Origin of the sequence: Sulfitobacter sp. NFXS29, from assembly GCF_040148765.1 — a bacterium.
In the GTDB taxonomy this organism is placed as follows: domain Bacteria; phylum Pseudomonadota; class Alphaproteobacteria; order Rhodobacterales; family Rhodobacteraceae; genus Sulfitobacter.
In genome coordinates this window covers 110,412-166,155 of sequence record NZ_JAGDED010000010.1, presented here as the reverse complement: position 1 = coordinate 166,155, position 55,744 = coordinate 110,412, and the positions used below count along the sequence as shown (strand labels likewise).

Annotated in this window: 55 protein-coding genes, 1 tRNA gene and 1 pseudogene (1 of these 57 running past the window's edge); 27 read left to right on the top strand and 30 right to left on the bottom strand. The window is 62.0% G+C overall.

The genetic code is table 11. From position 1 onward, the window contains the following. From J3456_RS19435 to J3456_RS15795, 5 genes and pseudogenes are all read right to left on the bottom strand, one after another. Positions 1–75: pseudogene (locus tag J3456_RS19435) on the bottom strand (alpha-hydroxy-acid oxidizing protein) (its annotated part extends 90 nt beyond the left edge of the window); the annotation flags it as partial. After that, a complete protein-coding gene (locus tag J3456_RS19430) occupies positions 66–332 on the bottom strand; it encodes an alpha-hydroxy-acid oxidizing protein (protein WP_502989516.1) in 267 nt (88 codons plus the stop codon). The pseudogene J3456_RS19435 and the gene J3456_RS19430, both read right to left, overlap by 10 nt. Positions 333–604: 272 nt before the next feature. Further along, positions 605–1,672, bottom strand: coding sequence for a tricarballylate utilization 4Fe-4S protein TcuB (gene tcuB / locus J3456_RS15805; RefSeq protein WP_349581095.1), 1,068 nt, complete (start codon positions 1,670–1,672; stop codon positions 605–607). Further along, positions 1,662–3,047 (bottom strand): FAD-dependent tricarballylate dehydrogenase TcuA, encoded by a 1,386-nt coding sequence (gene tcuA, locus J3456_RS15800; protein ID WP_349581093.1) that lies wholly within the window; start codon positions 3,045–3,047, stop codon positions 1,662–1,664. The genes tcuB and tcuA overlap by 11 nt, the downstream gene beginning before the upstream one ends. Continuing rightward, positions 3,044–3,724, bottom strand: coding sequence for a GntR family transcriptional regulator (locus J3456_RS15795; protein WP_259944023.1), 681 nt, complete (start codon positions 3,722–3,724; stop codon positions 3,044–3,046). Before J3456_RS15795 ends, tcuA begins: the two co-directional genes overlap by 4 nt. An 88-nt stretch (positions 3,725–3,812) precedes the next feature. Here J3456_RS15795 and J3456_RS15790 point away from each other — a divergent pair, with 88 nt between their 5' ends. Continuing rightward, on the top strand, positions 3,813–4,859 hold the full coding sequence (locus J3456_RS15790) for an AbrB family transcriptional regulator (RefSeq protein ID WP_349581090.1): 1,047 nt from the start codon (positions 3,813–3,815) through the stop codon (positions 4,857–4,859). Here J3456_RS15790 and J3456_RS15785 read toward each other — a convergent pair. The 6 genes from J3456_RS15785 to J3456_RS15760 form a co-directional block, all read right to left on the bottom strand. Further along, positions 4,834–5,808, bottom strand: coding sequence for a D-2-hydroxyacid dehydrogenase family protein (locus J3456_RS15785; protein WP_349581089.1), 975 nt, complete (start codon positions 5,806–5,808; stop codon positions 4,834–4,836). The two genes, J3456_RS15790 and J3456_RS15785, sit on opposite strands and share 26 nt — an antisense overlap. A 10-nt stretch (positions 5,809–5,818) precedes the next feature. Beyond that, positions 5,819–5,974 (bottom strand): hypothetical protein, encoded by a 156-nt coding sequence (locus tag J3456_RS15780; RefSeq protein WP_349581088.1) that lies wholly within the window; start codon positions 5,972–5,974, stop codon positions 5,819–5,821. A gap of 10 nt (positions 5,975–5,984) precedes the next feature. Then, complete coding sequence (locus tag J3456_RS15775) at positions 5,985–6,800, bottom strand: universal stress protein (RefSeq protein WP_349581086.1); 816 nt, start codon at positions 6,798–6,800, stop codon at positions 5,985–5,987. 1 nt (position 6,801) lies between these two features. Beyond that, a complete protein-coding gene (locus J3456_RS15770; RefSeq protein ID WP_349581084.1) occupies positions 6,802–7,890 on the bottom strand; it encodes a 4-oxalomesaconate tautomerase in 1,089 nt (362 codons plus the stop codon). An 11-nt stretch (positions 7,891–7,901) separates the two neighbouring features. Then, on the bottom strand, positions 7,902–9,932 hold the full coding sequence (locus J3456_RS15765; protein ID WP_349581082.1) for a tripartite tricarboxylate transporter permease: 2,031 nt from the start codon (positions 9,930–9,932) through the stop codon (positions 7,902–7,904). Positions 9,933–10,006: 74 nt separating this feature from the next. Then, complete coding sequence (locus tag J3456_RS15760; protein ID WP_349581080.1) at positions 10,007–11,083, bottom strand: tricarboxylate transporter; 1,077 nt, start codon at positions 11,081–11,083, stop codon at positions 10,007–10,009. A gap of 149 nt (positions 11,084–11,232) precedes the next feature. On the opposite strand from J3456_RS15760, the gene J3456_RS15755 reads away from it, so the two are divergent. Both J3456_RS15755 and J3456_RS15750 read left to right on the top strand, forming a co-directional pair. After that, a complete protein-coding gene (locus tag J3456_RS15755; protein ID WP_120350978.1) occupies positions 11,233–11,904 on the top strand; it encodes a response regulator transcription factor in 672 nt (223 codons plus the stop codon). Beyond that, positions 11,901–13,265 (top strand): sensor histidine kinase, encoded by a 1,365-nt coding sequence (locus J3456_RS15750; RefSeq protein WP_349581078.1) that lies wholly within the window; start codon positions 11,901–11,903, stop codon positions 13,263–13,265. Before J3456_RS15755 ends, J3456_RS15750 begins: the two co-directional genes overlap by 4 nt. 13 nt (positions 13,266–13,278) lie before the next feature. Here the strand turns inward: J3456_RS15750 and J3456_RS15745 are convergent, their stop codons facing one another. Together J3456_RS15745 and J3456_RS15740 are read right to left on the bottom strand one after the other, a co-directional pair. Further along, positions 13,279–14,664: a hypothetical protein gene (locus tag J3456_RS15745; protein ID WP_349581076.1), complete on the bottom strand. Its 1,386-nt coding sequence runs from the start codon at positions 14,662–14,664 to the stop codon at positions 13,279–13,281. Further along, positions 14,567–19,057 (bottom strand): GEVED domain-containing protein, encoded by a 4,491-nt coding sequence (locus J3456_RS15740; RefSeq protein ID WP_349581075.1) that lies wholly within the window; start codon positions 19,055–19,057, stop codon positions 14,567–14,569. The genes J3456_RS15745 and J3456_RS15740 overlap by 98 nt, the downstream gene beginning before the upstream one ends. A gap of 422 nt (positions 19,058–19,479) precedes the next feature. Here J3456_RS15740 and J3456_RS15735 point away from each other — a divergent pair, with 422 nt between their 5' ends. Next, positions 19,480–19,818: a hypothetical protein gene (locus J3456_RS15735; RefSeq protein WP_349581073.1), complete on the top strand. Its 339-nt coding sequence runs from the start codon at positions 19,480–19,482 to the stop codon at positions 19,816–19,818. A gap of 6 nt (positions 19,819–19,824) precedes the next feature. On the opposite strand, the gene J3456_RS15730 is transcribed toward J3456_RS15735, so the two are convergent. Next, the gene (locus J3456_RS15730; RefSeq protein ID WP_349581072.1) at positions 19,825–20,535 is read right to left on the bottom strand and encodes an endonuclease/exonuclease/phosphatase family protein; all 711 of its coding nucleotides are present in this window, start codon (positions 20,533–20,535) and stop codon (positions 19,825–19,827) included. Continuing rightward, complete coding sequence (locus J3456_RS15725) at positions 20,532–21,902, bottom strand: phospholipase D-like domain-containing protein (protein WP_349581071.1); 1,371 nt, start codon at positions 21,900–21,902, stop codon at positions 20,532–20,534. The genes J3456_RS15730 and J3456_RS15725 overlap by 4 nt, the downstream gene beginning before the upstream one ends. A gap of 456 nt (positions 21,903–22,358) precedes the next feature. Here J3456_RS15725 and J3456_RS15720 point away from each other — a divergent pair, with 456 nt between their 5' ends. From J3456_RS15720 to J3456_RS15700, 5 genes are all read left to right on the top strand, one after another. Continuing rightward, positions 22,359–22,958, top strand: a complete 600-nt coding sequence (locus J3456_RS15720) for an outer membrane protein (RefSeq protein ID WP_349581069.1) — start codon at positions 22,359–22,361, stop codon at positions 22,956–22,958. Positions 22,959–23,310: 352 nt separating this feature from the next. Next, positions 23,311–24,681, top strand: a complete 1,371-nt coding sequence (cysS, locus tag J3456_RS15715; protein WP_349581067.1) for a cysteine--tRNA ligase — start codon at positions 23,311–23,313, stop codon at positions 24,679–24,681. Continuing rightward, positions 24,678–26,294: a citramalate synthase gene (gene cimA / locus J3456_RS15710; RefSeq protein WP_349581066.1), complete on the top strand. Its 1,617-nt coding sequence runs from the start codon at positions 24,678–24,680 to the stop codon at positions 26,292–26,294. Before cysS ends, cimA begins: the two co-directional genes overlap by 4 nt. Beyond that, a complete protein-coding gene (locus tag J3456_RS15705) occupies positions 26,291–27,010 on the top strand; it encodes a class I SAM-dependent methyltransferase (RefSeq protein ID WP_349581065.1) in 720 nt (239 codons plus the stop codon). The genes cimA and J3456_RS15705 overlap by 4 nt, the downstream gene beginning before the upstream one ends. Further along, positions 27,007–27,771 (top strand): squalene/phytoene synthase family protein, encoded by a 765-nt coding sequence (locus tag J3456_RS15700; RefSeq protein WP_349581063.1) that lies wholly within the window; start codon positions 27,007–27,009, stop codon positions 27,769–27,771. Before J3456_RS15705 ends, J3456_RS15700 begins: the two co-directional genes overlap by 4 nt. Positions 27,772–27,775: 4 nt before the next feature. Here the strand turns inward: J3456_RS15700 and J3456_RS15695 are convergent, their stop codons facing one another. After that, positions 27,776–28,987 (bottom strand): MFS transporter, encoded by a 1,212-nt coding sequence (locus J3456_RS15695; RefSeq protein ID WP_349581062.1) that lies wholly within the window; start codon positions 28,985–28,987, stop codon positions 27,776–27,778. Positions 28,988–29,110: 123 nt separating this feature from the next. Between J3456_RS15695 and J3456_RS15690 the strand changes: the two genes are divergently transcribed. Genes J3456_RS15690 through J3456_RS15680 form a run of 3 tightly spaced genes read left to right on the top strand, consistent with a single transcriptional unit; the run spans position 29,111 to position 31,148 of the window. Continuing rightward, positions 29,111–29,857, top strand: coding sequence for a precorrin-6A/cobalt-precorrin-6A reductase (locus J3456_RS15690; protein WP_349581061.1), 747 nt, complete (start codon positions 29,111–29,113; stop codon positions 29,855–29,857). Then, positions 29,854–30,486 carry a DNA-3-methyladenine glycosylase family protein gene (locus J3456_RS15685; RefSeq protein WP_349581059.1) on the top strand — a complete coding sequence of 211 codons (633 nt, stop codon included), beginning with the start codon at positions 29,854–29,856 and terminating at the stop codon, positions 30,484–30,486. Before J3456_RS15690 ends, J3456_RS15685 begins: the two co-directional genes overlap by 4 nt. Beyond that, positions 30,483–31,148: an alpha/beta hydrolase gene (locus J3456_RS15680; protein ID WP_120350989.1), complete on the top strand. Its 666-nt coding sequence runs from the start codon at positions 30,483–30,485 to the stop codon at positions 31,146–31,148. The genes J3456_RS15685 and J3456_RS15680 overlap by 4 nt, the downstream gene beginning before the upstream one ends. Here the strand turns inward: J3456_RS15680 and J3456_RS15675 are convergent. After that, the gene (locus tag J3456_RS15675) at positions 31,145–31,588 is read right to left on the bottom strand and encodes a VOC family protein (RefSeq protein WP_349581057.1); all 444 of its coding nucleotides are present in this window, start codon (positions 31,586–31,588) and stop codon (positions 31,145–31,147) included. The two genes, J3456_RS15680 and J3456_RS15675, sit on opposite strands and share 4 nt — an antisense overlap. Positions 31,589–31,733: 145 nt before the next feature. Between J3456_RS15675 and J3456_RS15670 the strand changes: the two genes are divergently transcribed. After that, positions 31,734–32,318 (top strand): HNH endonuclease, encoded by a 585-nt coding sequence (locus J3456_RS15670; protein ID WP_067621954.1) that lies wholly within the window; start codon positions 31,734–31,736, stop codon positions 32,316–32,318. A 3-nt stretch (positions 32,319–32,321) separates the two neighbouring features. On the opposite strand, the gene xth is transcribed toward J3456_RS15670, so the two are convergent. Further along, positions 32,322–33,104, bottom strand: coding sequence for an exodeoxyribonuclease III (gene xth / locus J3456_RS15665; RefSeq protein ID WP_349581056.1), 783 nt, complete (start codon positions 33,102–33,104; stop codon positions 32,322–32,324). Between the two features lie 348 nt (positions 33,105–33,452). Between xth and J3456_RS15660 the strand changes: the two genes are divergently transcribed. Both J3456_RS15660 and J3456_RS15655 read left to right on the top strand, forming a co-directional pair. Beyond that, positions 33,453–33,719: a hypothetical protein gene (locus tag J3456_RS15660; protein ID WP_349581055.1), complete on the top strand. Its 267-nt coding sequence runs from the start codon at positions 33,453–33,455 to the stop codon at positions 33,717–33,719. Between the two features lie 56 nt (positions 33,720–33,775). Next, complete coding sequence (locus J3456_RS15655; RefSeq protein WP_349581054.1) at positions 33,776–34,834, top strand: DUF6902 family protein; 1,059 nt, start codon at positions 33,776–33,778, stop codon at positions 34,832–34,834. A gap of 26 nt (positions 34,835–34,860) precedes the next feature. On the opposite strand, the gene J3456_RS15650 is transcribed toward J3456_RS15655, so the two are convergent. Beyond that, a complete protein-coding gene (locus tag J3456_RS15650; RefSeq protein ID WP_259981059.1) occupies positions 34,861–35,184 on the bottom strand; it encodes a HesB/IscA family protein in 324 nt (107 codons plus the stop codon). A 96-nt stretch (positions 35,185–35,280) separates the two neighbouring features. On the opposite strand from J3456_RS15650, the gene J3456_RS15645 reads away from it, so the two are divergent. The 8 genes from J3456_RS15645 to J3456_RS15610 all read left to right on the top strand — a co-directional run bounded on the left by J3456_RS15645 (position 35,281) and on the right by J3456_RS15610 (position 42,744). Further along, positions 35,281–36,438, top strand: coding sequence for a deoxyguanosinetriphosphate triphosphohydrolase (locus J3456_RS15645; protein WP_349581053.1), 1,158 nt, complete (start codon positions 35,281–35,283; stop codon positions 36,436–36,438). A gap of 48 nt (positions 36,439–36,486) precedes the next feature. Next, the gene (locus tag J3456_RS15640) at positions 36,487–37,107 is read left to right on the top strand and encodes a Rossmann-fold NAD(P)-binding domain-containing protein (RefSeq protein ID WP_349581051.1); all 621 of its coding nucleotides are present in this window, start codon (positions 36,487–36,489) and stop codon (positions 37,105–37,107) included. A 105-nt stretch (positions 37,108–37,212) separates the two neighbouring features. Continuing rightward, positions 37,213–38,958: an arginine--tRNA ligase gene (argS, locus tag J3456_RS15635; RefSeq protein WP_349581048.1), complete on the top strand. Its 1,746-nt coding sequence runs from the start codon at positions 37,213–37,215 to the stop codon at positions 38,956–38,958. 79 nt (positions 38,959–39,037) lie between these two features. Further along, positions 39,038–40,045, top strand: a complete 1,008-nt coding sequence (locus J3456_RS15630; RefSeq protein ID WP_349581046.1) for an SPOR domain-containing protein — start codon at positions 39,038–39,040, stop codon at positions 40,043–40,045. After that, positions 40,045–41,052, top strand: a complete 1,008-nt coding sequence (nagZ, locus tag J3456_RS15625) for a beta-N-acetylhexosaminidase (RefSeq protein WP_349581045.1) — start codon at positions 40,045–40,047, stop codon at positions 41,050–41,052. Before J3456_RS15630 ends, nagZ begins: the two co-directional genes overlap by 1 nt. Then, positions 41,045–41,839, top strand: a complete 795-nt coding sequence (locus tag J3456_RS15620) for a segregation and condensation protein A (RefSeq protein ID WP_349581044.1) — start codon at positions 41,045–41,047, stop codon at positions 41,837–41,839. Before nagZ ends, J3456_RS15620 begins: the two co-directional genes overlap by 8 nt. A 21-nt stretch (positions 41,840–41,860) precedes the next feature. Continuing rightward, positions 41,861–42,499 carry an SMC-Scp complex subunit ScpB gene (gene scpB, locus J3456_RS15615; RefSeq protein ID WP_502989515.1) on the top strand — a complete coding sequence of 213 codons (639 nt, stop codon included), beginning with the start codon at positions 41,861–41,863 and terminating at the stop codon, positions 42,497–42,499. Between the two features lie 68 nt (positions 42,500–42,567). Next, a complete protein-coding gene (locus tag J3456_RS15610) occupies positions 42,568–42,744 on the top strand; it encodes a hypothetical protein (protein ID WP_349581041.1) in 177 nt (58 codons plus the stop codon). An 11-nt stretch (positions 42,745–42,755) separates the two neighbouring features. Here the strand turns inward: J3456_RS15610 and J3456_RS15605 are convergent, their stop codons facing one another. From J3456_RS15605 to J3456_RS15570, 8 genes are all read right to left on the bottom strand, one after another. Continuing rightward, a complete protein-coding gene (locus J3456_RS15605; RefSeq protein WP_120352198.1) occupies positions 42,756–43,832 on the bottom strand; it encodes a 2'-deoxycytidine 5'-triphosphate deaminase in 1,077 nt (358 codons plus the stop codon). A gap of 78 nt (positions 43,833–43,910) precedes the next feature. After that, a tRNA-Pro gene (locus J3456_RS15600) sits at positions 43,911–43,987 on the bottom strand. A gap of 67 nt (positions 43,988–44,054) precedes the next feature. After that, entirely contained in the window at positions 44,055–45,068 is a 1,014-nt protein-coding gene (locus tag J3456_RS15595; RefSeq protein WP_349581039.1) for a MerR family transcriptional regulator, read from the bottom strand. A gap of 3 nt (positions 45,069–45,071) precedes the next feature. Next, positions 45,072–45,374: an integration host factor subunit alpha gene (gene ihfA / locus J3456_RS15590; RefSeq protein WP_067265868.1), complete on the bottom strand. Its 303-nt coding sequence runs from the start codon at positions 45,372–45,374 to the stop codon at positions 45,072–45,074. Positions 45,375–45,483: 109 nt separating this feature from the next. Beyond that, positions 45,484–46,455 (bottom strand): beta-ketoacyl-ACP synthase III, encoded by a 972-nt coding sequence (locus J3456_RS15585; RefSeq protein WP_067628999.1) that lies wholly within the window; start codon positions 46,453–46,455, stop codon positions 45,484–45,486. Then, positions 46,452–47,528 (bottom strand): phosphate acyltransferase PlsX, encoded by a 1,077-nt coding sequence (plsX, locus tag J3456_RS15580; RefSeq protein ID WP_259944096.1) that lies wholly within the window; start codon positions 47,526–47,528, stop codon positions 46,452–46,454. Before plsX ends, J3456_RS15585 begins: the two co-directional genes overlap by 4 nt. 50 nt (positions 47,529–47,578) lie before the next feature. Then, positions 47,579–47,785 (bottom strand): 50S ribosomal protein L32, encoded by a 207-nt coding sequence (gene rpmF / locus J3456_RS15575; protein WP_349581038.1) that lies wholly within the window; start codon positions 47,783–47,785, stop codon positions 47,579–47,581. Positions 47,786–47,986: 201 nt separating this feature from the next. After that, positions 47,987–48,538, bottom strand: coding sequence for a YceD family protein (locus J3456_RS15570; RefSeq protein ID WP_120350999.1), 552 nt, complete (start codon positions 48,536–48,538; stop codon positions 47,987–47,989). 90 nt (positions 48,539–48,628) lie between these two features. On the opposite strand from J3456_RS15570, the gene J3456_RS15565 reads away from it, so the two are divergent. The 3 genes from J3456_RS15565 (at position 48,629) to J3456_RS15555 (ending at position 51,752) form a co-directional block, all read left to right on the top strand. Further along, positions 48,629–49,093 carry an outer membrane protein assembly factor BamE gene (locus J3456_RS15565; RefSeq protein ID WP_349581036.1) on the top strand — a complete coding sequence of 155 codons (465 nt, stop codon included), beginning with the start codon at positions 48,629–48,631 and terminating at the stop codon, positions 49,091–49,093. Between the two features lie 69 nt (positions 49,094–49,162). Next, the gene (locus J3456_RS15560; RefSeq protein WP_349581035.1) at positions 49,163–49,885 is read left to right on the top strand and encodes a GNAT family N-acetyltransferase; all 723 of its coding nucleotides are present in this window, start codon (positions 49,163–49,165) and stop codon (positions 49,883–49,885) included. A 55-nt stretch (positions 49,886–49,940) separates the two neighbouring features. Further along, a complete protein-coding gene (locus J3456_RS15555) occupies positions 49,941–51,752 on the top strand; it encodes an ABC-F family ATP-binding cassette domain-containing protein (protein ID WP_349581033.1) in 1,812 nt (603 codons plus the stop codon). Here J3456_RS15555 and J3456_RS15550 read toward each other — a convergent pair. From J3456_RS15550 to tyrS, 3 genes are all read right to left on the bottom strand, one after another. After that, positions 51,749–52,360 (bottom strand): hypothetical protein, encoded by a 612-nt coding sequence (locus J3456_RS15550; RefSeq protein WP_349581032.1) that lies wholly within the window; start codon positions 52,358–52,360, stop codon positions 51,749–51,751. The two genes, J3456_RS15555 and J3456_RS15550, sit on opposite strands and share 4 nt — an antisense overlap. Beyond that, a complete protein-coding gene (locus J3456_RS15545) occupies positions 52,360–53,115 on the bottom strand; it encodes a 3-hydroxyacyl-CoA dehydrogenase (RefSeq protein ID WP_349581031.1) in 756 nt (251 codons plus the stop codon). Before J3456_RS15545 ends, J3456_RS15550 begins: the two co-directional genes overlap by 1 nt. 113 nt (positions 53,116–53,228) lie before the next feature. Continuing rightward, a complete protein-coding gene (tyrS, locus tag J3456_RS15540) occupies positions 53,229–54,479 on the bottom strand; it encodes a tyrosine--tRNA ligase (RefSeq protein ID WP_349581030.1) in 1,251 nt (416 codons plus the stop codon). A gap of 66 nt (positions 54,480–54,545) precedes the next feature. Between tyrS and J3456_RS15535 the strand changes: the two genes are divergently transcribed. Continuing rightward, the gene (locus J3456_RS15535; RefSeq protein WP_349581029.1) at positions 54,546–55,673 is read left to right on the top strand and encodes an anhydro-N-acetylmuramic acid kinase; all 1,128 of its coding nucleotides are present in this window, start codon (positions 54,546–54,548) and stop codon (positions 55,671–55,673) included. Positions 55,674–55,744 lie beyond the last annotated feature (71 nt).

The following is a 55,744-nucleotide window of genomic DNA, read 5'->3' as shown; positions in this document are numbered from 1 at the left end:
TTGAAACCAGTCACTGCCGGGACCGCTGCTGCGCACCTTGTCGAGCGGTTCGCCGCTCTGCGCGCTCAGCACCATCTTGATCGACTAGGCCTCGGCCGCGCGGGCAGTTGCGCTCTCGCCTGCGTCATGCAGCAGTCGGTGATAGGCAGGGGCGCGATCAGAAAGGGCGCAGCGAGCTTTTGTCTCAGCAGCGACACTTCTGTCGACCCGCTCCGCAGATCGCGCAGCATTCGTGGCGTGACCTGTGCCTGCTGAAAAGCGGTTTCATTGGCAGAAAGGGTCTGCCCACCCCCGGCAACGGCCAAGAAATACGCACGGTTGCGCGGGCTCATCCCCGCGCGTGCACGGTTGTAATAGTCGTTCAAAGTGCGGGGCAATTGCTCTGAAGCGGGCGCTGTAAAACTCAATGTTCCGGCTCCATGCAACGCCCGACCCTGTAAGCCGCCAAAGCCTGTGCTTCAACGAACAGGCGCTATTTACAGGTAATTGGATGCTGGGTAAAACCCAATGCTGGCCTTCTCGGCTCAGAGGATGAACATTCCCAGCATTGGTTTTGTCATGAACCCGCGCTGTTGCGGGCCCCGCCCGCGCTGTACCATTTCGCTCAAACCCCCTCGCGCCGCTGCGCATCCCGCACCAAAGCCGCCATTCGGTAAAACCCATGGGCCATTTTGGTGAAGGGTGTCAGCAAAAAGAACGCGAGCACGGCGCCGAGGTGAATAACCAACAGGCCCGGCATCCAGCCAGAACCGCTTGCCGCATAGAGCAACAGCCCGCTCAGCCCGACAAATCCCAGCAACCCGGTAAAGGCGATCTCTCCGCCAAAGGCATTGGTCGCACCGAGCGATTTGTCCGACCGCAGCTTGAGCCAGACCATTTTGCCACAGCCCAACATCAACAGAACACCGCCCGACAGACCAAGGATTTTGGGGGCGGAGAACAGCCCGTAAGGAGCGGGCATACCAAGCAGGCAATGCATCAGCGTCGCCACGCTGGTCGAAGCAAAGCACAACAGAAAGCCGTACATGATCGCCTGATGCGCATAGCGGCGGGCATGGGTGAAACGGTCTTCGTCCTCAAAGTTGCAACCGTCGCCATGCCCGCCCTTGAGATTGCGCATGTTCGCGATTGAGACGATGGCCCCGCGCAGATGCGAGAGGCGAACCGGGGCACCGCCGACGGTTTGCCAGTAACGGCGCAGCCCGATGGCAATGCTCGCCAGCGGAAACAGAAAGGCGGGCAGAAAGATTGCCACCATCGCATTGTGAGACAGCACTGCATAGAAACCTTCGCCCCCCGCAGCGGCCAGCGCGCGGGCGGCCCAGAAGAGCAGGGCAAAGCCGAATACGGTGGCGAGCACAATGGCGAGGCCGTTTTTCTGAAAGGCTTTCCCGGCAGCACGTGGAAAGGCGAGCTCCTCCCAACTGTCCTGGCGCACATCGGCCAAGGCTTGGGGCAGGTTCAGTTCAAACTCATGCGGAGCGGTGTATTGGCAGGCGTAGTAGCAGCCCCGGCAATTGTGGCACAGGTTCGCCAGTTGCGTCAGATCCCCATCCGAAAAGGCGCGCTCGGCCTGAAGGGCAGGGAAGACCGAACAGTAGCCCTCGCAATAGCGGCAAGCGTTACAGATTTCGGCCTGACGGCGGGCCTCTTGGAGTAGATCAATTTGCATGGGCTGCGGCCTCCTTGCCTGCGATACGTCCGAAGACGGTGCCGATGGTCATGCCAAATCCGGCAAGATACCCTTGGCCCAAGATCGAGCCCGCCATGGTTTCGCCCGCCGCCCAGAGGTTGCTGACCGGGCGGTCGCCGATGGAGCATTGCGCGTTTTCGTCCACCTTCAGCCCGAGGTAGGTGAAGGTGACGCCTGTCCTGAGCGAATAGCCGTAGAACGGCGGCTCGGTGATCGGTCGCGCCCAGTTTGTCTTGGGCGGGGTCAGACCCGTGGTCGCTACGCCATCAAGTTCGGTGGGGTGGAAGGCACTTTGATCGCCGCAGGCTTCGTTGAACTCGGCCACGGTGTGCTCCAGCGCATCAGCGGGCAGGCCCATCTTTCCCGCCAGTTCCGCCAGCGTATCGGCTTTGATCGGGGGGAAGACCGAAGGCATGAACAGGTTCAACGATTTCGCGTCAATGATGACATAGCCGACCTGATCGGGCTGGGCGGCCACCAGTCGGCCCCAGATGGCGTAGCGTTTGGGCCAGACATCCTCGCCCTCGTCATAGAACCGCTGTGCGTCCTTGTTCACGACGATGGAGAAGGGCACGCAGTCAAGTCGCGTGACGATCCCGCCATCGAATTTCGGTGCCCGCCCGTCAATGGCGACGGCGTGGCACTGGGTCGGGTCGCCCACCTGTGCGATGCCTTGGTCCAGTAGGTCCGCCAATACCACGCCGCGGTTATAGGGCGTGCCCCGGATCAGGAAGTTCTTCGCCGCTGGCCCCCATGCGCGGGCGAGCCAGTCGGTATCTGCCTGAAAGCCGCCAGAGGCCACGACGACAGATTTGGGCGAGAGGCTCTTGGCGGCCCCCTCATGGGTATAATCCACCCGCGTCACCCGGTCGCCGTCCAGCTCCAGATGGGTGACGGCAGCTTCATAGAGCACATCCACGCCCAATCCTTCGGCGGTGCGGTAATAGGCGTTCACAAGGCTTTTCCCACCGCCGCGGAAGAAGGCATTGGTGCGGGCAAGTGACAGGGTGCCCGAGAGCGAAGGCTGAAACCGCACGCCATGTTCCTCCATCCATGGCAGGCATTCCTCAGAGGTGCGGATCGCGAGACGGGCGAGGTGCTCATCCGTCTTACCGCCCGTCACCTTCATCAGGTCGGCGAGGTATTCCTCTTCGGTGTAGCTTTCGACCAGCGGCCCCAGTGGCCCGTGGTGCATGCAGCGGAAGTTGCGGGTATGGCGGGAATTGCCGCCCCGGTAGGGTTTTGGCGCGGTCTCAAGGATCAGCACGCGGGCGCCCGCTTCTGCGGCGGTGATCGCGGCACAAAGGGCTGCATTGCCGCCGCCGATCACGACGATATCGCAAGCCTCGGTCACAGCAGGTCTCCGTCATAGGTCTCATCACGCGAGGGCTGCGCGCGCAGGGCGCGCACCCGGACCCGTTGGGCCGCTTCGATATGCGCGCGCATCGCCGCTTCGGCGAGGGCGGCATCACGGGCCTTGATCGCGTCGAGAACCCCAAAGTGCTCTTCCACCGCATTCTCGGCGCGGGCAGGGTCGGTCAGCGTCGTCGGCCCGAGGATCATCAGCGTCTTTTGCAGCGTATGGATCGACCGGGTCAGGAAGCGGTTCTTCGCAGCGTCCAGAAGGGCTGCGTGGAACTGACGGTTGAGCGTGAAGGCCTCAGGCACATTGCCCAAGGTGGCGAGCTGCTGGTTCATGTCCTGAAGTTCTTCGATCTCGATGTCCGATGCGGCGCGGGCGGCCAGCCGTGCAGCGGTGCCCTCTAACACGGCGCGCATCTCGTAAAGCTCCATCACCTCGGCATAGTCCAGCGTGCGGATGCTTGCGCCTTGGCGGGGGATATGGGCCACGACGCCATCGGCCTCCAACTGGCGGATCGCTTCGCGCACGGGGGTGCGGGAGACGCCCAAGCGCTCGGCCAGCTCCGTCTCACGCAGGCGGTCGCCGGGGTTGAGCCGTCCGGCGCGCAGTTCATCCATCAACTGATTGTAGGCAGAGTTGCCCTGCGGCGTGCGGTCTTCTTCGCTCATGAAACCCCCTCCGATAGGTATTGCATACAGGTGGATACAATCGTATCCAGAAAGGGTCAAGCCCGGAAGAAGAAGTGAGTCGAACCCTATGCTCCTCTCCAAACCGACCCGCCGTCGTGCGCTGACCCTTATCCTCGCCGCGGCTGGTACTGCGCTCTTTTGGTGGCTCGATCTGCCGCTGCCATTCCTTTTCGGGCCGATGGCCGCCTGCCTTATCGCGGCATTGTCGAACGTGCCGATCAAAGGCTTCGGACAGGTCTCGGTCGCGGCGCGCACGATCCTTGGGGTGGCGGTGGGGGCCTCAATCACGCCTGACCTTTTCCACCAACTGCCACAGATGGCGATGTCGGTGGCGCTGGTCCCGGTCTTTATCGCGCTAATCGGGATTATCGGCGTCCCTTTCTTTCGGCATGTTTGGGGGTTCGACGCGCCGACGGCCTATTACGCCGCCATGCCGGGCGGCTTGCAGGACATGGTGATCTTTGGCACCGAAGCGGGGGGCGATCCGCGTGCGCTGTCACTGATCCATGCCACGCGGGTGTTGATTATCGTCACCCTCGCGCCTGTCTTTTTGACCTTGGCTTACGGGGCAGGGCTGACCAATCCCATCGGCGCACCGGTGGCGGAACTGCCGGTGGGTGAGATGGCCCTGATGGCCGCCGCAGCTCTGATCGGCTGGAAGGGAGGCGAACGGATCGGCCTATTTGGCGCGTCCATCCTTGGCCCCATGATCGTGACCGCCGTTCTGTCACTCTCCGGCCTGATCCACAGCCGCCCGCCAGCCGAGGCCATCCTTGCCGCGCAGTTCTTTATCGGCTGCGGGATCGGCGTGCACTTTCTGGGCGTGACATGGGGCGAACTGACGCGGGTGGTGCTGGCGGGCATCGCCTATGTGCTGGTGCTGGCCGTCTTGGCCGCAGGTTTCACCGGGCTCGTCACTTGGGCCGGGTTGGGCGATCCGGTCGAGGCGTTCCTTGCCTTCGCGCCGGGCGGGCAGGCCGAGATGACGGTGCTGGCCATCGTCACCGGGGCCGATCTGGGCTTTGTCATCACGCACCACCTGACCCGCATCGTGCTGGTGATCGTCGGCGCACCGCTGGTGGCGGGGCTTATGGTGCGTAGACGGAAGGGTTGATCATATGGATCGGTGCACCTGCCGCAAAGGCGTTTACCTGTTCGAAGATATCGGTGAATTGCTTGTCGAATTCGTCTTCGGTGACAAAGCCGATATGCGGGGTGGCGATCAGTCTGGGGTGCGAGAGCAGAGGGTCATTGGGATCCGCTAGCGGCTCGGTATCAAAGACATCTACCGCCGCCGCGCCCAGATGCCCGGCGTTAAGCGCTTGCAGCAGCGCGCCTTCGGCAATCAGCCCGGCGCGCGAGGTGTTCACCAGTACCGCGCGGGGCGACATGGTGCTGAGGTCTTCCGCGGTGACGCTACCGCCGGTCTCAGGAGTAAGCCGGAGATGCAGGGAGACCACGTCGCAGGACCCGAAGAACGCCACGCGGCTCTTGGCAACGGTCTCACCTTCGGCTTTCGCCCGCGCGCGTCCGGCTTCAGAGCCCCACCACACAATCTCCATGCCAAAGGCGCGGGCGTAGTCCGCCACCACACGTCCGATGCGCCCATAGCCATAAAGCCCCAGCCGCCGTCCGTGCAAGCTGCGTCCGACGCCCATCTGCCAGTTGCCCGCCTTGGCGCTCGCCATCTGCTGCGGCAGTTGCCGCATGGCCGAGAGGATCAGCGCAAAGGTTAGTTCAGCTGCCGCATGGTTGGCCCCATCCGCGCCTTTGTTGGAACACAGCAGCACGCCCTGATCGGTGCAAGCCGCGACATCCACATGCGGATAGGCGCCGCGCTGCGAGATCAGGCGCAAGTTCGGCAGACGCTCCAGCAGCCCGCGCGTCACCTTCGTCCGCTCGCGAAAGAGCACCACGCAATCGGCATCCTGTAAACGGTCGGCCAAGATCGCCTCATCGGGCTGATGGTCCGTCCAGACGGTCACGTCGTGCCCTGCCAGCAGATCAAAGCAGGGCAACCCGCGCAGGGTGTCGAACCAGTCGTCGAGGATATGGACCTTCATCCCGGGCCCCCTATGCGGAAAGCGCGTTGATCGCTTTGCTGATCCGCTCATGCAGGATGAGCAGATCAGGGTCGCGGTCTTTTTGCGTGTTTAGGCTAGTAATCAACTCAGCGCGCAGTTTTTCCAGATCACGGCGGGCGATGCGGATTTTCTCGTAATTGGTCATCATTCGCTTCTCAGTGGGACAACAGAACGGGGATTTTGATCTTTTCCAGCACCTCGGCGGTCACCCCACCAAGGAAATCTTCGCGGAACTTGGAGTGCTCATAGGCACCGAGCACCAGCAGCGAGGGATCGTGCCGCTCGCAATAGGACAGCAGGGTCTGCGCCACCGGATGGGTGGTCGGGAAGTTCTCATGCACCGCTTCGACGCCGTGGCGGTCAAGATGGGTCATCAGATCGGCGATCGGCCAAGAGGTGCGTTTGCCGACCGTCAGAACACTGACCCGGCCATCGGCCTCAAGCAGGCGCAGGCTGTCCGACAAGGCCCGCGCGGCGGCGCGCCCCCCGTCCCAGGCCAGCGCCGCGTGGCTGTGCTGCGCGCCCGCGTCATAGCCTGCCGGAACCACGATCACCGGACGCCCAGATTGTAGCGCGATCCGGTCTGGGTGGTGGGTCACATGGGCATCATCGCTTTCGGCCCGCGCGCCGACGATCAGCATATCATAGTACCGCGCGCCTTCGGAAAGCAGCGTGTCGACGCGGCCCGTCTCCTCGCGGAAATCCAGCGCTTCGCCCAGACCAAGTGCCGGGCGTAGCTCTTCGAACCGGCGGGTGACTTCGGCCAGGATCTCGCTGTTGGCAGCCTCCAACAGGGCGCGGGCCTCTTCGGGGATCCAGCGCGAGCGGAGGTCGATCACCTCATGGGCGGTATGGGCAAGGATCGCCGTGACATGCGCGCCGCGCTGTTTGGCTAGGGAAGCGGCATAGCGCAGCGCGGCGACGGAGGCGTCGGAGCCGTTGAAGGCGACAAGAAGGTTCATCACGGGCATGTCAGTGGCCCTCCCAAATGCGCGAGGGGACAAAGACACAGCCATCCGCCAGCTTGCGCGCCGTCCGTAGCAGCCCGGCAGAGTTCAGCGCGAAGCCGTCGGACGTGTCGTAATCCACCAGCACGGCAATCGTGCCAGAGGCATGTTCGAGCACCACATCGGCGGGGCTTTGGGTGGGGCGTTCCAACAGGCCATCGGCCACACTGCCAGGCGTGAGCGCGCAGGACGCAAGGCATTGCGCCCCGGTCACCGCCATGGAGGGGTGCGTGTTCCACGGCATGAAATAGCGCGTCGCGATGGTGCCGCCGTCTCGGGCAGGGGCCAGCAGGCCGAACTTTGGCGTGACGGATTTTGCCACATCCCCCATGCCCATTGCGGCTCCGGCCTGAAGGCGGATCGCTTCCATACGCGCAAAGAAATCTTTGTTTGCATCGAGTTCAGCGACGCTCTCGTAACCGGTCAGACCGAAGTCTGTCGCACGGGCAATGACCATCGGCATGGCCACATCCATGCAGGTGACTTCGATCCCGTCAAAGGTATCGCGGATGTTGCCCGTGGGCAAAAACGCCCCGGTCGAAGAGCCGACGACGCCCATGAAGTTCAGTGCGACAGCGGCGCCGGCCCCGGGCACGCCCGCGATCTCGGTGTCGCCATCATAGGTGAGCACGCCGCCGGGGGTTAGGACTTTGGACAGCACCTTGGCCCCGGTGTTGACCGCGTGGATTTTGACATCTGTCACATCGCCGGTGGGGTGGACGAGGCCCAATTCCACCGCCGCTGGCCCGACGCCCGACAGGATGTTTCCGCAGGTCGGTTTGAAATCGACCAGCCGATCCTCGACCGAGACTTGGGCAAAGAAATAGTCCACATCGGCCCAACCGTCGTCAGAAGGCGAAAGCATCGCAACCTTGGTGGTCACCGCCGCCCCGCCGCCGATGCCGTCGATGTTCAGCGGATGTCCGGAGCCGACCACGGCGAGCAGCACTTCGGCCAGCGTTTCGCGGTCTTCGGGCAGGTCCGCGCGGTTGAAGTATGGCCCCCGCGAGGTGCCGCCGCGCATGAAGAGATAGGGGATAGCTGTCTGTGTCATCTTTAAACTCCTCAGTTCAGCGGCCAGGGCAGATCGACTGCGCCTTGCAGCAGACCCGGCGGGAAATCACGGTTGAGTGCCCCGGCCATGACGCACATCAGCGCGATGCCGCAGGCCGTCAGGATCAGGGTTTTCGGCCAATGCGCCTGTGCGCGAACCCGCAGGAAGCTGATCAAAAAGCCCAAGAGCGCGAGGATAAAGCCGACGAAGTATGTGGCGACGATCAGCCCCACGAACCACGCGAGCGTGCTCCAGAGGCCATAGGGCGCATCAGCATCCTCGCCCGAGACTTCCTTGTCGGCGAAGATCGCATCGCTTTCGGGACGCAGGATCATCTGCACCAGCAAGATCAGCAGCGCGGCCAAGGCGATGCCCCCCACGACCAGCGGCACGATCTTGTCGGTCATGTTGTAGTCGGGGATCAGCGAGGCATTGATCAGCGCGGCCACGACATAGCCCATGATGATCAGCAAAAAGACCAAGGGCGCGCGTTTGGAGCCGGACTGAACATCGCCCTCGGCCATGATCGACTTGGCCTGACGCAGACCCAGCACGACAGAGACCACGGTGATGATCAGCAGCACGATGACGATGGGGGAGAAGACATACTCCATGCCTTCCTCAAACGACTTGCGGAACCGGAATGATGCGATTTGGAACGCTTGGTTCGAGAATTTCTCGACCGGGTTGGACAGGACGAAGCCGATCAGAAAAGCCGGGCGCGACCAGTCAAAGCGGCGCAGGAAGATGCCGATCAGGCCGATCACGAAAAGCGCGAGGATGTCTTCGAAGTTCTGCCCCGACTGGAACGCCGCGAAAGAGATCAACATGAAGAGAAACGGCGCAAGGTAGGTGAAACGGATCGTGGTCAGCTTGGCGATGCCGCCCGAGGCCGCGATGCACAGCAGCGTGCCGACGACGTTGGCCAACGCCAGCAACCAGACGATCGAATAGGTGATGTCGAGGTTGTCGCGCAGCATCGAGGGGCCGACTTCGATCTCGCCGGAGCCCAGCAGGGCGATGGCACCGATGAAAATCGCCATCGAGCCGGAACCGGGAATACCGAAGAGCAGGGTAGGGACCAAGCCGCCGCCCTCTTTCGCGTTGTTCGAGCTTTCCGGCCCGATCACGCCACGCACTTCGCCTTTGCCGAAATTCGATTTGTCTTTCGTCGTTTGAACTGCGTGGCCATAGGCGATCCAGTCAACGACCGAGCCGCCAAGGCCGGGGATGATGCCAACGACCACGCCGATCAACGAGCAGCGCACCGACAGCCATTTGTTGGCAACCCAGTCGCGCACGCCGTCACCCCAGCCCGCGCCGAGTTTGGCTTCTTTGGAAATCGCCCGGTCTTGGCGTAGAAGCGAAACGATTTCTGGTACGGCAAAGATGCCAAGGCCGACGATCACCAGTTTCAAGCCGTCCGTCAGGTAGGGGATGTCATAGGTCGCCATGCGCAGGGAGCCGCCCGCGTCGGCTTCACCGATGGTGCCGATCAGCAGGCCGAGGCCCGCGGCGGCGAGACCTTTCAGCGCCACGCGTCCCGCCAGCACCGCCACCATCGACAGACCTAGGATTGAGATCATCAGCATTTCGGGCAGGCCGAAGGACAAGACGATGGGCCGCGCGATGACAATGAACATCGTCAAGAAAGCCGCGCCAACCAGACCGCCGAAAAGCGATGACGTGAAAGCCGCCGAAAGCGCCCGCGCGGCTTGGCCTTTCTTGGCCATCGGAAAGCCGTCGAGCACCGTGGCTTGGCTGGCCGAAGACCCTGGAATGCCCATCAGAACCGATGCGAAAGTGTCAGAGGTAGGCACCACCGCGACCATGCCGATCATCAGCGCCAGACCCAGCACAGGGTCCATGCCGAACATGAAAGGCAAAAGCAGCGACAGCCCCGCGATCCCGCCGAGGCCGGGAAAGACCCCGACAGCGAGGCCCATGACCACGCCCAGCACCAGATATCCCAGAACCATAGGTTGCAGAATGAGAGCCCATGCCTGGCCAAGCGCAGGCAGAGCGGTTGCGAACAGATCCATCGCACCGACCTCGAAATGTTAGAAAAAAGGGGGGGGGTGGCCCCGGAATTGACCCGGGGCCGAGAGGGTTCCGCTTACTTCAGCGAAACGCCATAGGCTTCTTGCAGCCAGTTGGTGACGAAGGCTTTCGCCTCTGCAGAGACGGTCGTGCCGCGCTCAGTCGCCTTTGCCGCGCCTTCGCCTACGAAGACGGGGTACTTACCGACACGCTTTTCAGCGATCTGGGCAAAGTCTTCGCGGTTGCGCACCGCGTCAAAGGCCGCCGTGTAGGTCGCGATCACATCGTCGGGTGTGCCTGCGGGGAGGAAGGCGATCTTTTGCACCGGGAAACCTGCGATAAAGAAGGCTTTCCATGCGTCCCATGCTTCACCTTCGGTGGCGCAGCCTTCGGTCGCTTCGCAAACTTCCTTGAAAGTCGCGATGTCGGGAAAGGTGGGGTCGCGAACGATGTTGCCGTCCTCGTCCAGCGCGCCCCATGTCATCATCGGCACGGCCTGACCTTTTTCGACGAGGTCGGCAGAGGCGCCGAGGTAGCTCGAGGAGGTCTGATAGTCGATCGTGGCCTCGCCGCGCTCAAACATCAAACGGCCATCGCCACGGCCCTTGATGCCGAAAACAGGCTCGACATTCATGCCCAGCATTTCCCATGCCAGCAGCGGCACGAGGTCAAGGCGCGTGGCACCCTGCGAGCCGTAAATGAAGTTGACGTCTTTGAGGTTATTGGCGGTGCCGTCGAATTTCTCACCGTCTGTGGGGTTCAGATAAGCGACCCCGCCGGTGCCCGACGCCATGACCGGGTTCCAGTCGCTGTACTCATACCGCACGCGCGGGTCGTCCAGCAGATAGGGGAATTGGGTCGAGCCGGAGGTGCCGAAAAGGACCGTGCCCTCGTCATGCTCTTGCTCTTGGAACCAGTTGGCGCCTTTGGTTGAACCTGCACCCGGCATGAACTTCACGACCACCGTGGGGTTGCCGGGCAGTTCTTCGGACAGAAGCGGCGCAAAGAAGTTGGCCCATTTGGCCGAGCCGCCGGTTTCCGAGAAGGGGATGACCCACTCGATGGTTTTGCCTGCAAAATCGACCTCGGCCAGCGCCGGGGCGGCGAGGCAGGCGGCGGATGCAGCGGTGGCGGCGAAATACTTGATAGTCATAGGTGTCCTCCCGTAGACATTCTGTACCGGTCAGACTTTCACGTCTGCCGTCGTTCGGATTTGTTTAGGGAACGAATCCCTCCTCCAACACGGGCACTCTGCCTTTCCAACCTTGCGCGAAACTTGCGCATTAGGATTAAGTTTTAATCATGCGCATTACAGTCATCGAAGACAATGAGGCCCTTGCCCAAGGAATTGCCCATCGCTTGCGGGATCGCGGCCATGCGGTGGATCTGCTGCACGACGGGGAAGAGGCCGATGCCTTTCTGCGCCACGAGGGGGCAGATCTAATCGTTCTGGATTGCAACTTGCCCGGCTGTGATGGGCTGGAGGTTCTGAGCCGCCTGCGCCGCCGCGGCGATGGAACGCCGGTGATCCTGCTGACCGCGCGGGCAGAGACGTCAGAGCGGGTTGCCGGGCTGGATGCCGGGGCCGATGATTATCTGACCAAACCCTTCGAGATGGACGAGTTGGAGGCGCGGCTGCGGGCCATGGCGCGGCGCAAGAACCTAGAGTTCGCCGCCCGGGACGCGATTGGCCCCTTGGTCTTTGACCGTACCAACCGCCAGTTGTTAAAGGACGAACAGCCACTGGCCTTCCCCCGCAAAGAACTGGCGACCTTGGAGTGTTTGCTGGAACGGCGCGGGCGGATCGTCTCGAAATCCCAACTGATCACCCATGTCTATGGCACCGGGGCCGCGCAGGAAGACAGCGCAATCGAGCCGCATGTGTCGCGTCTTCGCAAACGGTTGGAGCCCTTCGGCATCCGCATCAAAGCGGCGCGCGGGCTGGGCTATATGCTGGAGGTCGATAGCGCATGACCGCGATGTCGCTGCGCTCTAGGCTGTTCATGCTGATCCTGCCGCCGCTGCTGTTGCTTTCGATCGTTCTGGGATTTTGGCGCTTTGAAGTGGCGCAGCGCACCTCTGAAACCCTGTTCGACCGGAGCCTTCTGGCCGCAGCTTTGGCGATCTCCCGCGATGTGGCGATTTCGGGCGGGGACGCACTTTCGCCCAGCACGCGGGATTTCGTCTCGGACGCCGGGGGCGGTGAGCTTTTTTACCATGTCATGGGTCCGGGTGGCATCTACATCACCGGCTATGCCTATCCACCCGTCTCTGGCGGTCGGGCGGGCGAGGATCGGCTGAACTACACGATGGCTGAATATCGGGGCGAGCCTGTGCGCGTTTTGCGGATGCGCGAGAGTACGACCATCGGCAACCTGACCGGCGATACGATTGTCACGGTCTGGCAAAGGGACAGTGATCGCAATGCCTTCGCCGCCGCCTTGGCGCGCCGCGCGGCGGCCTTGATCGCCAGTCTGATGGCGGCCCTTGCTTTGGTGGTCTGGTTCGGGGTGAAGATCGGCCTGCGCCCCTTGAACGATTTGCAAGATGCGATCCAACACAGATCCCCCGATGACCTGCGCGATATTCGCCGCCCGGTGCCGGCTGAGGCCTTTGGTATTGTCGCCACGTTGAACCGGCTGTTCGGGCAGGTGCGCCAGAGCATTGAGGACCATCAGGTTTTTATCTCCAACGCCGCGCATCAACTGCGCAACCCCGCCTCCGCACTGTTGTCATTGGCCGAGGTTTTGCCTGATGTCAGCGACCCGCAAGAGCGTCGATTGAGAGAACGCGAATTGATTGCTGCGGCCCGCAAATCAGCGCGGCTGGCCAATCAGTTGCTGTCTCTTGAACGGTTGCGCTACGACGAGGCCCCTGCATTCGATACGCTCGAGCTCAACGCTGTCGCTGCCGAAGTGTGCAGTGACTTTGCCCCCACCGTCCTGTCGCGGGACATTGGCTTTGGCTTTGAACCATGCACCACGCCGCTCCACGTTGCGGGTGACACTGTGCTGCTCGCCGAAGCGATCACCAATTTGCTTGAAAACGCGCTGACCCATGGCGGCGCCAGCCTCACCGCGATCCGCGTCAGCACCATGGTGGAGGGGCAATTTGCGGTTTTGGCTGTAGAGGATGACGGCCTCGGCATTCCCGAAGGCAGTGCCGAGGCCGCGTTCGAGAGGTTTGGCCAACTAAGCGAAGGGCAAGGCAGTGGTCTTGGTCTTGCGATTGTTAAAGATGTCCTGCGGCGTCACGGCGGCCAAGCCGAACTGGTGCCGCAAGACAAGGGTTTGATCGTAAAGATCAAGATCCCACTGTCTGCGCCGCCCGCCTGACCAGCGGTTCCGATCAAGGGGTCACGCGGACCTTAAAAATCACGCTCCCTTCGGCGCCTGCGGCATGGGTTCCGCTGCAATCCCACCGCAGGGGGCCTTCATATCCCGGAAGGTTGTCGCTTGGGTTTGCGAGATCGCAGACCAGCGAGGGGCTCACGGTTTGCGGTGTGGCTACGGCCTCCGCCAATTGCGTATAGGGCGGCGTTCGGTCGTAAATGACGATGGCGGATGCAATGCGCTGGCTCGGGTTCACCACTGTGATTCGGTAGACCAGTACATCCCCGGGCGAGGCTTGATTTGAATAGCCTTCGCCTGTGCCTTGCGTTTCGTTTCGGACAGTTTTCACCAAAACGAGCTGACTGCCCCCGACTTCGACCGTCACGCGATCCGTATCGGTCGTAATGTGTGAGGCAGTTGTTCCGGAAAAGTCCGTAACGGCCTGCACCTCGTAGGTTAAAGCGCTGCCCGGAGGCAGGCCACCACCCGCCGAGACCCTCGAAATCAGGCAGAGTTCATCGCCCGCTTGCACGGAAATTGGCACGGTCAACGGGGTATCGGGCGCGCCATCGCAATCGTTGTCGATAAAAAGTGCAACCGAGAATGCACCGACCGCAGGCTCGGAAATGTTCTCTACCGTAAAAGTGGTGATGGCAGATGAACTGGCCCGATAGAGATGCGGCAGAAGGGCGATTTGGCCCGCGCCAACGTGCGCGTCACGATCCTCACTCAAAGTGGGGAGTGAAATAATGCCTAAGATAAGACCGCTGTAATCGGTCTCGGGAGAAGGGGTGAAGCTGAACGAGCCATCGTGTGGGTCGCTGTTCACCAATCCCGGCAGTGAGCCCGGTCGCTCGGAAATAGCTCTCCACCCTTCAGCGGGCACCGTTGAGACGGTCAGGCTGCCGGTGTAGTTCGGCGCGAGCCGATAGGCCCATCGTCCATCGGCGCCGACCTGCGGGCTTGCCAAAAGCGCACCGGCATCGTCCAGCAGCTGAATGGTTCCTGCATTCGTTCCCACCTCGTCGCCCGTCGCCGAGCCATCATGCGCGACACCGCCACGGCCATCATCCCGGATCAGCTGGCCCGAAATTTCACCGCCCGTGGTTGCAAGAGCGATCGTGACGCTGGCTTCGTCGTCATCGGCAATTCCGTCTTGCAAGTCATCTTGGGCCAAACCGACGGCTGGATCACTGTCGAGGTCGGGGAGGGAACTGCTCACGATCTCGACAACGTTTGTATAGTTGCCACCCGCCGTGACACGGACTCGTATGGTGAGGGTTTCTGTCGCACCCGGCAGGATTTCATCGACGAACCAAAGCCCCGTACTTGGGTCGAAATAATCGCCGGTCGGAAGGAGCCGTGTTGCTGATATAGGCGAAACCTGCGGGGATGTTTTCAATCACCTTGACCCCCGAAGGCGAGCCGGGGCCGTCGTTCGTCACGCTGATCACCCAGTCGATGATGTCGCCTTCGACAGCGGTTGTGACGGGAGAGGTGGTGCCCGCCTGGAAAGCCTCTTTGGTGATCGAGAGGTCAGAAAACTGCGGGTCGAAACCAAAGTCATAGGCCACTGTGAAGGCACCGGAATCGGCCTTTACACCGACGAGGGGGTTCGACGTCCCGATCTGCGCCCCGGGGGGGAGGTCGGCATCATTGACATCCACCTCTACCCGGTAGGTGGTGCCCGCAGGCAAACCGACAAAGGCATAAGTTCCGTCAGGCTCAGTATCGACTGTCTGGAGAAAACTGTCATCGTCCAGATCATTTGGCGTTGCGTTATCGGAGTACAGATCCACCCGGATCCCGCCCGCCAAGTTCTCTTCCGCGCCGTCTTTTATGTCGGAACCGTCTTGATCGATATAGATATTGCCGCCCAGTCCGGACAGTACGAAAGGTGTCCCGCCGCGGCACGAGGTGCCATCGCTGAAACCGCCCTCATCCGTTCCCGTGGCCAGCCTTAACCGATTGCCGGTCGACGTATCGATTAGGTAAATAGAGTTCGATACCTCCTCGTAGGCGTACATCTGGCCGTTCTCGTCAAAGAAAACCGCAGACCAGATGCCCGTGTAAACACTAGGCCCAAATTCCACTACCGTGGTGAAACCGGCGAGACCATTGTTCGCGAAGACGCGAAACAGGCTGCCGGTGTTTTCGTTGATGCCGTAGATGAAACCGTCCAATGGATTTACGGCGAAATCGGACACCGTGACAGCTTGAGAGAGGGTCAATTGCCCGGCATCGATCGGATTGTTGGGGGCGGCCAAATCCAATAACTGCCAGGTGACATCGTCTACTTCGTAGACCAATATACCGTTGGGCAAGATATCGCCCGCATCTTCGGCCCGTTCGGCGCTGTTTGGGAATGAAGGCATTTCTGTAAAGTTTCCGGTGCCGTCCACGCGCCACAGTTCATCTTTGCCGGGGCGAACGCCATAGATATAGCCATCAAGTTCGTTGTACCCCCAGCCGGCTTCTAACCGGCGCGGCGCTGTCCCGATGGGTTGCGATGACATGGAATAACCCGACCCCGTGTCGGTAAAGCGCAGCTTGCGCAACTGCGTTGGATCGTCAGATAGCAAGTATAGACCACTGTCGCAGGAAACCGGAGGAACATCGCCGGACACGGTCAGCCTGTAGTCCTCGACCTCTCCGTCAAGTGCGACGGGGACGACGCCTTCGGTGGTTGACCACCTGAACCGCGCGAATGTCGGCGTGAGTACGGAACTTCCCGGCACGTTCACATCAAATCGGATCTCGCCATTCAGCGTGCCATCTTTATCCGAAGCGCTGCCATCCTGAAGGTCAGAGGCGATCTGCTCTGTGGCGTCAAAGAGCCCGTTGCCGTTAAAGTCGATCCACGCCTGAAGATAGGCCACGCCGCCTGTCAGACTGCCGACCCCGCCGGTCACCTCGTTTACGAAAACGGTTATCTCTGTCGTGCCGCCAGCAAAGAGCTGCGGGAGCGTGACCCCGTCTTCATCGTCATTGCCGTCAAGATCGTCGCCCAAGGCATCGGCACTTGCTTGAGAGGCGGCCTCGGGGTCAGGAGAAATCGCCCCTAAGTAGGTCCCTGCAATGCCCGTTTCTGCAATGATGTGCAAAGGGTCACCGTAGCTTGCCGGAGCATCACCGCGATCGACCAGAGGGGCTGCGGCGATGTTGATCGGGTAGTCTTCGACCTCCCCATCCAAGGAGACATCTGCCACGCCGACAACCGGGGTCGTAGACCACCGAAAGCGGGCAAAGGTCTGGTCCAATACCGCGTCACCCGGGACAATCACGTCAAATTGGATCAGACCATCGCCCGCGACCTGATCCCCGCCGGTGCCATCGTCTTGCAAATCGCGCGCGATTTCTTCGGCGGTTGCAAGGGCCATGACATCGTTGCCGTCGTAGTCGATCCAAGCGGTCAAAAAACCACCGTCGCCTTGGACACGTGCTTCTATTGTCGCGATAAATCCTTGGATGAGCGGAGGAATAGACACGCCATCGTCATCGTCCGACCCCGCATCATCGGCGTTCCCTGGCCCTGCATCGCTTGTCAAAGCATCGCCCAGATAGACCGTTGGCTCTTGCCCCATCGTATGCAGTGCATCCCCATAAATCGACGGGGCGTCAGTGAAGTCGGCACAGGCTTGAATGTCCGTCAGTTGCAGAGATCCGGCGAAATTTGCGTTGTTGTTTTTCCGGGTGCCATGATCGATCACGATCCGATCAACCGGGGCGCCAAATCCGACTTCCACGGCGAAATTCTCGGGTAGGGCCGCTGTCGAGAATGTGCTGTCGCGCTCTGCCAAGACAGAACCATCCGCATTGGCCCGGCGAAACATGGAGGCCGAAAGTGGGCCGTCCGCGATGGCAGGTTGCACGCGCACGCCGTTGCGTTCGCCGTAGATCACTACGGATTCGTCAAATTCCAAGCTCGTGACGTAGAAAAGGACGGAGTCCATGGGTGTGTCAAAATCGATATTCAACGTGGCATATTGCTGTGTGAACACGGGATTGCCGCCATACCCGGCGGAGTAGAGTTCATTTGCGTTTCCGATCGCGGCTGCGCGGCCAAATCTAGCGTCAGCGTTTGCGGTTGCAGTGAGTGAACCGCCGACGCCGTAGCGGGTGAAAGTGGACGTCGCGCCGAGGGCTGCGGGGCTGTCTGATGTCCAATCGACGATCGAGAACCGCGTTCCAGAACAGCTTGGAAGGGTATCGGCTGGCACGGCGGTTACGTTAACGCTGACGCTGTCGGACCCCGCACCGCCTTCATCGCTGGAATTTGCGGCATCGGCGGTGATGCTGCCTCCCGCCGCGGTAGAGACATAGGCATCAAACTCGATGGCGCCGCTTCCAAGACCGTTCAAACTGGGCATCGGAAGGAGCGGGAAAGTGCCGTTTGTCGGGTTGGAGGCAGGGCGGATGTCTTCGCCCGAGATGACTTGAAAGTTCGTCGTACCCGAAATTTCCGGCGGCAGGGTCACCGAGGTTTGCACATTGGTCATAGGGCTGAGCGACGTATTCACATAGCTCACGCGGTAGGTCAGCGTGGCGCCCTGCGGAACGTCGCCCCCCGAATACGGGGTGCCGTTCACCGCCGTGATGGAGATCGATACGAAAAGGTCTTCAGGCCCCGCAGGTGAGACGGCTGAGGTTCCGGCGACCCAATAGCGCCATGGGTTGTCGTTCCCGGCAGAGGCGCCTTCGGCGGAGTCTCCGCCGTGACCTTCGGCATTGAAATATCCAATGTTGGCCGGGTCGCTGACCTTTACCTCCATGACGGCGTAATAAGTCTCTCCCTGCGCGATCCCGCCGAAGGCGTAGCGCACTGCGTTTGTGCCGCTCGGCAAAACGGACGCGGCGCTGCTATTGAGGTTAAAACCCGCGGTCGTTTCGGTGCAGGCCTCGTAAGAATTAACACCCGGGTCCAGCGATTCGGGAAAGACGGAACCGGCGCCAGTGGCAGGCCCGTCTGGCCCCGCAAGCAGCGGATCATCCGCTTCGCAGGAACCGGGATAGCTGATCCGGTTCCAAGGACCGGTGGTGCCGTAGCGGTCCCAATCGGATCCTGAATCCGGGCCAGCCACGGGGCTGCCCGCACGGAAGGGCGTCGCCCCCCGGCCTCCTGTGATCGTGGTCTCTTCTTGTGTTGAGAAACCGTTTGGGTCGATTGTCCCCCCAGAACCGAAGGCATTGATCTGAACCGCATCCCATTTGTTATGAACGCGGGCGGTGCCTGTGCCGCCAACGCTGCCCCAAGGGCTGCCATTCGTGGGATTGACGAGGTACCCATTCTCTAAGGTGGCGATGTCCGAGCCGTTCGCGAACAATGCAGTATCCGGACGGGTCGAGTAAAAAATACCAGTATCGCCATAGATATAGGCCAGCCCGGCGTTACAGTTGGCGATGGAAAAACCCGCTGCTTGGCACTGCGCCGTGTCAGAGGGAGCCCAGCCGTTTGGAGAGATATCAAACGTCTGCTGCCCTTTCGGACCCCAACCCTTAGACACGCCAGACCCTGTCGAGGCGCGGGCCGGGCGGGCGTCGACGGCCGCGCCCGTGGCGTCAGTCATATAGGCGGATGCGACTTCGGTCCCGGCGGGCACATACAACGTGGCATAGCCGCCCGGACCATCAAGCGTGCCTTCGGCTATGACGGGAAAAACGGCAATGATGGCAATGTTGTCACCGGCTGAAATCGGCGGCAGCCCCGCCGCGACCCGGTCCACGATCTGTTGACGGCTGGCATCGGTCAATGAAACGCCGCCGCCGCCCAGCCAAGCGCCGTGCGAAAGCACCATGGTTGAAAAACAAAGCCAAAAGAATGCCCCTAGAACGGCCTTCGCGCTCGCGCAGAAAAATCTAACGAATATCATGACTTACTCTCAATTTGTCTTTGCATCAGGCTTTCATCGGACAGCTTTTGCGTCAATCTGGGCAGGTGGGTCTTAGGCATATGCTTTTGGCTAGATCCGCTATGCTTTGGTGAGATTTCTTAACCTCGGAGGGTTAACTATGTATTGAAAGACCTTTGGATCGGATGTCTGTGGCTATTGGAGGCCGGGCGCGCTTGGTGTTGTCGCCTGCGTTAGCGCCATGACGACATCCGGGGTTGAGCGCGGCCTTATAGGCCCCGACGTCAGGTGGTGGCCGTGAGGCAAAACAGTCGTTAACCAAAATTAAACCAGTCCCTCCCTATCAAGGATGTGAAAGGGAGAATTTGATGAAACGTCTTGTTATATTGGGATTTCTCACCGGATCGCTGGCGGCCTGTGTCGAACCTCCGGCCTCACCGATGGAAGCCGCGGCGCGGCGGGCGGCAGCGGCGGAATTGACCGCCAAACAATGTGCAGGCTTTGCGGGCGGCTATGAGAGCGTGCGCAAATTGCGGCACGACGCGAACCAGAATATCGCCACGGCACGGCGGCTTGGGGCGACGGATGCGACGATTGCCAAGGCGCGAACGGATGTGCGCATGGCCTTTGATATGCAGGTTGCCTTCTCTAATCCGCAGCAGGCTTGCAACGTGATGGTGGGCGAGCTGGCTTGGGCTACGGGGTGACCCGCTCTAGCGATGCGCCACGTCGAGCCAGATCGGCAGATGGTCCGACGCGCGGCGGGTCTGCGAGGTCTCGACCACGCCGCCTTGGCGCACTGTCAGGTGCTGATCCAACGCCATACGATCAAGAAAGGCCACGGGCATCCGGGCGTGATAACTCTTGCCCGGAGCATGGATCGTAAAGCGTTTCGCCAAGCGGCCCAGCCCGACCTTTTGGGACCATTCGTTCAGATCGCCCGCGATCAGCGTGGGGCAGTCGGCGCAGGCATCAAGATGGGCGATCATAGCGCTCAACTGTTCCTTGCGGGAGGGGCGCAGCAGGCCGAGATGCGAGGCGATGACGCGCAATTGCCGCGCGCCGATGTGCAGATCGGCCACCATGGCACCGCGCGGCTCGACCCCCGGCAGGGTCAGATGCGCCACCTGATCGATCTTGGCAGTGGGGCGGACCAAAACGGCATTGCCGTGCCAACCAATGCTGACATCGCTTGGTGTTGGCACGGGGCGCATGCCCGTGACCTCTTCGACCCGATCCAGCGGCAGGGCAGAGGGGCGCGGGGCGCGGCGGCGGTCGGCTTCTTGCAGCACCACCACATCTGCATGCAGGCTGCGGATGATCCGCATGATCCGCTCCGGATCGCGGCGTCTATCGGTGCCCAGGGCCTTGCGGATGTTATAGCTGACGATGCGCAGCGATTGGGGGGCGACGGCGGGGATCATAGAACAGGCGCTCCCAAACGAAACAGTCCCTCGGCCACCTTGCGGATCATCCCCGTCGGAGGCTTCTCCATGGCGCAGTGTTCGGAGAGATGTTCAAACCAGTCATGCAGCTTTGCGACCGACCCCGCGTCATAGACGAAAAGCGTCACCTCAAAGTTCAGCAACATGCTGCGCACGTCGAAATTGGCGGTGCCCACAAGCCCCATATCGTCGATGATCCCGGCTTTGGCATGGATCATCCCGGGCTGGTAATACAGCACATGGCCGCCGGCTTCGTGCAGGTCGCGCAGGTAGGCACCGCGGGCAAAATCCGCCAGCCGTTGGTTCGAGCGTTCGGGCACCAGCACCCGCACGTCCACACCGCGTCGGGCAGCGGTCGTCAAAGCCGCACCAAGCGCTTCGGTCGGCACGAAATAGGGGGTCACGAGCCAAATCCGCGCCTCGGCCAAATGCAGCGCGCGGATCAGACCGTCGTGCAGCGGGTCTTCGGTGATATCGGGGCCGGAAGGGACCAATTGCACCGTGGCGGTCCCGCCCGTATGCGCCGCGACCGAGGGGGCAGGGTCCAAAGCCTCCCCGCTCGCCACGCCCCAATCCGAGCGGAAAACATCGCCGAAACTCTGCACTGCGCGCCCCTCAAGCAAGAAGGCCAGATCGGTCCAGCCGTCCTCTAGCGCCGTGGGGCCGAGGTAGTGCGCGCCGATGTTCATGCCGCCCGAAAAGACCCGCGCATCATCCGCGATAATCATCTTGCGGTGGTTGCGAAGGTTCAGGTGGCCAGAGCCCGGCACTTGCAACAGCGGTGAATAAAAGCGCACCTCACCCCCTGCCGCACGCAGACGGCGCAGCGCGGCTGCCGGGCCGCGCAGGGTGCCCAAACGGTCCATCAGCAGCCGAACTTTGACACCAGCCTTGGCGCGTTCGGTCAGCGCGTCGACAAAGATGCGGCCGGTGTCGTCATTGGCAACGATGTAGAAAAGCGCGTCGATCCGTTTCTCGGCCCCATGGATCAGCGCCATCACGGCTTCATGCGCCGCTGTCGGATCGCCCAAGAGCCGCAGGTCTTGCCCATGGGCGGCGGCGGGCAGGCCGAAATACTGCATCGTCGCGTCCAGCGTATGCACCGGGCGGGGCGGCGGCCCTCCGGTTTCCCCTTTGAGGAAATGCACCGGCGAATAGCGCGACGATTGTTTGCGAAAGCCCAGCCCGAGAAACAACGGCACCGCCACCCAAGGCAGCGCGATGATGAACAGCAGCCAAGCCGCCGTCGATTGCGGCGTGCGGCGCTGTTGCAAAATCACGATCGCCGCCAGCAGCGTCAGGATCACGATGATGACGATCTCTAGATGAGTGGTGATCCAAGACATGGGGTGAGGTCCGCTCCTTCTTGCTGCCAATAGAGGCAAATAACGCGTTCACCTTTGACAGCAAGCCTTGGTCGGTGTCAGGCGTCGATGAATGATTTTAGTGTGGTTTTTGCGGTGGTGGCTTTGGAACGTGGGCCTTGCATGCAATCCTACCGTCGGTGCAGGACCGATCCACGCAGGCTTTTTGCACTTGGGTGACCGTGACTGGGGCTGAATTTTCCGTATTGCGGCGGCAAGTATTTGAAGCAGCTTAATAATTATCGTTAAGCCCCAAGGCGGAAACACACTTGATACATAACTTAAGCGGCGCTTGGCCGAGGGTATGTTGCAAATGTGCGACAATCAGCGCATCGCAATTCTGTGAAGTGAAAAACCTGAAACCCAATACTAGATGAGGCGTTGCGTGAGTGACCCTGCGGCGAGGATCGCAGGTCACCTGTATTTAAGGAGCAGAACATGAAACGCACGACAACAATCGCCAGCATCGCCCTGATCGCATCCAGCGCCTTCGCGGGTGCAGCAGCAGCCGGTTCGCTGGAAGACACCACAGTTGAAGCACCGGTTTTCACACCTGCGCCGACACCTGTGGCCGTTGATGGCGACTGGACAGGCTTCTACACCGGTCTTCAGGTTGGTCAGACCGACATCGACAGCGACAGCGGCGCCCTTGACGGCGACGACACGTCCTACGGTTTCCACGCCGGTTACGACTATGACTTCGGCAAGTTCGTACTGGGTGGTGAACTCGACTATGACAAAACCGACATCGATCTGGGCAACGGCGCCGGTGATGTGGATTCCGTCGCCCGGGCCAAGCTGAAAGCCGGTTACGACTTCGGCAACACGCTGGTCTATGCAACAGCTGGTGCAGCACGTGCCGACACAAGCGTTGGTGATGAAACAGGCCCCTTTGCTGGTCTGGGCGTCACATATAAAGTCACAGACCGTTACACCGTCGGTGGCGAAGTGCTGCAGCACAAATTCGATGACGTAGGCGGCACAGGCGACGATCTGGACGCGACCACGATCTCCCTGCGTGGTTCCATGCGCTTCTAATCTGTCTTGGCGGGGTAACTCGCTTGGATAGGGGCCGGCTTCCGAAAGGAGGCCGGCCCTTTTTTGTGCGGACAGGCCGCGTTGCGGGCATGTCATCTGGCAAAGATGGCTGATACTGCCTCAACACGCTGTCTTCGACCGTCATGGCCACGCGCTGCGCGTATAAAAACTTAACCGGACAAGGGGCTTGGCGCAGGGCGGCGGGCTTGCTACAATCCTGCCATGAACACCGCAACGCTCATTATTTGCTGCATTACCCGCTGAGACTTCCTCGCGGGCCGCTGTTCACGTCATTCCCATTCTGACAAAACTATGCCAAGCCCGCGTCACACCCGCGCAAGGACGCCTGCCCATGACCCGTGACCTGACGATCAAGCTGCACAACACCGCCACCCGGAAGAAAGAGGATTTCACGCCGATTGATGCGCAGAATGTGCGGATGTATGTCTGCGGTCCCACGGTCTATGACCGTGCGCATCTGGGCAATGCACGGCCCGTGATCGTGTTTGATGTGCTCTACCGTCTGCTGCGGCATGTCTATGGCCCCGAACACGTCACCTATGTGCGGAATTTCACCGATGTGGATGACAAGATCAACGCCCGCGCCGCGACAAGCGGGCGCAGCATTGGTGAGATCACGGCCGAGACGACACAGTGGTATCTCGACGACATGGCCGCCGTCGGCGCGCTGGAGCCCGATCATATGCCGCGGGCCACGCAGTACATCCCGCAGATGGTCGCGATGATCCGCGGCTTGATCGATGAGGGCTACGCCTATGAGGCCGAGGGCCATGTGCTCTTCCGGGTGCGCAAATATGCCGAGTATGGCGCGCTCTCGGGTCGCTCGGTCGATGATATGATCGCAGGCGCGCGGGTTGAGGTGGCACCCTACAAAGAAGACCCGATGGATTTTGTGCTTTGGAAGCCTTCGGATGAGGGCACCCCCGGCTGGGAGTCGCCTTGGGGGCAGGGCCGTCCGGGCTGGCATATCGAATGCTCCGCCATGGCGCATGACCTGCTAGGGGAGCGGTTCGACATCCACGGCGGCGGCATCGACCTGCAGTTCCCGCATCATGAGAACGAAATCGCCCAGTCGAAATGCGCGGGCCACGGCTTTGCCAACTACTGGCTGCACAATGAGATGCTGCAGGTCGAGGGCAAGAAAATGTCCAAGAGCTTGGGCAATTTCTTTACCGTGCGCGATCTGCTGGATCAGGGCGTGCAGGGTGAGGTGATCCGTTTCGTCATGCTCTCAACCCATTACCGCAAGCCGATGGACTGGACCGAGAAAAAGCGTGAGGAGGCCGAGAAGACCCTGCGCAAATGGTATCTTCAGGCGGCGGAGGCCGAGGCCGCGACGCCTTCTTCGGACCTTGTCACGCTCTTGGCGGATGACCTCAACACCCACGGTGCGCTGACCGAATGCCACCGGCTGTCGAATGCAGGCGATACGGCAGGTCTGCGCGGCGCGCTCTCGCTTTTGGGGCTGATGGATGAGTTGATCCCCGAATGGGCGGCGGTGAAGGCGCTGGATCTCAGCGATGTCGAAGCCTTTCTGAGTGATGCCCGTGCCACCGCGATGGAGACCAAAGATTTCGCGCAGGTCGATCGGATCAAAACCGCGCTTACCTCTGTCGGGATCGAAGTCCAGATGAGCAAGGACGGCGTGAAGCTGACCCCACCGCCCGGCTTTGATCGGGCGCAGTTGGAGGGGTTGTTGTGACGCGCGAACGTCTCTGCCTTTATGACACCACGCTGCGCGATGGGCAGCAAACTCAGGGCGTTCAATTCTCCACCGATGAGAAACGCCAGATCGCCGAGGCGCTGGATGCGCTTGGGGTGGACTATATCGAAGGCGGCTGGCCCGGTGCGAACCCAACCGACAGCGCATTCTTCGACGCGGCACCGCCCACCTCGGCACGGCTCACCGCCTTTGGCATGACCAAACGCGCGGGCATGTCGGCGGAAAATGACGATGTTTTGGCCGCCGTCTTGAATGCTGGGACGCAGTCGGTCTGCATCGTCGGCAAGACCCATGACTTCCATGTGAAAACCGCGCTTGGCATCACGTTGGAGGAAAACACCGACAACATTGCCAAATCCGTCGCCCATCTGGTCGCCCAAGGGCGCGAGGCGCTGTTTGATGCCGAACATTTCTTTGACGGCTATAAGGCCAACCCCGGCTACGCGCTTAAGGCGATCCGCGCGGCCTATGAGGCGGGTGCGCGCTGGATCGTGCTTTGCGACACCAATGGCGGCACGCTGCCCGAAGAGATCGGCCGCATCACCCGCGATGTGATCGCCGCAGGCATCCCCGGTGACCGGCTGGGCATTCACACCCATGACGACACCGAAAACGCCGTGGCCTGCACGCTGGCCGCCGTCGACGCGGGCGCGCGCCAAATCCAAGGCACGCTGAACGGACTGGGCGAGCGGTGTGGCAACGCCAATCTGACCACGCTGATCCCGATCTTGCTGCTGAAAGAACCCTACGCCAGCCAGTTCGAGATTGGCGTCACCCGCGCCGCGCTAAAAGGGCTGACGCGGACCAGTCGGATGCTCGACGAGATCCTCAACCGCGTGCCGATGAAACAGGCAGGGTTCGTGGGGTCTTCGGCCTTTGCGCATAAGGCGGGGCTGCATGCCAGCGCCATTGCTAAAGACCCCAGCACCTATGAGCATATCGACCCCGCATTGGTCGGCAATACCCGCGTCATTCCGATGTCGAACCAAGCCGGGCAATCCAATCTGCGCAAACGGCTGAGCGATGCCGGTCTGGCCGTGGCCAAGGGCGATCCGGCGCTTGGCCGAATCTTGGAGGTGGTCAAGGACCGCGAGGCGCAGGGCTATGCCTATGACACCGCACAGGCGAGTTTCGAGCTTCTCGCCCGCGACGTGATGAACCAGTTGCCACATCTTTTCGAGGTGGAGCGCTACCGCGTCACGGTCGAACGTCGGCGCAATGCCGAGGGCCGGATGGTCAGCCTTTCCGAGGCGGTCGTGGTGGTCGATGTCGACGGAGAAAAACGGCTCTCGGTCTCGGAATCGCTGGACGAAGATGGCGCGGACCGTGGCCCGGTCAATGCCCTTTCCAAAGCGCTGGTCAAAGACTTGGGCAAATACAGCAGTCTGCTGGATGACATGCGTCTGGTTGACTTCAAAGTCCGCATCACCCAAGGCGGCACCGAAGCCACCACCCGCGTCATCATCGACAGCGAAGACGGGCAGGGGCGGCGTTGGTCCACGGTGGGCGTCAGCGCCAACATACTCGACGCCTCATTCGAGGCATTGCTAGATGCGATACGTTGGAAATTGATCCGGGACCGCGCCCAATGACAGACGATATGACCGCCTTTTTCACGCTGCACCGTGATCTGCCGCGCGAAGGGCCAGGAGAGCCTTCGGACGTGAATTGGGCCGTGGAGCAGGTCGACCTGCCCGCGCGCGCCGAGATTGCCGATGCGGCCTGCGGCCCCGGAAGTGACATCGGCGCACTCCGCGCGGCGATCCCGCAGGGGCATGTCACCGCACTCGATAAAACCGCGCATTTCGTCGACACCGCGCGGGGGCGTTTCGTGGCGGATGGCAATGTCACCCTGTTGCGCGCCGATATGGCCGCCATCGCCAATGAATACGATCTGATCTGGTGCGCCGGTGCGGTCTATTTTCTTGGCGTGACAGAGGCGCTGACCAGCTGGCGCAAGTCCCTGCGCGCGGGTGGCGTGGTGGCCTTCTCCGAACCTTGCTGGCTGACCGATACCCCCTCGGACGAAGCCCGTGCGCAATGGGCCGACTATCCTGCAATGAGCAACGCGGACGGCATCGCCGACCGGGTCCATGCGGCGGGATATGAGGTCGTGGCGACCCGTGTTCTGTCGGATGAGGCTTGGGAGAATTACTACACCCCGCTGGAGGCCCGCATCGAAAAGCTGCGCCCCGGTGCGGATGACGCATTGGCGCAGGTGCTTGATGCGACAGAGGCAGAAATTGCCTGTTGGCGCGCCCACCGGGATGAGTTTGGCTACCTGCTGACCGTGGCACGCCCCGCATGACCTTCGACGCCGACCTGAACGCCTGCGCCGCCATGGTAGAGCGCGCCGACCCATGGCGCTTTCGCGCGGCCATGGCGGCGCCCCTTGAGACGCGCAAGCTGCTCTTCCCGCTCTATGCCTTCAACGTCGAAGTGGCCCGCGCGCCATGGGTCACCCAAGAGGCGATGATCGCCGAGATGCGCCTGCAATGGTGGCGCGACGCGCTGGAGGAGATTGCCAAGGGCGGTCCCGTCAGGCGCCACGAAGTCACCACGCCGCTGGCCCGCGCCATCGCGCCCGACGATGCGGAACTGCTCGATGAACTCGTCGCTGCCCGGCGGTGGGATATCTACAAAGACCCCTTTGAAGATGCGGACCACTTCGCGCGCTACATCGACCAGACCGCCGGCCATCTGATGTGGGTCGCCGCACGCCGCCTTGGCGCGACGGAGGAAGCGGTTGTGCGCGATGCAGCCTATGCCACCGGCATCGCCGCTTGGCTCTGTGCCATTCCGAATTTGGAAGAGGCGGGCCGTGTGCCGCTGCTTGATGGCACGGCGGAAGGGGTTTCGGCCCTTGCCAAGGGGGCGTTGGACCGCCTGAAATCAGCGCGGGCCAAACGGGGGCAGATCCCAAAGGCGGCGCGGGCCGCATTGTTGCCTGCCGCCCATGCCGGACCTGTTTTGCACGCGGCTGTGGCAGACCCGCAAAAGGTCTCCGAAGCAGGCTTGCCTGACCCGCGCCGCCATTTCGCGCTGCGGGCCATGGCGTCTCGCTGGTAGGCGCTTAGCTCAGCTGCGTTTCTTTGCGGCTGCGCAGCACCAGCCAGATCAGCGAGCCACCAGCCAGCACCAAGAACGGCACCATGGCAAGGTTTACCGCTGCCCAGCCTTCTTGCGCCGTGCCGCCCGAACAGTTCATCAAACCGCCCGAGGCGAGCGAGGCGACGGTCACGCCGCCGAACACGAGCAGATCATTCAGGCCCTGCATCCGCCCGCGCTCATGAGGCTCATGCGCCCCGGCGAGCATGGTCGTGGCCCCGATAAAACCAAAGTTCCACCCCAGCCCCAAGAGGATCAGCGCAACAAAGAAGTTGCCCAGCTCCACCCCCTGCAGCGCCACCAGACCTGCGGCGGCAAGGATTGCAATGCCAAGGCCCATGATCCGCTCAACGCCGTACCGATTGATCAGGTGGCCGGTAAAGAACGACGGCGCGAACATCGCCAGCACATGGCCAGTGACCACATAGCCTGCGTTATCTTGGCTATAACCGCAGCCGACGACGGCCAGCGGGGTCGAAGTCATCACGAGGTTCATCAGCGCATAGGCCACCATGGCGCAGATCACCGCCACGGCGATGCGCGGCGTGGTCAGAAGCTCCCAGCGGCTGCGGCCCTTGGGCGCGTCATGCGCCGGGATCGGCGGCTTGGGGATGTCGATGAAAAGAAACAGCAGCGCGCCCACGACGTTCACCGCCACCACCGCCAAATAGGTGCCAAGGAAGGGCACCACGAGGCTGCCAGAGGTCGCAGTGGCAAGCTGCGGCCCGATGATGGCCGAGACCAGCCCCCCGGCCATAACGTAAGAGATCGCCTTGGGCCGGAAGTCATCCGAGGCTGTATCGGCGGCGGCGAAACGGTAGAACCCTTGGGCAGACATATAGACGCCCGTCAGCAGGGAGCCGAGCAAAAAGACCGGGAAAGACGCGAGATAGAGCCCATAGGCCGCGACCGCGCCGCCCAATGCTCCGCCCGCTGCGCCCAGAAAGAACCCCGCCCGCCGGCCAAACCGTTGCATGATGGCCGAAACCGGCGTCGCCGAGAGCATGGAGCCCAGCACGATCATCGAGATCGGCAGCGTGGCAAGGCAGACATTTGTCGCCAGCGACTGACCGGCAAGGCCACCCACGAGGAAAATCATCGGCATCTGCGCACCAAGAAAGGCCTGTGCCGCCACCAGTACCGCTACGTTGCGCCGGGCGCGTCTGTCGTCGATCATGTCTGAATTCCTCACTTCCCGCCAAGGCGTAGCCCTGCCGATGGGTAAGGGCAAGCCCAGGCCCGTTTTTTGCGCCTCCGATCCCGCTTGCGCCCGACGCCAAGCTCGCCGATGATTGCGCCGATGACCGCCCCAAACCACCCTTCGCTGAACCTTCTTCTGCTCGCTGGCACTGCCGAAGCGCGGCAGCTTGGCCTCGCCTTGGCTGAGGCCGGTCACAGGGTCACCGCATGGCTTACGGAACCACCTCGCGGCAGCAATCCGATGCCGATGGCGTTTGAAATGCGCGACCCCGACGATACCACCGCCTTGCTGCGCGACATGGCGGGTTTTGACGCGGTTTTGGACCTCAGCCATGGGTTTGACGCAGTGCTAAGCCACGCAGGCTTTGCCGCTGCCGCCGCCTTGAATAAGCCTTGTGTAAGTTTCGCGCGCCCCGGCTGGGCCTTGGATGATCCGCTGCTGCGGTCGGTCTCTGATGTGCCCGCCGCCGCCAGCGCGGTGCCGCCCGGGGCCCGCGTCTTTGCCGCCACCGGATGGGCCAGCCTGCCACAGTTTCTGCCCTTTAAGGGGACGCGCCTCATGCTGCGCCAGACCAGCCGCCATGACCGGCCCGCGCCCTATGATTTTGTGGATCTCATCTTTGGCGATCCGCCTTTCACGGTGGCGACTGAGACCGCGCTGTTTCGCGATCTTGGCGTTGACCTGCTGATCTGCCGCAACCTTGGCGGCACGGCCAGCCGCCCCAAGGTCGACGCCGCACTTGCCCTTGGCTTGCCGGTGATCCTCATTGCAAAGCCGCGCCTGCCAGAGGGGGCACAGTGCCTGACCGACCTTGGCGCGATGATGGACTGGGTGGCGCAGCTGTGAGCCTTGCGCCCCCGATCACCTGTGACGCAGATGTGGCCGAGGGGGCCGCTTGGCTGGCCGAGGCCGAGCCGCGTTTTGCCATGGCGTTTGCACGCACCGGACCGCTGCCACTACGTTTACGCCCGCCGGGGTTCGCGGGCTTGCTCGACATTATCGTGGGGCAGCAGGTGAGCGTGGCATCTGCCCGGGCGATCTATGCGCGGCTGGTCACGGCGGGGTTGGATCACCCCGCGAACGTCCTGCGCGCGGGCGACGACGGTCTGCGCGCCGCGGGGCTGAGCCGCCCCAAAGCACGCTATGTGCTGGCCCTGGCAGAGCGGGAGTTTGACTTTGACGCGCTGCACAGCTTGCCCGATGCCGAAGCCATTGCCATGCTGGTCGCCATGCCGGGCGTCGGGCCGTGGACCGCGCAGGTCTATGTGATGTTCTGCATGGGCCGTCGCGATGTCTTTCCCGGTGGCGATCTTGCGTTGCAAGAAGCCGCGCGGGGGCTGTTTGATTTGCCCGCGCGCCCGACGCAGAAAGATCTCACCGCCATGGCCACCGCTTGGTCACCTTGGCGGTCGGTTGCGGCGCGGCTGCTCTTTGCCTACTACCGGGTGTTGAAACAAAAGGAAGGATTGTCATGACACGGGTTTTGAACGCCGAGCGCCGCGAGCCGGTCTCTGGCACCACACGATCGGTTGTGGTGTTCCTGCATGGCTATGGGGCCAATGGGGCTGACCTGCTGGGCCTTGCCGATCCGCTGAGCGAGCATCTGCCGGATACGCTTTTTGTCGCCCCCGACGCGCCCGAAGCCTGCGCCGGCGCGCCGATGGGGTTCCAGTGGTTCCCGATTCCGTGGATCGACGGATCATCAGAAGAGGAATCAATGCGCGGCATGATGAGCGCGGTCGAAGACCTCGACGCCTTTCTCGACGCGCTGATGGTGGACGAAGACGTGCTGCCTGAACAGGTCGTGCTGTTCGGCTTCTCTCAAGGCACGATGATGTCGCTGCATGTGGCCCCGCGCCGCGAGGATGCGGTGGCGGGCATCGTGGCCTTCTCGGGCCGCCTGCTGAACCCCGAAGCGTTGGCCGAAGAAGCGCGCGTCAAGCCGCCGGTGCTGCTGGTGCATGGGGATGCCGACGATGTGGTGGCACCGCAGTCCCTGCCGCAGGCCGCCGAAGCCCTGCAAGAGGCCGGATGGCAGGATGTCTACGCCCATGTGATGAAGGGCACCGGCCATGGCATCGCGCCGGATGGGCTGAGCGTGGCGCTGGCCTTTATGCGCGACAAGCTGGGGCTTTAACCCTTCATCTCATCCCAGAGCCACGGCTCTGCGAATTCAACCGAATTGCCTGCCGGGTCGCGCACATAGAGCGAGCGCGCCCCGTTGGGCCAGTCAAAGCTGGTGTCGATCTCGACCCCGGCGGCCTGCAGCCGCGTCTCCATCACGGCGATCTCTGTCCGTTTCATCGCAAAGCAGACATGCCCCGGACCCCGCGCCCCATGGGGCGGCACCGGCATCTTCGGATTGCCGGGCGGTTGCGCCGTGGCGGTGGGGTTGAAAACCAGCAAAACCGAAGGGCCGAGCGCAAAGAACATATGCCGCCCCGGCACCTCCTGCAACAGTTTCAGACCGAGAATGTCGCGGTAAAACTCCCGCGCCGTATTCAGATCGTCGACGTAAACGGCGGCTTCGAGCAGGGACTGCGGAGCGGGCGCATCGGGCAGGGGGCTTTTGATCATGCCACATGGTTAACAAACTGTGCCTATCTGTCACGCCTCTGTCGTAATCTTTGGGCAAAACCGGCGACATCTAGTGGTTCACCTTTGTCTTGCCAGAGAGAAACCGCGAGATATAGTGACTAAAACGGGCAGAGGACGCGACCAGATGGACGGCGATTTCAGGACCGAGTTTACCCGCCACCCGGCGGCGCTCAAACACCACCCCGCGCTGGTGCTCAACGCGGATTATCGGCCATTGTCTTATTACCCGCTATCGCTATGGCCCTGGCAAGAAGCGGTAAAGGCCAAATGGCTCGACCGGGTGGAGATCGTCGCCGAATATGACGAGGTGGTGCGCAGCCCCTCTACGGTGATCAGGATCCCTTCCGTTGTCGTTCTCAAAGACTATGTCAAACCTCAAAAGCGCGTGGCCTTCACGCGCTTTAATTTATTTCTGAGGGATGAATTCCGCTGCCAATACTGCGGTGCGAAGGGCGATCTGACTTTTGACCATGTGGTGCCCCGCGCTGCGGGTGGGGTGACAAGCTGGCAAAACGTGGTCGCGGCCTGTAGCCCTTGCAATCTGCGCAAAGGCTCGCGGCCCTTGCACCGCACGGGGTTGGCTCTGCGCAAACCGCCGCGCCAACCCGCCGCCGAAGAGTTGCGCAACATGGGGCGCAAATTCCCACCCGGCCATCTGCATGAAAGCTGGATGGATTTTCTCTATTGGGATGCCGAGCTTCAGGCCTGACGCTTAGATATCCAGTTCGACCCAGATCGGCACATGGTCCGAGGGTTTGTCACGCCCGCGCGCGTCGCGGTCAATCTGGCAATCGCGCAGCCGGTCCGCCACGGTCGGAGACAGCAGAAAATGGTCAATGCGGATGCCGTTGTTGCGGTTCCAGGCACCGGCCTGATAATCCCAGAACGAATAATGCCCCGGCCCTTGGGTGCGCGCCCGGAAGGCATCCGTAAGCCCGAGGTTCATCAACCGCCGCCACGCTGCGCGGGATTCGGGGCGGAAAAGGGCGTCTTCGCGCCAGCTGTCGGGTTTGGCCGCATCTTCGGCCTGCGGGATGATGTTGTAATCGCCCGCCATGAGGAAGGGCGTTTCTTCGGCCAATAGCGTTTCGGCACGGGCTTGTAGCCGCGCCATCCAAGCGAGTTTATAGTCATACTTTGGCCCCGGCACCGGGTTGCCATTGGGCAGGTAAAGCCCGCAGACCCGCAGCGCCATATCGTCACCCACAACCGTGGCCTCGATCCAGCGGGCCTGATCGTCTTCGTCATCGCCGGGCAGGCCGCGGCTCACATCCTCAAGCGGGAGTTTCGACAGAATCGCCACACCGTTGAAGGATTTCTGCCCGTGGGTTTCGACGTTATAGCCGCGCTCTTCGAGCATGTCGCGGGGGAAGGCTTCATCGACCGACTTGATCTCTTGCAGCACAACCACGTCTGGCTGCGCCTCGTCGAGCCACTCGGGCAGGGCCGCGGCGCGGGCTTTGATACCGTTGATGTTAAAACTCGCGATTTTCATGTCCGGCCCTCTTTCGACGTGGGTCTGCTATCGCGCAAATGCAGTGGCGGAGCAAGGGGAAGGGCTGCGCGCTTAGGGTGATTCTCTCTAGGTTTTTTCTAGTATGACTAGAACCACGCACGTCTTTCCCACTGCATTGTTCTGCAACAGCTTTGTGGAAAGCTTTTAGTTCGCACCTCGCGGAAGAGGGAAAGTCGAACAATTGGTCGAAACTGTGGCGCGACCCTAATGTGGATAACTTAGCCAGTACAATAACTTAGGCGAAAAATCCTTGGCGAAACCCGTTTAAAGTGCATCAGTAATTGGACTACATCTTTAAATTGCAAAGCCCTTTGAAAGGACACCACGATGACCGCTATTTCCGCACGTAACTTCGCCCCCGTAACAGCGCCTGAAACACAGGACAAGCCGATGATGCTCGGCCTGGGGGTTGGCCTTTTCACCACCGGTCTCAACCACGGAGGCGGTGACATGCTGATGGGCGAGGGGACCGAGATGTTCACCACCGGTCTGCACCACGACGACAGCGGCAGCATCGCGCAGGGGGCAGGGGTTGGTCTTTTCACAACCGGCCTCGCCCCGACAGAGGCGCAGGTGCTGCGCTTCGATGCCTGAAACTGGTTCAAGCGGGCGGCCCTGTCGCCCGCTGTTTCCCATCTGGAGGCGCTATGATGACCAATGTTGTTCTGCTGAGACCTGCCGACTGCTGTGACCCGGCCACTCAAACCGCACGCTTGATCCGCAGCTTTGCGACAGAGCGTCGCGCTCAGGGGGATGTTTTTTGGCTCAAGGAAAACGCCGAACTGCTGGGAGTGCTGGCAAGCACGGGGGCCGCGCTGGACGTCGAGGCGTTAGAGCCGCTCGCCGCCTTCCACGCAGGGTGCCGCGATCTGCTGCGCGATTTCCCGCAATACTACCGTTTTATCCTGTCGATCTGCCTCGACCTCGAGGCCATCGGCCTGCCAAAACAACAGGGCGCGGCGCTCTGCGGCAGGGTTGCGCGGGCGGATCTGGAAGGCGCGGAACTGTCGGACCTGCAACGCGCCGAGGCCCGCCGTCTGCTGCGCCGTCGGGGTGTCGGGCCGCAGGTCGGTGACGGGGCGCTTGGCCAGCGGCTGCGCGACTTCGTCTCGCGCAGTGTCACCTTTGCCATGCCCAATCGAAAGGCGGCTTATGAACTGACACATATCATTTTCTACCTGTCGGATTATGGCCACCAGATTCCCGAACTGCCAGACGGGACACTAAAGAGCCTGCATTTCACCGGGCTGCTGGCCTTTCTGGATCAGGACATGGATCTGCTGGCCGAGGTCTGCGCCGCGCTGCGTTTCAGCGGATATTGCCCAAGCCCACTGTGGGAAGATGCCATCGCGGCCTACCACCGCGCCCTGCGCGTTCAAGCCGAGCCCGATGCCCCCATGCAGGACGATTATCATGAATTTCTCGTCACCGGCTGGGCCATGAAAATCGCAGACCGTCCGTCACAGGCCCAAACCATTCCGCAAGGCGCGCTGCGCTTTCACGCCGCCCGCAGCGGGCAGGGTGCGTTGCGCCCGCTGGCGGCTTGCTTGAATGATATGGGGGCGCAGCGGCGCGCGGATTGGGGGTATATGCGCCCCAATGTTCTATCTTATCTGGGGCCTGACAGCCATGCGATCTTGCTCGCTGCCGAACGCTCTGGCCCGCATTTCGAACAGTTTTTCGAGGGGTTCGCACGGGCGCGCGCCTGAACGCGCCTGAACGCGCCCGGAGGCGCTCACATCGAAAATGACGTGCCGCAGCCGCAGGCCGCCGTCGCATTGGGGTTCTCAATCGTGAACCGCGCGCCAATCAGTTCTTCGGTGAAGTCGATCACCGCATCGGCCAGAAACGGCAGGGACACGCTATCGACCACCACCTTCTGACCGCTGCCTTCCAGAACGAGGTCATCCTCGGCAGGTTCGTCCAGTGCGATGTCATACTGAAACCCCGAGCAGCCGCCGCCTTCGACAGCGATGCGCAGGGCCTTGCCTTCCTCGGCGGCCCCGATCTCGGCGAGGCGTTCAAAGGCGCGGGGGGTGACTTTGGGGGGCAGGTTCATCTGCGGGCTCCGATGCATCGGTTTTCTTTCGCGTTCCCCTAACATATAGAAACCACAAGGACAGGTCACAAGGACCGCGAGAGAGGACCAGCCGCAATGCGCGCAGAATTCGCCTCGGATCCGGACACCGCCAAGGGACGGTTGGTGCCGGAGGAGGAAAGCACGTTTCGCTCCTGCTATCAGCGGGACCGGGACCGGATTATCCACGCCTCCGCCTTTCGGCGGCTCAAACATAAGACGCAGGTCTTTGTGGAGCATGAGGGCGACTATTTCCGGACCCGTTTGACCCATTCCATCGAAGTGGCACAGGTTGCGCGCACCATCGCAGGGGCGTTGCGCTTGAATGGCGAGCTGACCGAGGCCGTGGCGCTGGCGCATGATCTGGGCCACACGCCCTTTGGCCACACCGGCGAGGACGCGCTGCATAAGCTGATGGCGCCCTACGGAGGGTTTGACCACAACGCGCAGGCGATCAAGATCGTCACCACGCTGGAGCGGCACTATGCCGAATTCGACGGGCTGAACCTAACGTGGGACACGCTGGAAGGCATTGCCAAGCACAATGGGCCCGTTACCGGAGAGGTGCCCCATGCGCTGGCAGACTACAACGCACGGCATGATTTGGAACTGCACACCCACGCCAGCGCCGAGGCACAGGTGGCGGCACTTTCCGATGACATTGCCTATAACAACCACGACCTGCACGACGGTCTGCGGGCAGGGCTGTTCACCGAAGAAGAGATTGCCGAGCTGCCCATGGTCGGCGCGGCCTATGCGGAAGTGGACCGGCTCTACCCCGACACCGACAGCTACCGCCGCCGCCATGAGGCGCTGCGGCGGGTTTTTGGGGTGATGGTCGGCGATGTGATCGAAACATCGTCTAAACTGCTGAAAGAGTCGGGGGCCACATCGCCCGATGACATCCGCCATCTGGGCCGTCCGGTGATCCGCTTTTCGGACCCTGTCTGGCAGGACCTGCGCGAGATCCGAAAGTTCCTTTTCACCCGGATGTACCGCGCCCCTTCGGTGATGGAGAATCGTGAGAAGGTCACCAAGGTGGTCGAAGATCTCTTTCCGCTGTTTTTATCCCAACCCAACCTGCTGCCGCGCCATTGGGCGGCGGCGATCGAGGCGGCAGAGGATGAAACCACGCTGGCGCGGATGGTCTCGGATTACATTGCGGGCATGACGGACCGATTTGCGTTGCAAGAACACGCCCGTCTCTTTGGCAGCGATCTGCGCAGCTTCCGCTAATCTTTGCGGCATGGTAGCCTTTCTTTTGTGATCCATAGGTGACGTGACATGATACAAACCCCCGTTCTGCCGGAAAGCCTTGCCGGTGACGCGACCTTTGCGATCCTTTCGGCGGGTCAAGCGCCGGGCCCAACGGTCGCCAAGCGCGCGGCGAAGTTGGGGGCCGAAGTCGTGGCGATGGACCGTGATCCCGCCGTGCTGGCACGGCTGATGAGCCAGTCGACCGCACGGGTCGAAGGGCTGGCGCTTGCCGGGGATCTGGTCAGCCGGTTCGAGCCGCTTTACCGCAATTGGGGCGGTACGCCGCTGCATTTGGCGCTGAACCTGATGCCGCTTGACCCAGACGATTGCGCCAAGGGGATGGACGCGCAGATCCGGGGTCTGTCTGCCCTGGTGCGGGCCTTGGGCCGTGGCTTGGTGGCCGGGCAGGGGTCTATCGTGACGGTCCTGCCGCGGCCCAGCCAGCCGCTGGCGCTTGCCGGTCATGGGATGATCGGCGCTTTCGAGGCCGTCAATGCCGCGCTCGATAAGGTTTTTGGCGCACGCGGGCTGCATTTCCACCTGATTACGGTGCCCGAGGGACAAGCCGACCTCGCGGCAGACAGCGCGCTGTTCCTGGGGTCCGAGGCTGGCCGACGGCTCCGAAGTGGGCGTTTGGACCTCGGCTGATACCGCCGCTTCAAACGCCATCCCTCACATGGGCCCTCACGGCCTGCCGCTTGATTGACTGCACCCCCGCACATGATAAACGGGCGGGGAACAAGGATACCCGACATGAACCTATTTGCCGAAATTCGCCATCTCATCATTGCGACGCTGGAACAGATGGTCGCGCAGGATGCCCTGCCTGCGACACTGAACTTTGACCCGATCACCGCCGAGCCGCCGCGCGACCCTGCGCACGGCGATATGGCGACCAACGCCGCGATGGTGCTGGCCAAGCCCGCGGGCATGAAGCCGCGCGATATTGCCGAAGCATTGGCCGCCCAGTTGCAAAACGATGCGCGCATCACCTCTGCCGAAGTGGCCGGCCCGGGCTTTATCAACCTGCGCCTTTCGCCTTCGGTCTGGCAGAACGTGGCACGGCAGGTCTTGAACCAAGGCACCGACTTTGGTCGCGCGATCCTTGGCGCGGGTCAGCGGGTGAACGTCGAATATGTCTCGGCCAACCCCACCGGGCCGCTGCATGTGGGCCACACCCGTGGCGCGGTCTTTGGCGATGCGCTGGCGAGCTTGCTGGATTTCGCAGGCTACGACGTGACGCGCGAATATTACATTAACGACGGCGGCGCGCAGGTCGATGTGCTGGCGCGCTCGGTCTACCTGCGCTACCTCGAAGCCAATGGCAAAGAGGTGGCCTTCCCCGATGGCACATACCCCGGCGATTACCTGATCCCGCTGGGCGAGGCGCTGGCCAAGATGTATGGCGACAAGCTGGTTGATCAGCCTGAGAGCGAATGGCTCGATCATATTCGCGACTTTGCGACCGACGCGATGATGAATCTGATCCGTGAGGATCTGGCGGCCCTCGGCGTTGAGATGGATGTCTTCTACAGCGAGAAATCTCTCTACGGCACCGGCCAGATCGAAGCGGCGATTGCCTCGCTCGAAGCCAAAGGGCTGATCTACGAAGGCGTGCTGGAACCACCAAAGGGCAAGAAGCCCGAAGATTGGGAACCGCGCGAACAGACGCTGTTCAAATCCACAGAACACGGCGATGACGTGGATCGCCCGGTTAAGAAATCCGACGGGTCGTGGACCTATTTCGCCCCCGACATCGCCTATCACTACGATAAAGTCAGCCGCGACTTTGACATGCTGATCGACGTCTTTGGCGCGGATCATGGCGGCTACGTCAAACGGATGAAGGCGGCTGTATCGGCATTGAGCGACGGTCATGTGCCGCTCGACATCAAGCTGACGCAGCTGGTGAAACTCTTCAAAAACGGCGAGCCGTTCAAGATGTCCAAACGGGCAGGGACCTTTGTGACCCTGCGCGATGTGGTCGATCAGGTCGGCCCCGATGTGACGCGCTTTGTCATGCTGACGCGCAAGAACGACGCGATGCTCGACTTTGATTTCGACAAGGTCTTGGAGCAAAGCCGCGAGAACCCGGTCTTCTATGTGCAATACGCCCATGCGCGGGTGGCTTCGATCCTGCGCAAGGCGCAAGAGGCCGGGGTCGAGGTTGCCGATGCCACGCTGAGGGATGCGGATCTGACCAAGCTTGACCATGATGCCGAGCTTGGCCTGCTGCGCAAACTGGCCGAATGGCCGCGTCTGGTCGAGACCGCTGCGCGCAGCAATGAACCGCACCGGGTGGCCTTCTACCTCTACGAACTCGCGTCCGATTTCCACAGTCTTTACCACCTTGGCCGCTCAGAAGACGGGCTGCGGGCGTTGCAAGAAGGGGACGCTGCCACGTCGCAGGCAAAAATCGCCCTGTCGCGTGCCGTTGCGATTGTAATTGCGGCGGGGCTTGGTATTCTTGGGGTCACACCGGCGCAAGAGATGCGGTAACCGCACCAGCGCGCCGAAAACAGGCAACCCCATGACCAGACCCGCGTGGCGATGTATCACGCCGGGCAAAGAGGCAGAGATGGCAGATTTCACGTCTTCCCCGACGACGGCGGGCTATGCGCCCGATTCCGCGCATGGCTACGCAGTGGGCAGCGGGCCCAAGACCCTGACAACGCTCACCAATATCGCAGGCGCTGTGGTTTCCTTGGCGCTTGTCGCGGGAATTGGTGTTTGGGGCTACAAGCTGCTGGTGCGTGATGTGACCGGCATCCCGGTGGTCCGCGCCATCGAAGGCGAGATCCGCGTGCGCCCCGAAGAGCCGGGCGGCGAATTGGCCCGCCATCAGGGCCTATCAGTCAATGTTGTTGCCGCCGAAGGCAGCGCCGGTCGCCCCGCAGATCAACTGCGCCTTGCGCCGCGTCAAATGGAATTGCAAGACGAAGACCAGCCCGTTCAGGTGGCGATGGTTGCCGCAAAGACACAGGGCAATGCGACCCCCGCCGTCGCCCACGAGAATGACGCCGACCTGATCGATGCCTCCGCCGCGATCCGCTCTGGCAATGTTCAAGACCTAGTGGCGCAGCTGACCAATGGTGTCGCACCGCTCTCCGGGGCGGGCGCCTCTGGTGATCCGGTCGATGCCGCCGTGGCGATGGCGCTGGCCGATACTTCTGTGCAGCCGAAAGTGGTCAAGGCCGTGTTGAACGCGCCCGGCGTGCGCAACTCCCTGCGTCCGCGCCGCCGCCCGGCAAGCGGTGCCGTGGTGACACCCGCCGCAGTCCAGAGCAATCCGGTCGCAACCGTCGCCCAAGAGGTTGATCCCGCGGCCCTTCCCGCTGGCACCCGGATGGCGCAGCTTGGTGCCTTTGACAGCCCCGAGGTTGCCCGCGAACAATGGGACCGTTTGCAGGGCCGTTTCGGTGCCTATCTCGAAGGTAAGAATCGCGTGGTGCAAAAGGCCACCAGCGGCGGGCGGGTGTTCTATCGCCTGCGTGCCATGGGCTTTGACGACATCGCCGATGCGCGGCGCTTCTGTTCGGCACTTGTGGCCGAAAACGCAGATTGTATCCCGGTGGTGATGCGCTGATGCGCCCCTTCGGGGCCACGATCCTCGACGCGACGGGCCATCAACTCAGCGTCGAGGAAAAAGCGTTCTTTCGTGACGTGCGGCCCTTCGGCTTCATCCTTTTCGCCCGCAACATCGTCAGCCCGGATCAGGTCCGCGCGCTATGTGATGAGATGCGCGAGGCGGCAGGCCATGAGGCGGTGATCACCATCGACCAAGAGGGCGGCCGCGTGCAACGCATGCGCGCCCCGCAGTGGCGCGATTGGGTGCCGCCGATGGAACTGGCTGCGCGCGCCGGGGCACAGGCGACGAAAGCCTTTTACTTGATGTACCGGATCATCGCCTATGAGCTGCACAGCGTCGGGATCGACAGCAACTGCGCGCCACTGATCGATGTGGCGGGGCCCAAGACCCATCCGTTTTTGCGCAACCGGTGCTATGGCGAAACGCCGGGGCAGGTGGCCCAGATTGGCCGCGCCGTTGCCGATGCGCTGCTGGCCGGGGGCGTGCTGCCGGTGATGAAACATATGCCCGGCCATGGCCGCGCGACGCTCGACAGCCATCACAATCTGCCCCGTGTGGATGCCCGCCATATTGATCTGGAGGCCGTGGATTTCGCGCCGTTCCGCAGCCTGCGCGACCTGCCGATGGGCATGACGGCACATCTTGTCTATGAAGCGCTGGACGACACTCCCGCGACCCTGTCGCCCGAGGTGATGCGGATCATCCGCGATGATATCGGCTTTGATAACCTTGTGATGACCGACGATATTTCGATGAAAGCCCTGCAGATGACCCCGGCGGAAAGCACCCGTTCGGCCATTGCGGCGGGCTGTGATGTCGCGCTTTTCTGCAATGGACCGCTGGAAGAACGCCGCGCCGTGGCCGAAGCCGCCGGCGAGATGACTACCGCTGCCCAGACCCGCGCGCTGCGTGCATTGGATGCGCGGCAAACCCCCGATGACGTTGACATCGACGCCCTCAGCGCCCAGCTTGAGACGCTTCTGGGCGGGGCATTGCATGGCTGACACGACATTCGAGGAAGACAGGGACGGGGCCGGCGGCTCCGTGGCCGACCGGCTGGCCGCCGAGGCGTTCATCATTGATGTCGAAGGCTATGAAGGGCCGCTTGACCTGCTGCTGTCGCTGAGCCGGACGCAAAAGCTCGATTTGCGCAAGGTTTCAGTGTTGCAACTGGCACGGCAGTACCTGGCCTTTGTCGAGCGTGCCAAAGAGCTGCGGTTGGAACTGGCGGCGGACTACCTTGTTATGGCCGCATGGCTGGCTTTCTTGAAATCACGCCTTTTGCTGCCGCCGGACCCAACCGAAGAAGGCCCCTCGGGCGAAGAAATGGCCGCGCATCTGGCTTTCCAACTGGAACGCCTGCAAGCGATGCGGGACGCTGCCGCACGCCTGATGGCGCGGGATCAACTGGGCCGGGATTTCTTTGCCCGCGGCCAGACCCAAGAGATCACGACCGTCAAAAAGGTCACCTATACCGCGACGCTGCTGGACCTGATGCAGGGCTATGCGCGCACCCGCACGCGGGAGGATTTCCGCCCCTTTGTGATGGATCGAGACAAGGTCTTTACCATGGAAGAGGCGCTGGAGCGGATGCGCGGGCTGATCGGCTATGCGGGCGATTGGGGTGATCTGAACAGCTACCTGCCCGAGGGCTGGGAAAGCGATCCTGAGCGCCGTCGCTCGGCGACCGCGGCGACCTTTGCGGCCACTCTGCAATTGGTCAAAGAGGGGCATATGGAGATCCGTCAGAAAGAGATTTTCGCCCCCATCCAACTGCGCAAGAAGGATTGATGCGTGTCGGAAGAGATTGAAATGAAAGAAAAGAAACTGTTCGACGCGCCCTCGCTGGCCGAACAGGAGCGTATGATCGAAGCCGTGCTTTTCGCCAGTTCCGAACCAATCACGCTGCGTGAATTGGAACAGCGGCTGCCGCGCGGCTCTGACGTGGGCGAAGCGATGGCCTTTCTGCGCCACCGCTATCAGGGGCGCGGCGTGCAGGTTATGAAAGTCGGCGACGCCTATGCCTTTCGCACCGCGCCGGACCTTGGCTTTTTGATGCATCGGGAAACGGTCGAGACCCGCAAACTCAGCCGCGCCGCGATCGAAACCTTGGCGATCATTGCCTATCACCAGCCAGTCACCCGCGCCGAGATCGAAGAGATTCGCGGCGTGGCCGTGTCACGCGGCACGGTGGATCAACTGCTTGAGATGGAGTGGATCCGCTTTGGCCGCCGTAAGATGACGCCGGGCCGTCCGGTAACCTTTGTGGTCACGCAGGAGTTTCTGGATCACTTCGGTCTGGAAAGCGCGCGGGACCTGCCGGGGCTGAAAGAACTGCGCTCTGCTGGGTTGCTGGAAAACCGCCCGCCCGCCGGTCTGCTGCCCACCGTAGGCGATGGCGAGGACGAGCCGGAAACCACCGAAGGCCAGAGCGAGCTGTTCGAAGATTGATCGGGGCCAGGGCTGACTTACGCCCCCCCGCTACTACATCAGTTCTGCTGATCCAAGGGAGAGGGCTGATGAAACCGATCGCCAATATGGTTCTGCGCCACGTCATGCGCCGCTTGATGTCGCGTGGTACTGGCGTGGGAAAACGGTCTGCGGGCAAAGGCCGCACGCGCGTGGGCACCGCTTTTAATGCGCGCAATGCGCAGCGGGGGATACGCTTGCTGCACCGATTTCTTCGCTCGCGGTAGGCAGCCGTCGGTCAGACGGAGCGGAAATGCTTCGACAGCTTCAAACCCTGACCTTGGTAGTTCGACGCGATGTCAGCGCCGTAAAGCTGGCTGGGGATCTGCGCCATATGCTCATAGACCAAGCGCCCCACGACCTGCCCATGCTCCAGCACAAAGGGCGCCTCGTGACAGCGCACCTCAAGCACCCCGCGTGAGCCTGCGCCACCCGCTTCGGCATGGCCAAAGCCCGGATCGAAGAAGCCCGCGTAATGCACGCGAAACTCTCCGACCATTGCTAAATAGGGTGCCATTTCAGCGGCATAGGCAGGCGGGATCGTCACCGCTTCGCGGCTGACAAGGATATAAAACGCTCCGGGATCAAGGATGATCTGACCGTTGGTGCTGTGCACCTCTTCCCAATAGGCGGCGGGGTCGTAATGGCCGATTTTGTCGAGGTCGATCACCCCGGTATGCGGCTTCGCGCGGTAGCCGACAAGGCTGGTGCCGGGCAGCCGCAGATCGACGGAAAAGCCCAACCCTTCGTCGATCACGGCAGTGCCATCCACCAGCGGTGTGGTGTCATGTAGCGCGCGCAGGGCGTCATCATCGAGCGTCGCATCCCCGCTGCCGAAACGAATTTGGTTAAGCCGCATACCGGGGCGCACGAGCACCGAGAAAGAGCGCGGGCAGATCTCGGCATAGAGCGGGCCGGTATAGCCCGGCGCGATCCGGTCAAATTCGGTGCCGCCGTCGGTGATGGTGCGGGTCAGAAGATCAAGGCGCCCGGTGGAGCTTTTGGCATTCGCGACAGCAGAGACGCCCTCAGGCAAGGCCAGTCGCTCCATCAGCGGCACCACATAGACGCAGCCTTTTTCAAGCACGGCCCCGTCGCTGAGGTCGACGCGGTGCATCTCGAATTCTTCCAAACGATCCGCGACCTTGGCCCCGTGCCCCGCAAGGAAAGACGCGCGCACGCGGTAGGCGACATTGCCCAGCCGCAGGTCAAGACTGGCGGGCTGGATCTGCGCCGAAGTCACCGCCGGGTCTGCGGCGATTGCACCGCTGTCGATCATCGCTGCAATCTGCTGGTTGGGGAGCACCCCGTTCATCGCATTGGGCATCAAACGGGGCCTTTCAGATGACAAACGCCCGCGCGTTACCGGCGCGGGCGTATTGTTGTAGTCGGTTGGTCGGGCTAGCAGGACTCGAACCTGCGACCTTCCGTCCCCCAGACGGACGCGCTACCAGGCTGCGCCATAGCCCGACTACGTGGGCTTCATACCCGATCTCGCAGGGGGCGCAAGAGGGAATTGCCAAACTTTTCATCGCGATTAGTAATTTGTTTCGGTGCCGGGTTCCGCGGCCATCCGCGCGCGCAATTCGGCCAGGTCCAGCAGCAGACCAGCGACCCGAGGTTGCACGTCACGCGGCAGACGGTGGACACGGGCGCCCACGCTCAGCAGCCCCGGGCTGGCGGGGAAATCGGCTTCGGGGGTGAAATCAGGCAGATCGATGATCGCGGGTTTGGGCGTGTCGTCGAGCTCGTCTTCTTGGCGTGGGGCTTCTGCGGTCCCAGGCGCGGGATCGGGCGCCGTGTCGGTTGCCTGTTCAGGTTCGGACGCCAGCGGGCGTTTGAGAAAATCAGGGAGGCTGGCGTTCGTGGAAGGCTCTGGCTCGGATGGTTCCGGCTCGGACAGAATGGGCTCAGCCGGGGCGGGCTCCACCTCCGCTTCAGCGGCAGGTTCATCCAATTGCGGCGCATCTGGCGTGGCGCTGTCAGACGGGGCCAGCGGATCAGGCGTGGCCCTTGGGTGGTCATCGGCGGGCGGCACGGGCGTGCGGCGCGGCACTGTCACAGGCGTCGCCTTCGCTGCGCTTGCGGGCTCTTCGACGGGCAGGGCGTTCTTATCCGGCTCGGCGGCAGGCTCTGCCTCTTCGGCGTCTTCGCCCGAGACATCGGCCTCGGGCGCAGCGTCAGACTTTGCGCCGCCAAAGTTCAGAACCACCCCGGTTTCCGGGCGAATGATGTCAGGTTTGGGGGCGGGCCGAGGCTCCGCAAAATCCAGCTCATCAAGCGGGGCGGAGAGGGAGGACACATGGGTCATCCCTTCCTCGCGGAGGATCTTTTGGACGCCTTTGATCGTCAGCCCGTCATCGTGCAAAAGTTTCTTGATCCCACCCAGCAACAGCATGTCGGCCGGGCGGTAATAGCGCCGCCCGCCAGCCCGTTTGATGGGTTTCACTTGGGTGAACTTACTCTCCCAGAACCGCAGAACATGGGCCTGAATACCGAGCCAGTCAGCGACTTCGGAGATGGTGCGAAAAGCGTCCGGCGATTTGACCATGGGTCAGGACTTGTTGCCTTCGGCAACGCGGTCTTTCATCAAATGCGAGGGGCGGAAGGTCAGCACCCTGCGAGGATTGATCGGAACCTCTTCGCCGGTTTTCGGATTGCGGCCCACACGCGCGGTCTTGTCGCGTACCGAGAAGGTGCCGAAAGAGGAAATCTTGACCTGTTCCCCGTCGACGAGAGCGTCGGACATATGCTCAAGCACTGCTTCGACCAGTTGAGCACTCTCATTACGAGAAAGACCGACTTCACGAAATACAGCTTCGCTTAAATCCATGCGCGTCAATGTCTTGTTCGGCATTATATCCCCCATGCTTTCCAATAGCATATGCTGCTCAGAATTTTAGAGTCAACATCAATGCCCGGATCGAGCACGATTCGGCAGAGATTTTCCACGTTAGCTCAGGGACTTACCAGCGCAGAACAACAGAGCCCCACGCCAGACCGCCGCCAATGGCTTCGGTGACGATCAGATCGCCCTGTTTGATCTGGCCGCGCTCACGGCCCACAGACAGCGCCAGCGGGATCGAGGCCGCCGAGGTGTTGCCGTGGTCCTGTACGGTCACGACCACGCGCTCCATCGGCAGGTTCAATTTCTTTGCGGTGCCTTGGATGATGCGGATGTTGGCCTGATGCGGCACGATCCAATCGACATCTTCGGCGCTGACGCCGGCGCGGTCCATCGCGGTATTGGCGGTGGCGGCAAGTTTCTCGACCGCGTGGCGAAACACTTGGTTGCCCTGCATCCGCAGATAGCCAGTGGTGCCGGTCGAGACGCCGCCATCGACGTAGAGCAGATCGCGGTAGCGTCCGTCAGAATTCAAATCCGTTGCGAGGATGCCCCGGTCGGACGGGCTGTCGCTGCCGTCTTGCGCCTCAAGCAGCAACGCGCCCGCGCCATCGCCAAACAGCACACAGGTCGAGCGGTCAGTCCAATCCATGATCCGGCTAAAGGTCTCGGCTCCGATCACCAGCACATTGCGCGCCTGACCGGATACGATCAACGCATTGGCGTTTGCCAGCGCATAGACGAAGCCAGCGCAGACCGCCTGCACGTCGAAGGCAAAACCACTGGTCATGCCCAATTCGGCCTGCACCATGGTCGCGGCGGAGGGGAAGGTAAGATCAGGCGTGGAGGTGGCCACGACGATCGCATCCACGTCAGAGACATCGCGCCCTGCGTCTTCCAGCGCCTTGCGCGCTGCGGCGCTGGCCATGGTGGAGGTCGTCTCTCCTTCGGCGGCAAAGTGGCGGCGTTCGATGCCCGAGCGCGAGCGGATCCATTCGTCATTGGTGTCGAGGGTCGCTTCAAATTCGGCATTTTCCACGACACGGGCGGGCAGGTAGTGGCCACAACCAGTGACAACGGCGCGCAGGCTCATTTGACGGACTCCTCGGCTGGCAGCGTCGCGGCGACGCGGGCGGCCAGCTTGTCATTGAATTTATTCTGCGACAACTGAGCGGCGAGTTTGATCGCAGCAGAGATGCCGGTCGCATCGGCAGAGCCGTGCGATTTCACCACTGTGCCGTTCAGACCCAGAAAGACGCCACCGTTCACACGGCGCGGGTCGATCTTTTTGCTGAGGCGGCGCAGGGATGTATAGGCCAGCAGCGAGGCCAGCCGCGACAGGGGCGAGTATTTAAACGCCTCGCGCAGGCGGTTGCCGATCATGCTGGCGGTGCCTTCGCCGGTTTTGATCGCGACATTCCCGGTAAAACCGTCTGTCACGATGACATCGGCGCGGTTGCCCGAGATATCACCGCCCTCAACGAAACCGACGAATTCAAACCCGGTTGCATCGCCTTGGGCTCGAATCAGATCATAGGCTTCTTTAAGTTCGGTGCGGCCCTTATGTTCTTCGGTGCCGACGTTCAGCAGGCCGACGCGGGGGCGCTCCAAATCCATGCCGTTGCGGGCATAGGAGGTGCCCATCAGCGCAAAACGCAACAGATCATCGGCGTCGGCGCGCACATCGGCGCCCACGTCAAGCATCACGTTAAACCCCTGCGGGTTGGAAGACGGGTAGAGCACGGCAATCGCAGGGCGATTTACGCCCGGCAATTTACGCAGCCGTATCATCGACATCGCCATCAGCGCGCCGGTATTGCCGCAAGAGACAGCCACGGCCGCCTCTCCGCTGCGCACGGATTCGATGGCAGACCACATGGAGCTGTCTTTGCCGGTACGCACGACTTGGCTCGGCTTGTCGTCCATGGTGACGACATCCGTGGCGTGACGTATCTCGCAACGTCCCGACAATTCGCCACGTTTGGCGATCAAAGGCTCCAGCTGATCACGGGGACCATGAAGGATAAAACCAATGTCGGGATTTGCAGTCGCAGAAAGCGCACACCCGGCAACAACTGCTGCCGGGCCTTCGTCACCCCCCATCGCGTCGACCGAGATCAGGGTGTGTCCGGCTTTCGCGTTGGGGTGATCGGGCTGGGCCGTCATCAGTGCGAATGCCTCACTGCCTTAGAGAAAACCTTGGAAACAAGCGTAGCTTATGCTGCGTCGTCTTCCAGGTCTACTTCTTCGGTCAGGGCGACAACTTCGGTGTCGTCATAGTGACCGCAAGCAGCGCAGATGTGGTGGGGGCGCTTCAGCTCACCGCAGTTCGAACATTCGTTCGGGTTCGCTGCGAACAGCGAATCGTGGGCGCGGCGGTTGTTGCGGCGGGATTTGGATACTTTATTCTGTTGGACAGCCATGTCTGGTGCCTTTGCCTTCGGGGTTGCTGACGTGCATGTGGCAGGCCGCAACCGTGTTTCAATTCGGACCCCGTTTCGGGCGTGACGACGCTTTAGGGCCGCAGCCGCGCAATGTCCAACCTTAATTCGGGTGAGGGCGGCAAAATAACGCGAATTCGCCGCGATGCAAGCGCGAATACCCGCGGTTTTCCGCCTGTTTCTTTAGGTTTCGTCTTTCTTTAGCGCATCGCGCAGGGCGCCCAAGCCCGCGAAGGGCCGCGCGTCTTCGTCGGTCATCGGCTTTTGGCCGGGTTCGGCATGGACCATCTGGCCCAGTTCGACATCGCCCTTGCGAGGGTATTCCGGCACTTCCAGCGCCAGCGCCTCGATCATCACCTGCGCGGGGTCGATCCATTGACCCAGCGGTTCGGTGGTGTCGTCCTCGGGCATTTCGACCTCCTCCTCATCGGGCAGTTCGAAATCATGGACAAAGCGACGGGTGATATTCGCGTCGATGCGCGTGGTGACGGGTTCCAGCGTGACCACGCAGGGCTGCACCACGGTCGCGCCCAGTTTCCCGTCAAGCTGCCAGTCCTGCTTGCCGAGGGGTTTGATGCTCCCTGAAAAGCTCAGTTTGCGCAGCGCGGAGAGGTTCAACTCCTCGGCGATCTGCGCCAGCGCCTCTGCCTCAGGGCGCAGCGCAAAGCCGTTTGGCTCCGTCTGGGACAGGTCAGCGACCCGTAGAGCGGTGGGCGTAGGTGATTTGCGCGACATGAGATCCGACTTTCGTTTCTTGTACACTTGGGGTGCCTTGGTGTATGCGAAATAAAAGCCATAATCCGTCAGGGCAAGAGGGCAGAGCAAATGCGCAAAACGAAACAGACCGGCAAAACGAGTCTCCGGCTCGCAGGTATGGGCCTTGCACTGCTTCTCACAGCCTGCAGCCCGCAGTATGAAAACCACGGTTATGTGCCGCCGCAAGACCAGCTTGAGCAGGTCGTCGTTGGCAGCGATACCAAGGAAAGCGTCGCCCAAAAGATCGGTGTCCCAACCGTTTCAGGTGTTTTGAGCGATGATAGTTACTATTACGTTAAGATGCGCAAACGGGCTCTGGGCTTCATGGCCGCCAAAGAGATCGAGCGTGAAGTGGTGACCGTCAGCTTCAATGAGGCCGGTGTGGTGTCGAATGTCGAACGCTTTGGGCTGGAACGCGGGCAGGTTGTGCCGCTGTCGCGCCGCGTGACGACATCGCCAGTCGCCGACAACACCTTCCTGCGTCAAATTCTGGGCAACCTCGGCCGCTTTAGCCCCTCGGCATTCGGCAGCTAAGTTTCCCCCGGCCTGTCCCGCCGACATTCGGCGGGGCAGGGCTGCGAACAAGCGAAGGCGACCTCGCAGATGACCCATGCGCCCCCGGGCCGATATCTGACGCGCGAAGCCATCACGCCTGCTGACATTACCCGTGCGCAGACGCTTCGGGCGCAGTGTTTTCAGACCGGAACCACCCCAGACAAAGACCCCTTCGACGCGGCTGCACGGCATTTTCTGGTCGAGGACCGCGCCAGCGGTACGCTGATCTGCTGCTTTCGCCTGACGCGGTTTCAGGGCGCGGGGCTTGGCCACAGCTATGCTGCACAATTCTATGACCTGAGCCGCCTGCACGGTATGGAGGGCGCCATGCTGGAACTTGGGCGCTTTTGCATCCATCCAGATTGGCACGACCCCGATATTCAGCGCCTCGCTTGGGGGCAGTTGGCGCGAGAGGTTGACCGCAACGGCGCGGCGCTTCTGTTCGGCTGTTCCTCCTTTGCGGGCACCGATCCAGCCGCCTACCGCGATGCCTTTGCCCTATTGAAACAGCAGCACCTTGCCCCGACACAGTGGCGGCCAGCGGCCAAAGCCGCGGATATCCACGCCTACGCCTGCGACAGCCATACCGCCGATCCCCGGCGCGCGCGCCAGCAGATCCCGCCGCTGCTGCGCAGCTATCTGGCGATGGGGGGATGGGTCAGTGATCACGCTGTGATCGACCGGCAGATGAACACGCTGCACGTTTTTACCGGGCTCGAGATCGCCGCGATCCCGCCCAACCGCGCGCGGCTTTTACGCGCATTGGCCTGACGCAGAAGCGCCTTTGGACATTGACCTTACCCGCGCCGAGAGATAGCTGGCGGGCATGGCACGCGCACCCCTTTTACAACTCACCGACATTTCGCTGACCTTTGGCGGCGATCCTGTTTTCGAAGACCTCTCACTGGTGATTCAGACCGGCGACCGGCTGGCCTTGGTTGGCCGCAACGGCTCGGGCAAATCGACCCTGATGAAGGTCATGGCCGGGCTGGTGGAGCCCGACAGCGGTGCGGTGATTGCCGGGCCCGGCGTGTCGGTCGGCTATATGGAGCAGGAACCCGATCTTACGGGGTTCGAGACGCTTGGCGATTTCGCCGCCCACGGTCTTGATCCGGGCGAGATGTACAAGGTCGAACGCGCGGGCGAGGGGCTGAAGTTCGACCCCGCACGCCCCGTCGCCACGGCTTCGGGCGGCGAACGTCGCCGTGCGGCACTGGCGCGGCTGATGGCCGAAGAGCCCGAGCTGATGCTGCTGGACGAACCGACCAACCACCTCGACATCGAAGCCATCGCTTGGCTCGAATCCGAGCTAAAGGGCACCCGCACGGCCTTTGTCATCATCAGCCACGACCGCGCTTTTCTGCGCGAATTGACCCGCGCGACCCTTTGGGTCGACCGCGGTGCCGTGCGCCGACAGGACATCGGTTTTGAAGGCTTTGAGGCTTGGCGCGATCAGGTCTGGGAAGAAGAGGACATGCAGCGTCACAAGCTGAACCGCAAGATCAAGGCCGAGGCCCGTTGGGCGGTCGAAGGCATCTCTGCGCGGCGCAAACGCAATCAGGGCAGGGTGCGGGCGCTTCAGGATCTCCGCGCCGAACGGTCGGCCCAGATCAAACGGCAAGGCACGGCGGCCATGGCCTTGGAGGCCGGGCCGAAGTCTGGCCGCAAGGTGATCGAAGCTGCGGGGATCGCCAAGAAATTCGGTGACAAACAGATCCTGCGCGATTTCTCGATCACTGTGCAACGCGGCGACCGGATCGCGCTGGTGGGGCCGAACGGCGTGGGCAAGACCACGCTGCTCAACATGCTGATCGGGAAAGAACAGCCCGATTCAGGCGAGATTAAGCTCGGCACAAATCTGGAACTGGCGCTTTTCGATCAGGCCCGCGCGCAGCTTGACGGGGACATGACCCTTTGGGACAGCCTCACGGGGGATCCTGACATGCGCGTGTCGGGCAAGGCCGATCAGGTGCTGGTGCGCGGACAGCCCAAACATGTGGTCGGCTACCTAAAAGAATTCCTCTTTGACGAGGGGCAGGCCCGCGCGCCTGTGCGCTCGCTCTCAGGCGGGGAAAAGGCGCGGCTGCTGCTGGCCAAGATCATGGCACGGTCCTCGAACCTTTTGGTGCTCGACGAGCCGACGAACGATCTGGATGTCGAGACGCTTGACCTGATGCAAGAACTCCTGGGCAACTACGACGGCACCGTGCTGCTGGTCAGCCACGACCGTGACTTCCTTGACCGCGTGGCCGCCACCACCATCGCCATGGAAGGCGACGGGCGTGCCACGGTCTATGCGGGCGGCTGGAGCGACTATCTGGCGCAGCGCGGGCAGGATGATTTCTCCGACAGCGTGGTAAAGTCCAAGCCCGGCAAGGCCGAGCCGAAAGCAGAGAAGAAACAAGCCGCCTCAGGTCTCAGCTTTACCGAAAAGCACCGGCTCGAAGCGCTGCCGGGTGAGATTGAGCGTCTTGAGGCGGAGATCGGCAAACTCGAAGAACTGCTCAGCGACGCGGAGTTGTTCACCCGTGAGCCGGTGAAGTTCCAAAAGGCCACCGATGCGCTGGTGCAGCGGCACGAAAAGCTGTCCGACGCCGAGGAAGAGTGGATGACGCTGGAGGAAAAGGCGCAGGGTTAATCGCCTGCGTCTTTCAGGGCGATCTGCGGCCGGTATCCGTTGCGGAAAGCCGCGACGCTGCTGGGCGGAGTGAGCAGGGTGACAAGGCCCCGAGGGCGTGGTTGCGCCGGGCCGTAGCCTGACGGCTGATAGGGGTGGAAGGCATCGCCGAACAACACCCCACTCTGGCCTTCATGATCTAAGACAATGGCCCCGTCAGGCAGGTCGTGCACCACCACATCCGCATGGCGGCGCTGTTGGAAAACCCGCGGCACGGCGCGTTCGGCGTGCAACTGACGGTCAAGGGCCGCAGCAGGCCCCGACACATCGCAGCACGCCCGAAACCGCCGGTAATCCGCGGCGCGGCATTCAGCGCAGGGCCGGTGACCTGCAGCAAAGGCCACAGCCTCATCCAGAAAGAAAAGCTCGGTATAGTGTCGCGGGGCCATCAATTGCCGCCGACGGCCCTTGAAGCCGAGCACACAGCACACCCAATTCTGATGCGCCCAACGGCGTTTGAGGTGTAGACCGTTTGCATCGTGCAGGATACCGCGATTGCCCATGAACCCACCCCGCGCGGGGTGGGCGATGATCTCTCCATCAGGCTGGACGCGGTTTTGCAGCGGCATCAGCGCATCCGCAGCGCCCCATCAAGGCGGATAACCTCGCCGTTGAGATAGCCCATTTCAACGATGAACCCGGCCAACCGCCCGTATTCCGAAGGATCGCCAAGGCGCGGCGGGTTGGGGACATCCTTAGCCAGATCCGCTTGCACTTCTTCCGGCAGGCCCGCCAGCATCGGCGTTTTGAAGATACCGGGCGCGATGGTCATCACGCGGATGCCGTCTTTGGCCAGATCCCGCGCCATGGGCAGGGTCATGCCTACGATCCCGCCCTTGGACGCGGCATAGGCGGCTTGGCCCTTTTGACCGTCGAAAGCGGCGATTGAGGCGGTGTTGATGATCACCCCCCGTGCGCCATCGTCTTCGGGAGTGTTCTTGGCCATGGCGACCGCTGCAAGCCGTGCCACGTTGAAACTGCCGACAAGGTTGATGTCGACCGTGCGTTGAAAGGCGTCCAAGGGGTGCGGCCCGTCGCGGCCTGTGGTCTTGATCCCAAGGGCAATGCCTGCGCAGTTTACTGCCGCCGTGATCCAGCCCATCTTTTCCTGAGCATAGTCCACCGCTTTTTGGACCGAAGTCTCATCCGTCACATCGGTCATGACGAAATGCCCGCCGATTTCCTTGGCCACAGATTCGCCCCGGGCGGTGTCACGATCCAGCAGGGTGACCTGTGCCCCCTGCGACGCGAAATAGCGCGCCGTGGCTTCGCCAAGCCCCGATGCCCCCCCGGTGATGATGGCGGCTGTACTGTCTAGTTTCATGATGGCTCCCCCCGATATGAACGCTTGTTCAGTTCAACACGAAGTCTCGCCCCATGCAAGCGATGCCGTTGCGGCGGGGGGCGGGGAAGGCCGTTGCCATCCCCCCTTGGCAATCAGCCGACCTGTACCAGCGCGTGGCGTTTTTTGCCCGCGCTCAGCTTGATCGGAGAGGACAGCGCGCCCGCATCCAGCATCATGCCCGCATCGGTCAGCGGCTGGTCATCAATCCGCGCGCCGTTCTCGGCAATCAAGCGCTTGGCCTCTTTACCGGACCCAGCAAGGCCCGATTTCACCAGCAGTTGCACGATAGAGACGCCATCGCCCACATCCGCCGCCGAGAGGGTCAGGGTGGGCAGGTCATCGCCCACACCGCCTTTTTCAAAGACCTCGCGCGCCGTGGCTTCGGCGTTGCGCGCCGCTTCTTCGCCGTGCAGCAGGCCGGTGACCTCATTGGCCAGTCGCACCTTCGCCTCATTGATCTCGGACCCGGCGAGCGCACCCAGACGGTCGCACTCATCGACCGGCAGCTCGGTGTAGAGTTTGAGGAAACGGCCCACATCGGCATCGGTGCAATTGCGCCAGAACTGCCAGAACTCGTAAGGCGAAAGCATATCGCCGTTCAGCCAGACCGCGCCGCCCGCAGATTTGCCCATCTTCTTGCCGTCGCTGGTGGTCAAGAGGGGCGAGGTCAGGCCGTAGACTTCCCCGTCGATCACGCGGCGGGTCAGGTCGATCCCGTTGACGATGTTGCCCCATTGGTCGCTGCCGCCCATCTGCAGGATACAACCGTAGCGACGGTGAAGCTCCATAAAGTCATAGGCTTGGAGAATCATGTAGTTGAACTCAAGGAACGACAGCGATTGCTCGCGGTCCAACCGCGATTTCACACTCTCAAAGCTGAGCATCCGGTTGATTGAGAAGTGCCGCCCGATGTCGCGCAGGAAATCGAGGTAGTTCAACTCATCCAGCCACTCGGCGTTGTTGAGCATCAAAGCATCGCTCGGCCCATCGCCATAAACGAGGTAGCGGGCGAAAACCTGACGAATGCCTTCAATGTTGTCGTCGATCGCCTCGGGCGTCAGCAGGGGGCGCTCATCCGACCGGAAGGATGGATCGCCAACCTTTGTCGTGCCGCCGCCCATCAGGGTGATCGGCTTGCCGCCGCATTTCTGCAACCAGCGCAGCATCATTATATTGACCAGATGGCCCACGTGCAGCGATTTGGCAGTCGCATCATAGCCCACATAGGCGGGGGCTGCGCCATTCATAAGGGCGTCGTCCAACCCTTGATAATCGGTGCAATCGGCCAGAAAGCCGCGCTGCATCATCGTGTGGATGAACTCCGATTTGGGATGGTATGTCATGGTGACTTGCCTCAAAACTGTATTGCGGGGCAATCTATATGCGTACGAGCGGCAAAGGAAAAGGCCATGAATAGGGCCATGCACAGGCAACATGTCGGAACCGGTGTGGTGACGGCTCTGGGAATGATGTCGGGCACCTCTCTGGATGGGGTGGACGCGGCTATTTTGCGCACCGATGGGCGGGACATCGCCAGTTTTGGGCGCAGCGCCTATCGCAGCTATTCGGCTGAGGATCGCCGGGTGATCGCCGCCGGATTCGGGAAATGGCACGGGGGTGAGGTTGAGGCGGCAGCCCAAGCGGTCGAGGCAGCGCATCTGGCGCTGTTGTATGATCTGTTGAAAGATGAGCCCGGGGTCGAGCTTGTCGGTTTCCACGGCCAGACCCTTGCCCATGCGCCGCGGATGCAGGGCACGCTGCAGGTCGGCGACGGGGCGCTATTGGCGCGCACCATTAACTTGCCCGTCGTCTGGGATTTCCGCAGCGCCGATGTCGAACTGGGCGGAGAGGGCGCGCCTTTGGCACCGTTCTTTCATCATGCCTGCGCGCGTTTTGCAGGGCGGGAAGGCCCGGTGGCCTTTTTGAACCTCGGCGGCGTGGGCAACCTCACTTGGGTCGATCCGCGCGTTGCGCGCCCAGAAGAAGAAGGCGCGCTGCTTGCTTTCGATACCGGCCCGGCAAATGCGCCGATCAACGATTTGATGCAGGCCCGCCTTGGCCAAGACTTCGACGAAGGCGGCAAACTGGCCGCGCGGGGCAGGGTGGAACATGGCGCGTTGGAGCTTTTCCTTGCCGAGCCATACTTTGCACGCATGCCGCCAAAATCGCTCGACCGGAATGATTTCGCGGAAATGGTGGCCTTGGTCGGTGAACTGTCAGACGCCGATGCCTGTGCCACCCTGACAGCCATGTGCGCCGCTGGCGTGGCCGAGGCGATGCAGCACTGCCCAGCCCCGCCCGAGCGGGTCTATGTCACCGGCGGCGGGCGGCATAATCCGGTGTTGATGCGGATGCTGGATGTCAGTCTTGATTGCCCCGTCGCCCCGGTGGAAGAGATCGGGCTGGATGGCGATATGCTGGAGGCACAGGCATTCGCCTATCTCGCCGTGCGCGTGGCGCGCGGCCTGCCGACCTCATGCCCCGGCACCACGGGCGTGCGTGCCGCAGTGGGTGGCGGCACCGTCAGCCGAATCTGAGCACCAAGCGTTGAAACTTCAATTTTGACGGGAATATGCCGGACGGTGTCCAATCAGGCAGCAGGGTGCAG

Coding starts and splice junctions, on each gene's coding strand:
- J3456_RS19430 (WP_502989516.1), bottom strand. CDS start 332: ATGAGCCCGCGCAACCGTGCGTATTTCTTGGCCGTTGCCGGGGGTGGG.
- tcuB (WP_349581095.1), bottom strand. CDS start 1,672: ATGCAAATTGATCTACTCCAAGAGGCCCGCCGTCAGGCCGAAATCTGT.
- J3456_RS15795 (WP_259944023.1), bottom strand. CDS start 3,724: ATGAGCGAAGAAGACCGCACGCCGCAGGGCAACTCTGCCTACAATCAG.
- J3456_RS15790 (WP_349581090.1), top strand. CDS start 3,813: ATGCTCCTCTCCAAACCGACCCGCCGTCGTGCGCTGACCCTTATCCTC.
- J3456_RS15785 (WP_349581089.1), bottom strand. CDS start 5,808: ATGAAGGTCCATATCCTCGACGACTGGTTCGACACCCTGCGCGGGTTG.
- J3456_RS15780 (WP_349581088.1), bottom strand. CDS start 5,974: ATGACCAATTACGAGAAAATCCGCATCGCCCGCCGTGATCTGGAAAAA.
- J3456_RS15775 (WP_349581086.1), bottom strand. CDS start 6,800: ATGCCCGTGATGAACCTTCTTGTCGCCTTCAACGGCTCCGACGCCTCC.
- J3456_RS15770 (WP_349581084.1), bottom strand. CDS start 7,890: ATGACACAGACAGCTATCCCCTATCTCTTCATGCGCGGCGGCACCTCG.
- J3456_RS15765 (WP_349581082.1), bottom strand. CDS start 9,932: ATGGATCTGTTCGCAACCGCTCTGCCTGCGCTTGGCCAGGCATGGGCT.
- J3456_RS15760 (WP_349581080.1), bottom strand. CDS start 11,083: ATGACTATCAAGTATTTCGCCGCCACCGCTGCATCCGCCGCCTGCCTC.
- J3456_RS15755 (WP_120350978.1), top strand. CDS start 11,233: ATGCGCATTACAGTCATCGAAGACAATGAGGCCCTTGCCCAAGGAATT.
- J3456_RS15750 (WP_349581078.1), top strand. CDS start 11,901: ATGACCGCGATGTCGCTGCGCTCTAGGCTGTTCATGCTGATCCTGCCG.
- J3456_RS15740 (WP_349581075.1), bottom strand. CDS start 19,057: ATGGTGCTTTCGCACGGCGCTTGGCTGGGCGGCGGCGGCGTTTCATTG.
- J3456_RS15735 (WP_349581073.1), top strand. CDS start 19,480: ATGAAACGTCTTGTTATATTGGGATTTCTCACCGGATCGCTGGCGGCC.
- J3456_RS15730 (WP_349581072.1), bottom strand. CDS start 20,535: ATGATCCCCGCCGTCGCCCCCCAATCGCTGCGCATCGTCAGCTATAAC.
- J3456_RS15725 (WP_349581071.1), bottom strand. CDS start 21,902: ATGTCTTGGATCACCACTCATCTAGAGATCGTCATCATCGTGATCCTG.
- J3456_RS15720 (WP_349581069.1), top strand. CDS start 22,359: ATGAAACGCACGACAACAATCGCCAGCATCGCCCTGATCGCATCCAGC.
- cysS (WP_349581067.1), top strand. CDS start 23,311: ATGACCCGTGACCTGACGATCAAGCTGCACAACACCGCCACCCGGAAG.
- J3456_RS15705 (WP_349581065.1), top strand. CDS start 26,291: ATGACAGACGATATGACCGCCTTTTTCACGCTGCACCGTGATCTGCCG.
- J3456_RS15700 (WP_349581063.1), top strand. CDS start 27,007: ATGACCTTCGACGCCGACCTGAACGCCTGCGCCGCCATGGTAGAGCGC.
- J3456_RS15695 (WP_349581062.1), bottom strand. CDS start 28,987: ATGATCGACGACAGACGCGCCCGGCGCAACGTAGCGGTACTGGTGGCG.
- J3456_RS15690 (WP_349581061.1), top strand. CDS start 29,111: ATGACCGCCCCAAACCACCCTTCGCTGAACCTTCTTCTGCTCGCTGGC.
- J3456_RS15680 (WP_120350989.1), top strand. CDS start 30,483: ATGACACGGGTTTTGAACGCCGAGCGCCGCGAGCCGGTCTCTGGCACC.
- J3456_RS15675 (WP_349581057.1), bottom strand. CDS start 31,588: ATGATCAAAAGCCCCCTGCCCGATGCGCCCGCTCCGCAGTCCCTGCTC.
- J3456_RS15670 (WP_067621954.1), top strand. CDS start 31,734: ATGGACGGCGATTTCAGGACCGAGTTTACCCGCCACCCGGCGGCGCTC.
- xth (WP_349581056.1), bottom strand. CDS start 33,104: ATGAAAATCGCGAGTTTTAACATCAACGGTATCAAAGCCCGCGCCGCG.
- J3456_RS15660 (WP_349581055.1), top strand. CDS start 33,453: ATGACCGCTATTTCCGCACGTAACTTCGCCCCCGTAACAGCGCCTGAA.
- J3456_RS15655 (WP_349581054.1), top strand. CDS start 33,776: ATGACCAATGTTGTTCTGCTGAGACCTGCCGACTGCTGTGACCCGGCC.
- J3456_RS15650 (WP_259981059.1), bottom strand. CDS start 35,184: ATGAACCTGCCCCCCAAAGTCACCCCCCGCGCCTTTGAACGCCTCGCC.
- J3456_RS15645 (WP_349581053.1), top strand. CDS start 35,281: ATGCGCGCAGAATTCGCCTCGGATCCGGACACCGCCAAGGGACGGTTG.
- J3456_RS15640 (WP_349581051.1), top strand. CDS start 36,487: ATGATACAAACCCCCGTTCTGCCGGAAAGCCTTGCCGGTGACGCGACC.
- argS (WP_349581048.1), top strand. CDS start 37,213: ATGAACCTATTTGCCGAAATTCGCCATCTCATCATTGCGACGCTGGAA.
- J3456_RS15630 (WP_349581046.1), top strand. CDS start 39,038: ATGGCAGATTTCACGTCTTCCCCGACGACGGCGGGCTATGCGCCCGAT.
- nagZ (WP_349581045.1), top strand. CDS start 40,045: ATGCGCCCCTTCGGGGCCACGATCCTCGACGCGACGGGCCATCAACTC.
- J3456_RS15620 (WP_349581044.1), top strand. CDS start 41,045: ATGGCTGACACGACATTCGAGGAAGACAGGGACGGGGCCGGCGGCTCC.
- scpB (WP_502989515.1), top strand. CDS start 41,861: ATGAAAGAAAAGAAACTGTTCGACGCGCCCTCGCTGGCCGAACAGGAG.
- J3456_RS15610 (WP_349581041.1), top strand. CDS start 42,568: ATGAAACCGATCGCCAATATGGTTCTGCGCCACGTCATGCGCCGCTTG.
- J3456_RS15605 (WP_120352198.1), bottom strand. CDS start 43,832: ATGAACGGGGTGCTCCCCAACCAGCAGATTGCAGCGATGATCGACAGC.
- J3456_RS15595 (WP_349581039.1), bottom strand. CDS start 45,068: ATGGTCAAATCGCCGGACGCTTTTCGCACCATCTCCGAAGTCGCTGAC.
- ihfA (WP_067265868.1), bottom strand. CDS start 45,374: ATGCCGAACAAGACATTGACGCGCATGGATTTAAGCGAAGCTGTATTT.
- J3456_RS15585 (WP_067628999.1), bottom strand. CDS start 46,455: ATGAGCCTGCGCGCCGTTGTCACTGGTTGTGGCCACTACCTGCCCGCC.
- plsX (WP_259944096.1), bottom strand. CDS start 47,528: ATGACGGCCCAGCCCGATCACCCCAACGCGAAAGCCGGACACACCCTG.
- rpmF (WP_349581038.1), bottom strand. CDS start 47,785: ATGGCTGTCCAACAGAATAAAGTATCCAAATCCCGCCGCAACAACCGC.
- J3456_RS15570 (WP_120350999.1), bottom strand. CDS start 48,538: ATGTCGCGCAAATCACCTACGCCCACCGCTCTACGGGTCGCTGACCTG.
- J3456_RS15565 (WP_349581036.1), top strand. CDS start 48,629: ATGCGCAAAACGAAACAGACCGGCAAAACGAGTCTCCGGCTCGCAGGT.
- J3456_RS15560 (WP_349581035.1), top strand. CDS start 49,163: ATGACCCATGCGCCCCCGGGCCGATATCTGACGCGCGAAGCCATCACG.
- J3456_RS15555 (WP_349581033.1), top strand. CDS start 49,941: ATGGCACGCGCACCCCTTTTACAACTCACCGACATTTCGCTGACCTTT.
- J3456_RS15550 (WP_349581032.1), bottom strand. CDS start 52,360: ATGCCGCTGCAAAACCGCGTCCAGCCTGATGGAGAGATCATCGCCCAC.
- J3456_RS15545 (WP_349581031.1), bottom strand. CDS start 53,115: ATGAAACTAGACAGTACAGCCGCCATCATCACCGGGGGGGCATCGGGG.
- tyrS (WP_349581030.1), bottom strand. CDS start 54,479: ATGACATACCATCCCAAATCGGAGTTCATCCACACGATGATGCAGCGC.
- J3456_RS15535 (WP_349581029.1), top strand. CDS start 54,546: ATGAATAGGGCCATGCACAGGCAACATGTCGGAACCGGTGTGGTGACG.